The organism is Klebsiella sp. K-3, assembly GCF_051207495.1.
GTDB lineage: Bacteria > Pseudomonadota > Gammaproteobacteria > Enterobacterales > Enterobacteriaceae > Klebsiella > Klebsiella aerogenes.
Map to the genome: position 1 here is coordinate 224,912 of NZ_JBPNXF010000008.1, position 56,163 is coordinate 281,074.

Consider the following 56,163-nt stretch of genomic DNA (forward strand, 5'->3'; position numbering starts at 1 on the left):
CGACGCCAACGCCGCGCAGCGATGTCGGATAGCTTAACGAGGCGAAGGTCATAGTGTGTGCGCCGGGGCCAAACCCCTGGCCGAAAAGGAACAGCGCCAGCATCGCCACGGCGGCGACGCCTTCTCCTGCGCCATCAGGGCGACCAATCAGCGCCAGGCCGAGCAGCGCCGTTAGCTGGCAGCCATAACCCGCCAGCGACATCCGCCAGGCGCCGAAGCGCGGTACCAGGCGTACCGCCAGCATCCCTCCTACGAAAGCGAACAGCAAATTCAGCGTCAGCGAAATCAAAATCGTCGTCAACATTGACTGCACGAAGAAGCTGGAGATGATTACCGGCAGACCGAACGCGACGGCGTTATAGGCAAACGAGGAAACCACCGACAGCAGGGTAGAAAGCGTGGTGCGGCGCAGGTAGACGCCGCGGAACAGGCGCAGATAGTTACTCCATTGGGCGCTACGAACTTTGGGCGCCGGTTTTTCCAGCGCGTCCTGGGCAACGTGTGCATTGATGTTGTACGCCTGGCGTAAAATAGACGCAGCTTCACGCAGGTTGCCCTGGTTGGCGGCCCACACCGGCGATTCGCTCATGTAGCGGCTACGGATAGCGATAATCACCAGCGCCGGGATGGCGCCAAAACCAAGAATAATCCGCCATAGCCAGTCGCTATGGCTTTCCGGCAAGACGGCATAGAAAAAGAGTACCAGCAGATATGAAATGCTGATTGCCGCGTACCATGTGGGGCACCACATCGCCACGCTGGCCGCCTTGTTGCCGGGGCCTTTGAGCCTCGCGAATTCGCTGAGAAACGCCATCGCCACCGGCAGGTCTATCCCGACGCCGAGGCCCATCACGAAGCGCGCGCCGGTAAGGACGTATTCATTCGGCGCCAGCGCGCAGGCGATTGCCGCTACCACGAAGAACAGCATATCCGCCATAAACACGCGATAGCGGCCAATTTTGTCCGTCAAGTAACCGCCGAGCAGCGCGCCAACGATAGCGCCGAAGGTGATGGCTGAGGCGACCATCCCGGTACCGGCAGGCGTCAGGTTGAATTCCCGGGTAATATCTTTCAGGCCGAAGGCCAGCGAGCCAAGATCGTAGGCATCAAGGAAAATACCGCCGAGGGCGATTCCCATGACGATACGCGCGTTATTGCGCCCGCTGCTGCCTTCATTGATGAGGCGCGAGACGTCCGCCGCGCTGCCGATCCATTTTACTTCCCCGCCGGGCGACGCAGAGGTTGCCGCGGGCGTCGCGTTAATTACATCAGTCATGGTGTTGTGCTTTTTTCTCTTATAAAGATCTTCAGAGTAAACAGCGACGCGGGGACGAAAAAATCACTTTTGGTTATAACTCATAACTAAGTCATTGTAGTGAAAGGATTATCTTTGGTTTTCTCTTTTGCCGCTATGATTGGCTAAAAAAGTGGGAAATAGAATGCGTTTGTGGGGGCAAAGAAGCCCGGCACAGGCGGCCGGGCGTGGAGATTATTTCTGCTCTGGCGTTTTTTTCTTCTTCTTAAAGCGTGACCAGATTTTCGTTTCCTGACGGCGCCACAGGCGCTGGATGTTGTCGTGATGGCGTAGCAGGATCAGGCAGGAGAGCATCGAGACCGGAAAGGTGTACTGCGGCTTGAACCACCAGACGTAGAAAGGGGCGACCAGCGCGCTGACGATAGCGCCCAGCGAGGAATACCCGCTGAGCAGAATAGTCAGCAGCCAAGTGCCAGCCATCACGCCGGTGAGATCCCAGCCGATGGGCGCGATAGCGCCAAATGCGGTTGCCACCCCTTTGCCGCCGCGGAAATTAAAGAACACCGGCCAGATATGGCCGACGCAGGCGGCGATCGCCACCAGCCCGAGCCAGAATGGCGTCAAGCCGAGCGCCCAGGCGCCCCAAACCGGCAGCATCCCTTTCAGGACATCAAAAATTAATACCGTTACGGCTGCTCCCTTGCCGCCAATTCGGAGTACGTTCGTCGCCCCAGGGTTGCCGGAACCGCTATCGCGAGGGTCGGGCAAACCAGCAAGACGGCATACCAGAATGGCGCTGGAAATTGAGCCGCAGAGGTAGGCGAGGATAACTAGTCCAGGCGCGATTGCACTCATCAGCTGTTCCATTTTGAAAATGTCGTTAGAACCCCACCCATTTTCGTGTTAACAGTTTGTTGGCTTTCTTTGCGCGATAGGTTACATAGTGATGCTGCTATGTTCCCGAAATCTTGCCGCGTCGCCGCTGTCAGGACACGTGAATTCTTTAGGGGATGTCTTTGCATCTGTGGATAATACGCATAATTCGCCGGAAGTGGTATCCGGTTTAGCCAAAAAGCAGGCAGGTCGTGATGGATATTGTATTTATAGAGCAACTTTCGGTAATCACCACTATCGGTGTTTACGACTGGGAACAGACCATCGAACAGAAGTTAGTGTTCGATATCGAAATGGCGTGGGATAACCGCAAAGCGGCCGCCAGCGACGATGTTAGCGATTGCCTGAGCTATGCTGATATCAGCGAGTTGGTTATCAACCACGTCGAGGGCGGGCGTTTTGCGCTGGTCGAGCGGGTGGCGGAAGAGATAGCCGATCTCCTGCTGCAAAAATTTAATTCTCCGTGGGTGCGGATTAAAGTCAGCAAGCCTGGCGCGGTGGCTCGTGCGGCCAACGTTGGCGTAATCATTGAACGTGGCAGTAATCTGAAACAAAACGTTTCTCGTCATAATGTTTAAACAAATTTGTTTTATACCGGTCTTAGTGCCTGGATTTTAATTTTACTTTTTCTTTTAAGGGTTTATTGAATGGGCGATTTACACTCGCTGCTGATAGCGGCAATTTTGGGTGTGGTTGAAGGGTTGACGGAGTTTTTACCGGTTTCCAGTACGGGACATATGATTATTGTTGGTCATCTCCTTGGCTTTGAAGGGGATACCGCCAATACTTTTGAAGTCGTAATTCAATTAGGATCTATTCTCGCGGTCGTCGTGGTGTTCTGGCGTCGACTGTTTGGCCTGATCGGCATTCATTTTGGCCGCCCGCCGGTGCATGAAGGCGAAGGCAGCGGGCGTCTGTCGTTGATTCATATCCTGTTAGGCATGATCCCGGCGGTGGTGCTGGGGCTGGTGTTCCATGACCTGATTAAATCGCTGTTTAACCCGGTTAACGTCATGTACGCGCTGATTGTCGGCGGCTTCCTGCTGATCGCGGCGGAACTGTTCAAACCGAAACAACCGCGCGCGGTGGGGATTGACGATATGACCTATCGTCAGGCGTTCGCCATCGGCTGCTTCCAGTGTCTGGCGCTGTGGCCTGGCTTCTCTCGCTCCGGGGCGACCATTTCCGGCGGTATGCTGATGGGCGTTAGCCGCTATGCGGCATCGGAGTTCTCTTTCCTACTGGCGGTGCCGATGATGATGGGCGCCACCGTGCTGGACGTCTACAAGAGCATCGGCTTCCTTAACGCCGGGGATATTCCGATGTTCGCCGTCGGTTTTATCATGGCGTTCATCGTGGCGCTGATCGCCATTAAAACCTTCCTGCAGCTGATTAAACGTATTTCGTTTATCCCGTTTGCAATCTATCGCTTTATCGTCGCGGCAGCCGTCTACGTGGTCTTCTTCTAAGGCCCTGGCCCTCAGCCTTGCGGCTGGGGGCAACGTTGTTCTTTCCACTGCCCCACGGCCGCAATTCTGCGCCGCGTCAGCTCTTCGCGAATCTCCGGTCCTTTGAAACCTTCCGCTACGACTTCTTTAGTGGAGACCGACTGCGCCACTTCCCAGGCTTCAAGCAGCAGGCGCCCCTGCGGATAATCACAGGACTCAAAACCGGTACGCCCGCGCACGTCGGCCTCGCTGGTGAGGGCGATTTGCTGTACACGCTGCGGCTTGCGCCAGGCATCGATGCTATCAAACAGCTTCACGATGGTTTTTGGCTGCAGAATCGGCAGGGTGTGGATCAGATCGTGGAATTCGGCGACCAATCTGGCCAGATCGCGGATATCGTTTGGCACCCGCAGGCGCTGGCAAATCTGTTCCACCAGCTTTACCCCCGCCGGGCCGTGGCCGTGGTGGCGCGGCCAGAACTCTTTGGGCGTTAAACCTTTACCAAGATCGTGGCACAGGGTGGCGAAACGGACGTCGATGGCCGGCGATAGCATCGCCGCCATGGTGAGCGTCATCAGGGTGTGTACGCCGGTATCGATTTCCGGATGCCATTTGGCCGGCGCGGGGACACCGTACAGGGCGTCGATTTCCGGGAACAGAACCTTCAGCGCGTGGCAGTCGCGCAGGGTCTGGAAAAAGACCTGCGGGTTACGCGTGCTAAGCGCGTTCTCCGTCTCTTTCCATACCCGCTCCGCGGTTAAATGCGCCAGTTCGCCGGCGTCCGCCATCGCGCGCATCAGCGCCATGGTTTCATCGGCAATGCGAAAACCGAGGTGGGCATAGCGTGCGGCAAAACGCGCGACGCGCAGTACGCGTAGCGGATCTTCGCTAAAGGCCGGCGAGACGTGGCGCAGCAGGCGCTGGCGTAAATCGGCCTGGCCGCCATAGGGATCGTAAATCTGACCGTCAGTGTCCTGAGCCAGCGCGTTAATGGTGAGATCGCGGCGCAGTAGATCTTGCTCAAGGGTGACGTCAGCGGCGGCATAACAGGTGAAACCGGTATAGCCGGAACCGGATTTACGTTCGGTACGCGCGAGGGCGTACTCTTCACGGCTTTGCGGGTGAAGAAACACGGGAAAATCGCGGCCTACCTGCTGGTAGCCCGCGTCGAGCAACTGCTGGGGCGTGGCGCCAACCACCACCCAGTCTCTGTCTTTGACCGGTAGTCCTAATAACGCATCTCGTACCGCACCACCGACCAAATAAATCTTCACGCCTGTTTCTCCCGCATCGACTTTTCGCAAGATGATACGTAAGTCTGGCAGAGAAGACGAATTAGTTCATCCACCGGTCTTTACGCTTGCGGCTTGGTACCAGATGCGGCAGCACCAGGCCAAGGATCAGACCGACGCCAAGCACGCCGCCGCCGTACATAAACCACTGCATGATAATGGTGCGCTGTTTATCATCAAGCTGCAGATTCGCCGCGTTCACCTTCTTCTGAGCGACAACCAGCTCGTTTTTCAGCTTTTGGTTCTCTTCTTTCAGAGCGTTGATCGCGCCATCGCTACCGGCGACTTTTTTCTGCATGTCGGCGGTACGCTGGTTCCAGGTGGCGTCAATATTGTTCAGCTTGTCGGTCAGCGTTTTGACCTGATTTTCCAGATCCGGCACGCGAATGCGCAGGCTGGGCTCGTTGCTCAGCTCTTTCAGCGGGATCCAGGCGGTACGGCCGTTGCTGTCGCGTACCTGCGCGTAATTCGTGCTGTCATTGGTTTGCAGAACGTCGACGGCTTCGCCGGCGTTAATGGTGCCGACCAGACGATAGTTATCGCCAGGACCGCTGCGAACCCAGGTGTTCAGCTCATCGGAAACGTAGCGCTTTTCTTCTGCGTGAACCGCCGTAGCGGCGCTAAGCGCTAGCAATGTAAAGGTAATAAGGCGTAATTTTGGCATCAGGTCATCGTTTGGTCATAAAAAGTTGAACGATAGTAGTGGCATCGCCAGAGCGACGCAAAGTTTTCCGCCACAATCGGAATCATCCAAATGCAGCTGGCAAATGCGCATTGCATGGCGATTCGCCGCAAAATACTATTTACTGACAAAAAATATCGTCATTAGTTCGCCGCATTTTCCCGGCGACGCTTATCAGGTGGAAGAATTCAGCCATGGCTCAAGAAATCGAACTGAAGTTTATCGTTGCCCACGACGGCGTTGAGGCGCTGCGCCAGCATCTCAATACGCTGGACGCGAAGCACACACCGGCAGGTCAACTGCTGAATATTTACTACGAAACCGCCGATAACTGGCTGCGTCGTCACGACATGGGCTTGCGGATCCGCGGCGATCGGGAGCGCTATGAAATGACGCTGAAAATTGCCGGTCGGGTGGTGGGCGGTTTGCATCAGCGTCCGGAATACAATATTCCGCTGGAAAAAGCTGAGCTGGCGCTGGATAAGCTGCCGGCTGAAGTCTGGCCGCAGGGGCAATTGCCGGCAGAACTGGCGCAAAATGTGCAGCCGCTGTTTAGCACTGATTTCCTCCGTGAAAAATGGGTGGTGAAAGAGGGCGATAGCCAGATTGAGATAGCTCTTGACCTTGGCGACGTCAAAGCTGGTGAGCATCAGGAAGCCATTTGCGAACTGGAGCTTGAGCTGTTGAGCGGCGATACCGCCGACATTCTGGCGCTGGCGCGACGTTTACTGGCAACCGGCGTATTGCGCCAGGGCAGCCTGAGTAAAGCGGCGCGTGGCTATCAGCTGGCGCAGGGCAACGAAGCGCGCCCGGTTAAACCGTTAACGGTAGTAGGCGTGGCGGCCAAAGCCAGCGTCGAGCAGGGGCTGGAAGCGGCGCTGGAAAGCGCGCTGGCGCACTGGCTCTATCATGATGAAGTCTGGAACCGGGGCAACGCGGCCGCTAAACGTGAAATCCAGCGGGCGATGGCTCGCGTACGCCATGCGCTGGTGCTGTTTGGCGGCATTGTGCCGCGAAAAGCCACCGTACAGTTGCGTGAATCGCTCACTGAGGCCGAAGCGGCGCTGGACGGAGCGGAGAAAGCCGAAGCGGCGTTGTTCAACCGCGCCACGGTTGGCGCCAAACTGCTGCTGACCGAATGGCTGGTTACCCGCGGTTGGCGTTCGTTCCTCAACGAAGCGGGGCAAAAGAAAATCGCCGGTTCGTTCAAACGCTTTGCCGATATTCAGCTGTCGCGAGCCGCGGCGGATCTGAAAAGTAACTTCCAGCAGACGCAGGACGACTATAGCGATCGGCTCACGCGTCTGGTGCGCGAGATCGACAGTATTCAATTGCTTTCCAGCGCCTATGCCGAGGTCGCCGAGGCCTGGCTGGAAAACTGGCAAGAGGTGCGCCGCGCTATCGAGAACAATGACCGCAGCGTCATCGAATATTTCCGTCGTCAGGCGCTGGCCGCGGAACCATTCTGGCTGCATAGTGGAAAACGATAATTTCAGGCCAGGGAGACCCCTATAATGGCGCTTTCTTCGCAGTTACAGCAGCACTGGCAGACGGTTGTAAACCGGCTTCCGGCAGATTTTCCCCTGCAAACGTTAAGTTCGCAGGCGCAGTCGGTGATGACGTTCAGCGAGTTTGTTGAACAGAGTCTGGTCGCTCAGCCGCAGTGGCTGGCTGAACTGGAAAGCGCGCCGCCGCAGGCCGACGAATGGCGCCATTACGGCGACTGGCTGGCGGAACAGCTACAAAACGTGACTGACGAGGCCGCGCTGATGCGCGAGCTACGCCAGTTCCGCCGCCGGATAATGGTGCGTATCGCCTGGGCGCAGGCGCTGCTGCTGGTGAGCGAAGAGAGCAGTTTGCAGCAGCTCAGCGCCCTGGCGGAGACCTTAATCGTCGCCGCCCGCGACTGGCTGTACGCCGCCTGCTGCCGGGAGTGGGGGACGCCGTGCAATGCGCAGGGCGAAGCGCAGCCGCTAATGATCCTGGGCATGGGGAAATTGGGCGGCGGCGAGCTTAACTTCTCTTCCGATATTGACCTGATTTTTGCCTGGCCGGAACACGGCGCCACCCAGGGCGGACGCCGCGAGCTGGATAACGGCCAGTTCTTTACCCGTCTGGGCCAGCGATTAATCAAAGTACTCGATCAGCCGACGCAGGATGGTTTCGTCTACCGCGTGGATATGCGTCTGCGACCATTTGGCGACAGCGGCCCGCTGGTGTTGAGCTTTGCGGCGCTGGAGGATTATTACCAGGAGCAGGGGCGCGACTGGGAGCGTTACGCGATGGTAAAGGCGCGGATCATGGGCGATAACGACGGCGAGTACGCCAACGAACTGCGCGCCATGCTGCGTCCGTTCGTCTTCCGCCGCTACATCGATTTTAGCGTTATTCAGTCACTGCGTAATATGAAGGGGATGATTGCCCGTGAAGTGCGCCGCCGCGGCCTGACAGACAACATCAAGCTTGGCGCGGGCGGCATCCGCGAAATTGAATTTATCGTTCAGGTTTTCCAGCTGATCCGCGGCGGTCGCGAACCGGCCTTGCAGCAGCGCGCGCTGTTGCCGACGCTGGCGGCGATTGACGAGCTGCATTTGTTGCCGGAAGGCGATGCCGCCCAGCTGCGCGAAGCCTACCTGTTCCTGCGCCGTCTCGAAAACCTGCTGCAGAGCATTAACGACGAGCAAACCCAAACCCTGCCGCAGGATGAGCTTAACCGCGCGCGTCTGGCGTGGGGGATGCGCGTCGCCGACTGGCAGACGCTCAGCGCACAGCTTGAAGAGCAGATGCGCCGCGTGCGTCGCGTCTTTAACGAGCTTATCGGCGACGACGAGGCGCAATCGCCGGATGAACAACTGGAAGAGTACTGGCGCGAACTGTGGCAGGACGCGCTGGAAGAAGACGACACTACGCCGGCGCTGGCGCACCTTGACGACAACGATCGGCGCAGCGTGCTGGCGCTGATCGCCGATTTTCGCAAAGAGCTCGACCGGCGCACCATCGGCCCGCGCGGGCGGCAGGTACTCGACCAACTGATGCCGCATCTGCTCAGCGAGGTCTGCTCGCGGGCGGATGCGCCGCTGCCGCTGGCGCGGATCACCCCGCTGCTGACCGGTATCGTCACCCGTACCACCTATCTGGAGCTGCTCAGCGAATTCCCCGGCGCGCTAAAACACCTGATTAGCCTGTGCGCCGCTTCGCCGATGGTCGCCAGCCAGCTGGCGCGCCACCCGCTGCTGCTGGACGAACTGCTGGATCCGAACACGCTTTATCAACCGACGGCGACCGATGCGTACCGCGACGAGCTGCGCCAGTATTTGCTGCGCGTGCCGGAAGAAGACGAAGAACAGCAGCTGGAAGCGCTGCGTCAGTTTAAACAGGCGCAATTGCTGCACATCGCCGCCGCCGATATTGCCGGCACGCTACCGGTGATGAAAGTGAGCGATCACTTAACCTGGCTTGCCGAGGCGATGATCGATGCGGTAGTTCAGCAGGCGTGGCTACAGATGGTCGCCCGCTACGGCCAGCCGACCCATCTGCGCAACCGTCAGGGACGCGGTTTTGCGGTAGTAGGTTACGGTAAACTCGGCGGTTGGGAGCTAGGTTATAGTTCCGACCTCGACCTGGTCTTCCTCCACGACTGTCCGATGGAGGTGATGACCGACGGCGAGCGAGAAATCGATGGCCGCCAGTTCTATCTGCGCCTTGCCCAGCGGATCATGCATCTTTTCAGCACCCGCACCTCGTCGGGCATCCTGTATGAAGTGGACGCTCGCTTACGTCCATCCGGCGCGGCGGGCATGCTGGTGACTACCGCCGACGCCTTCGCCGATTATCAGCGCAATGAAGCCTGGACCTGGGAACATCAGGCGCTGGTTCGCGCCCGGGTGGTGTATGGCGACCCGGCGCTGCAGGCGCGCTTCGATGCGATCCGCCGCGATATCCTGACCACTCCGCGTGAAGGCGCGGCGCTGCAAACCGAAGTACGTGAGATGCGGGAAAAGATGCGCGCCCATCTCGGCAATAAGCAGCGCGATCGCTTTGATATCAAAGCCGATGCCGGCGGGATCACCGATATTGAATTTATCACCCAGTACCTGGTGCTGCGCTACGCGCATGAAAAGCCGAAGCTGACGCGCTGGTCCGATAATGTGCGTATTCTGGAACTGCTGGCGCAGAACGACATCATGGATGAGGAAGAAGCGCGAGCGCTTACCCATGCCTACACCACGCTACGCGATGCGTTGCACCATCTGGCGCTGCAGGAGCAGCCGGGCCACGTTGCGCCGGATGCCTTTGACGGTGAACGCCAGCAGGTGAGCGCCAGCTGGCAGAAGTGGTTGATGGCTTAATTAACAAATCGGGTGTGCTATTATCGCGCGCAAAGTTTGCATCTCGCAGGAGAGAGTAATGAAAGTAACGCTGCCAGAGTTTGAACGTGCAGGAGTGTTGGTGGTAGGCGATGTGATGCTGGACCGCTACTGGTATGGCCCTACCAGCCGTATTTCCCCGGAAGCCCCGGTGCCGGTGGTGAAGGTGGAAAATATCGAAGAACGCCCTGGCGGCGCGGCTAACGTGGCGATGAACATTGCTTCGCTCGGCGCGACTTCTCGTCTGGTCGGCCTGACCGGTATCGACGATGCCGCACGCGCGCTTAGCAAAGCGCTGGCTGACGTAAAAGTGAAGTGTGATTTCGTTTCGGTACCGACGCATCCGACCATCACCAAACTGCGCGTGCTGTCGCGCAACCAGCAGCTGATCCGCCTCGATTTTGAAGAGGGCTTCTCCGGGGTCGATCCACAGCCGATGCATGAACGTATTCAGCAGGCGCTGGGTTCAATCGGCGCGCTGGTGCTGTCAGACTACGCGAAAGGCGCGCTGGCCAGCGTGCAGACCATGATTAAGCTGGCGCGTGATGCTGGCGTTCCGGTGCTGATTGATCCGAAAGGCACTGAATTTGAACGCTACCGCGGGGCGACGCTGCTGACGCCGAACCTGTCTGAATTCGAAGCGGTCGCCGGAAAGTGTAAGGATGAAGCAGAAATCGTCGAACGCGGGATGAAAATCATCGCCGACTTCGAGCTTTCCGCACTGCTGGTAACGCGCTCCGAGCAGGGTATGACGCTGCTGCAGCCGGGTCGTCCGCCGCTGCATATGCCGACCCAGGCGCAGGAAGTGTATGACGTCACCGGCGCAGGCGACACGGTTATCGGCGTGCTGGCGGCGACGCTGGCGGCGGGCAACACGCTGGAAGAGGCCTGCTATTTCGCTAACGCCGCGGCCGGTGTGGTGGTTGGCAAGCTGGGGACTTCCACCGTTTCGCCAATCGAGCTGGAAAACGCGGTGCGCGGGCGTGCCGATACCGGGTTTGGCGTGATGAGCGAAGAAGAGCTGAAACAGGCGGTTGCCGCGGCGCGTAAGCGTGGCGAAAAAGTGGTGATGACCAACGGCGTCTTTGACATTCTGCACGCGGGCCACGTCTCGTATCTGGCCAATGCGCGCAAGCTGGGCGATCGACTGATCGTCGCCGTCAACAGCGATGCCTCAACCAAACGTCTGAAAGGCGAAACCCGCCCGGTTAACCCGCTGGAACAGCGGATGATCGTGCTGGGAGCGCTGGAAGCTGTCGACTGGGTGGTGTCATTTGAAGAAGATACTCCGCAGCGGCTGATTGCCGGGATCCTGCCGGATCTGCTGGTGAAAGGCGGCGATTACAAGCCGGAGCAAATTGCCGGCAGCGAAGAGGTATGGGCCAACGGCGGCGAAGTGCTGGTGCTCAACTTTGAAGATGGCTGCTCGACAACCAATATTATCAAGAAGATTCAGAAAGATAGCGACAAGTAATCAATACGCTTTACCGCTCTGAACGGAGCGGTCTACAACGGCCTGCGGGGATACCTTCGCGGGCCGTTTTTATTTAATCATGCGGAAAATGATTTAGCGCAATAAATAACCCGGTTAAGCGCATTTTTCGTACAAAGTGCGTTAAGGTAAGCGTAAATACTGAAGTGAGTAAAAGGCATATGACCAATCAGAACGCCAACGGCTGAAGGAGTATGCGGATGAACCATAACGATATGTATTCTATGAAGAACTTCGATTTTCTGGCACGTAGTTTCGCCAGGATGCACGCACAGGGCCACTCGGTTGATCTTCAGGCTATTGTCGGCAATATGGATGAGGAACATCGTGAATGGTTTTGCCAGCGCTATGAGCTTTATTGTCGCCAGGTGAATAGCACGGCCGAGCTAGAGCACTAAGCCAAATGAAAACGGGCCATCAGGCCCGTCAGACTGCTGACAAAGAAGGAAAAAACGTGGTTTTTCCTTCTTTGTGGTTATCAGCCGAAAATCAATAAATTGATTTTCCATGTTTTTCATCTGCTGCAATCTGTAACTGCAAAGGTTGCATGAGATTTGTCATCAATCTCAAACGGGCCATCAGGTCCGTTTTTTATTGCTGTTCTTCGCTCTTCGGGGCAGCTGAGCGGCTTTCCAGATCGCTAATGCGCTGCTCAAGTAAAGCCAGCTTTTCGCGGGTGCGCAGCAGAACCTGTGTTTGCACATCGAACTCTTCGCGGCTGACCAAATCCAGGCGAGTTAACTGCGATTGCAGTACCTGGCGGATTTTCTTTTCTACGTCATCTCCAAGATCGCGAAGGCCTTTCGGCATCGATTCATGGACCTGACGGGCGATTTGTTCAATTTTTTTCGGGTCAATCATGGCGGATTCCTGCGCTGGTCTAGTTAGCGTTCATTGTAGTGCGAACGGGAGCGCCTATAAACCACAAATGTCAGATGTATAGTGAGTAGCCATTGATGAAGATAGTTAATGGCGTTATAGTTATCTCGCTTATTCTCAGGGCGGGGCGAAATTCCCCACCGGCGGTAAATCAACCTATGCGTTGAAAGCCCGCGAGCGCTTCCTGTGAAAACGGGAAGGTCAGCAGATCCGGTGTAATTCCGGGGCCGACGGTTAAAGTCCGGATGGGAGAGAGTAACGGCTCAGTCGGATTACGATCCGCTTGCGTTGACTTTTGCCGCTAAACCGGCACTCCTAAGACTGCCCTGATTCTGGTAACCATAATTTTAATGAGGTTTTTTTTACCATGAATCAGACGCTCCTTTCTTCTTTTGGTACCGCTTTTGAACGTGTGGAACACGCTTTAGACGCACTGCGCGAAGGCCGCGGTGTGATGGTGCTTGATGATGAAGACCGTGAAAACGAAGGCGATATGATCTTCGCCGCCGAAACCATGACCGTTGAGCAAATGGCGCTGACCATTCGTCACGGCAGCGGCATTGTCTGCCTGTGCCTGACCGAAGACCGCCGCAAACAGCTTGACCTGCCGATGATGGTGGAGAACAACACCAGCGCCTACGGCACCGGCTTTACCGTGACTATCGAAGCGGCAGAAGGCGTAACCACCGGCGTATCCGCCGCTGACCGCATCACGACCGTGCGCGCCGCCATTGCCGATGGCGCGAAACCTTCCGATCTCAACCGTCCGGGCCACGTCTTCCCGCTGCGTGCGCAGCCAGGCGGCGTAATGACCCGCGGCGGCCACACTGAAGCGACCATCGACCTGGTGACCCTTGCGGGCTTTAAACCGGCAGGCGTTCTCTGTGAACTGACTAACGACGATGGCACCATGGCGCGCGCGCCGGAGTGCATCAAGTTCGCTCAGCAGCACAACATGGCCGTGGTCACCATTGAAGACCTGGTGGCTTACCGCCGCGAGCACGATCGCAAAGCCAGCTAAGTTGCCGCTGCTTTGATGACAAGCCCACTTTACGGTGGGCTTTGTTGTTTCTGGGGCGAGCTAATATGCTTCCTCTGCGGGTAAATGGGAGAGATTTTTCACCTTCAAATTTTCTGATGATGATCATCACGCTTATCTGAGTTTATCTGCGGCTAAAAGCGCGTAATGTGAAGGAATCAAATACTCCCTACTGAAGGATACCATCATGTCCCGTACCCGTATGCCAGCGTTGTTTTTAGGCCATGGTAGCCCGATGAACGTGCTGGAAGATAATATTTATACCCGCGCCTGGCGTCATCTCGGCGAAACGCTGCCGCGTCCAAAGGCTATCGTGGTTATCTCCGCGCACTGGTTTACCCGCGGGACGGGCGTGACGGCGATGGAAGCGCCGAAAACCATTCATGATTTTGGCGGTTTCCCGCAGGCCTTATACGATACGCATTACCCTGCGCCGGGATCGCCGGAGCTGGCGCAGCATCTGGTTGATCTGCTGGCGCCGGTACCCGTTGCCCTCGATAAAGAGGCGTGGGGTTTTGACCACGGTTCGTGGGGCGTGCTGATCAAAATGTACCCTGATGCCGATATTCCCATGGTTCAGTTAAGTATCGATAGCACCAAGCCCGCGGCGTGGCATCTGGAGATGGGGCGTAAGCTGGCGTCGCTGCGTGATGAAGGCATTATGCTGGTGGCGAGCGGCAACGTGGTACATAACCTGCGCACCGCACGCTGGCATGGCGAAAGTACGCCGTATCCGTGGGCCGAGTCGTTTAACGACTATGTGAAAGCGAATTTAACCTGGAAAGGGCCGGTCGACGCGCATCCGCTGGTGAACTATTTAAGCCACGAAGGCGGATCGCTCTCTAACCCAACGGCTGAGCACTTCCTGCCGCTGCTCTATATTCTGGGGTCGTGGGATGGCGAAGAGCCGATAACGATCCCGGTCGAAGGGATGGAGATGGGGTCGCTAAGTATGCTGTCGGTGGTGGTGGGCGCCGCGTAACGGCAGCTATCGCACATGAAAAAACCCCGGCCACTCAGGTTGCCGGGGTTTGCCGTTATTCGACGAAAATGTGCGGATAGAAACGCGAAAGATCCTGGGTGATCAGCGCCCGATCTTCACGAATGCCGATCCCGGCAGGCTGGTCGTTAATAAGCCAGCTGCCAATCAGCGTATAGCTATCGCCAAATTTCGGCAGCGGATAAAACTCCTGCACGATAGTGCCTTCTTCCCCGTATGGGCCTTCCACCGCTTCCACCATTTTGCCATTTTCAACGATCGACACGTTAGCGCCTTCGCGGGAGAAAATCGGCTTAATGACGTACTTCTCAAGCTGCGGATGGTTATCTTCGCTGAAGTAAGCCGCCAACAGGTTAGGGTGGTTGGGGAACATTTCCCACAGCATCGGCAGCAGCGCTTTATTGGAGATAATGCTCTTCCACGCTGGCTCCAGCCAGCGTACGCCGGCGTCTTCCAGCTTGGTGGAGAACATCTCGCGCAGCATAAATTCCCACGGATAAAGCTTGAACAGATTGCCGATGACCTGATCCTGCAAATCGGTAAACTGGCCTTTCTCGCCAAGACCGATATCTTCGATATACAAGAACTCGGTGGCGACGCCCGCTTCTGCCGCGCAGTCCTGCAGATACTGCACGGTGCCGCGGTCTTCAACGGTATCGCGGCAGCAGGCCATATGCAGCAGCTGGAAGCCAAACTGTTCACGCAGCTCGCCGAAGCGTTCAATCAGTTTTTCCTGCAGGCTGTTGAACTGATCGCTGTCGGCAGGCAGATTACCGGCGTTAAGCTGATCTTCCAGCCAGATCCATTGAAAGAACGCTGCTTCATATAGCGAGGTTGGCGTATCCGCGTTGTTCTCCAGCAGCTTCGGCTCGCCCACGCCATCCCAGGCCAGATCCAGACGCGAGTACAGCGACGGCTGGTTGGTTTTCCACGACTGACGCACAAAGCCCCAGGTGTGTTTAGGGATGCGGAATTTGGTCATCAGCTCGTCGCTGGCGATCACTTTCTCAACGACCTGTAGACACATTTGATGCAGCTCGGCGGTGACCGCTTCGAGCTTTTCAACCTGCGCCAGCGTCAGCTTGTAGTAGGCCTCTTCGCTCCAGTACGGCTCGCCGTACATGGTGTGAAAATTGAAGCCATACTCGGTCGCTTTCTCGCGCCAGTCCGGGCGCTCGGTAATGCTGATTCTTTCCATGCCGCTTAACCGCCCATCGAGCGTGAAGAGGAGCTGGAGCCCGCGGCACTACGCTGCATCGTCGATTGCTTAGCAACGGATTCGCCAAAACCGCCGCGGGTGACGGTCGTCGTGGTGGCCGGCTTCGGCGCCATCGCGGTTTTCGGCACGTTCATGGTACGACCCGGTTGCGCCGCGCCGTAACTCTTACCGCTGGCATCGGTGTACTGGCCGTAGGCCGGGCTGGCCGGGTTTTTCGAACTAAACAGCGGCTGCTGCGCGGCCATGCCACCGCCCATCAGGCGGCCCATCATGTAACCGGCCATCAGCGGCATCCAGAAGCTGCCGCTGCTTTGCGCCTGCGCCTGGTTTTCCGGGGCGACGCCCGCCTGAGCCGGCGCCTGCTGGCATTGGCCTTCGCCGAACTCGGCGACACAGTCTTCACGGCTGGCGTATTTCGGCGCGGTGCGCGCGGCTTCTTTCACCGCGTTATTGTAGGCGGTGGTGCACTCTGCGGCTTTGCTTGGGTTAGCCGCGGAGCAGTCATCGGCGTTCTGATACAGAGAAACCGTCTCGTCAGTTTTTTCGCAACCGGCGAGCATAAAGACGGCGGTGACGGCAAGGGCGACCGGCGTCAGGTGGCGAGCGCTCCAGCTTTTGCGGAACGACGCATGATTAATATTTTTTGTCCGTTTCATATTTGTCTTCCAGGACCCAGTGGTAGTGCGTTTGTCAACGCTCAGGATAGAGTATGAGTGGTGGAAAATGAAGCGAAAGAGGGGAAAAGCGGGGGTCTTTACGTTGTCTTACGTTTTACGCCCCGCCTGAGCCGAAGGCCAGACGAGGCGTAATCACGTTCAACGATTAGTGACTAAACGGATTGGAACCGCTGGTCTTCGTCGTACGGGCGGCAGCCGGCTGTGCGGAGGCGGTGTTCGCATAACCGTCAGCAGCGGCGTCCTGCTGCGGGTTTTCCGGCGCGACGCTGTCCGGTGAAGTCGGAATCGCTTTACCCAGCGTGTTGTTCAGCGCAATCAGATCCTGTTCGTTCAGCGTACCAAGAGCAGACTTAATGTTCAGCTCGTTGATCAGGTAGTTATAACGGGCGTTGGAGAGCTGCTGCTTGGCGTTGTACAGCGTGGTGGTCGCATCCAACACGTCAACGATGGTACGCGTACCCACCGAATAACCCGCTTCCATCGCATCCAGGGAGCTCTGCGCAGAGACCACCGCCTGTTTGTAGGCATTGATGCTGCTGATGGAGGCATTCACGTTGTTAAACGACGAACGCACGGTCTGCACCACGCTGCGGTGCGCGCTTTCCAGCTGCTCGCTGGCGCCGACAAAGTTGTATTGCGCCTGTTTCACCTGTGAGTTAACCATCCCGCCCTGATACAGCGGCAGGGTGAAGTTCAGGCCGACTGTGTTTTGCCCGATATCAGCGTCCGGGGAGATGTTTTTGGAACCGCTGTAACGGTTATTAGAGACACTGGTGGAAGCGTTCAAATCAAGAGTAGGTAAATGACCATCCTGCGCCTGGCGAATCTGCTCACGCGCCAAATCCTGATTCAGACGCGCCTGCAGCAGCGACAGGTTGCGGTTTTCCGCTTCCTTCAGCAGCGCGTTCACCGCCTGCGGTTTATTGGTTTTGAAGCCGTTAACGTTCAGCGACGCCAGCTCCGGATAGTAGTTGCCGGTGACCTGACGCAGCTCTTCAACGGCGTTGTCGAGGTCGTTACGCGCGGTGACTTCATTTGCCAGCACGGCGTCGTATTGCGAGCGGGCGTTCTGCACGTCGGTGATGGCAACCAGGCCCACGTTAAAGCGCTGGGTGGTTTGATCCAACTGGCGGTAGATGGCCTGTTTCTGGGCTTCGGTATAGGAGAGCGTATCGATAGCGGCCAGAACTTTAAAGTAAGCCGTCGCGGTATTTAGAATCAGCGTTTGCTGGTCAGTCTGATAGGTGACATCCTGAATGCCCGCCGTTTTTTCCTGCAGGGTCAGCGCGCGCCATTTCGACATATCGAACAGGGTTTGCGTTAACTGCAGTGAACCGCTGGTGACGTTGGAGTTCCGGTCTTTGTAATCACGGAACCCGCTGGTATAGGTATAATCCGCGCCCAGACCGAGTTGCGGCAGTAATGGGCTTCGCGCTTCGTTGATTTTTTCGAATGCAGCATCGCGATCGGCTGCCGATTTACGCAGATCAGGGTTGCTAATACGCGCCTGCTGATAAACCTGCAACAGGTTCTCTGCCTGGCTCATGGCGCTGAAGCCAGTCAGGCCCAGGCCGATAAGGATGGGAAAAAGTTTCTTCATTTGCATTCCTTGTTGTGAAGCATTTAGCGCTACTCAAATTCTAAAAATAATCGCTGATTGTATCGACTCTGTCGCCGTAAAAAGTTGGCGTTACGTGCCATAGGGCGGTAATTTGCACCAATCTAACATACGGGCTGTAAAACGGTAGCCAAACGGCCTATAAATCCCTACTTTCGGATGAGCAGGACACAGACAATGAGCAAACCCAATCAGCAGGGAATTACCTTCTCTAAAAACGATGTAGAAATTATTGCACGCGAAACGCTTTATCGCGGTTTTTTTTCGCTCGATTTGTATCGTTTTCGCCATCGCCTGTTTAACGGCGGGATGAGCGGCGAGGTTACCCGCGAAATTTTTGAGCGCGGGCACGCCGCGGTCTTGCTACCCTTTGACCCGGTACGTGATGAAGTTGTGCTGGTCGAGCAGATCCGCATTGCCGCCTATGATACCAGCGAGAGCCCGTGGCTGCTGGAAATGGTCGCCGGGATGATAGAAGAAGGCGAAACGGTAGAGGATGTCGCCCGCCGCGAAGCGCTGGAAGAGGCCGGGCTTGAAGTTGGGCGTACCAAACCAATATTAAGCTATCTGGCAAGCCCTGGCGGCACCAGCGAACGGTTATCGATCCTGGTGGGCGAAGTTGATGCATCGACGGCAAAAGGCATTCACGGCCTGGCCGAAGAAAACGAGGATATTCGGGTGCATGTGGTGAGCCGGGAACAGGCTTACCAGTGGGTAGAAGAGGGGAAAATCGACAACGCAGCTTCTGTCATCGCCCTGCAATGGCTGCAGCTGCATTATCATAGCTTACGAAACGAGTGGAAATAATATGAAGCGTTATACACCTGACTTCCCGGAAATGATGCGCCTGTGCGAAACCAATTTCGCCCAGCTGCGCCGCCTGTTGCCTCGCACTGAGGCGGTTGGCGATATGGCGAACTATCAGGTGGGTGCGGCGCAATACCGATTAACGGTGGTCGAATCGACCCGCTACACTACATTAGTGACAATAGAACAGACTATGCCTGCGGTGAGCTACTGGAGCCTGCCGTCAATGACGGTGCGCCTGTATCACGACGCCATGGTGGCTGAAGTGTGTTCAAGTCAGCAGATTTTTCGCTTCAAAGCGAGATATGATTATCCTAATAAAAAGTTGCATCAACGCGACGAAAAGCATCAAATTAATCAGTTTCTGGCCGACTGGCTGCGTTACTGTTTAGCACATGGAGCGATGGCGATTCCGGTTTGTTAGCGTCGTGAAACCTAAGGACACCATTTGGAAAGCCTGTTAAACCTACCTCTGGCTGGTGAGGCCAGAGTCAGGATATTACAAATTACTGATACTCACCTGTTTGCTGAAAAACATGAAACGCTGTTGGGTATCAATACCTGGGAAAGTTATCAGGCTGTATTGGATGCGATACATGCCTCACAGCGTGAATGCGACCTGATTGTAGCAACAGGCGATCTGGCGCAAGACCACTCTGCCGCGGCCTATCAGCATTTCGCTGAAGGCATCGCGAGCTTTGCCGCACCCTGCGTCTGGCTGCCGGGAAACCATGATTTCCAACCGGCGATGTACAGCACGCTGCACGATGCCGGCATCTCCCCCGCAAAACGCGTCCTGTTGGGCGACCATTGGCAAATCCTGCTGCTGGACAGCCAGGTCTTTGGCGTGCCTCACGGCGAGCTGAGCGATTTCCAACTGGAGTGGCTTGAGCATCAATTGAATGCGGAACCTGAGCGCTACACGCTGCTGTTACTGCATCATCATCCGCTGCCGGCGGGCTGTAGCTGGCTCGATCAGCATAGCCTGCGCAACGCCGGCGCGTTAGATCACATCCTGAGCAACTATCCGCGGGTTAAGCACCTGCTGTGTGGCCATATTCACCAGGAGCTGGATCTCGACTGGAACGGGCGGCGGATGATGGCGACGCCATCGACCTGCGTACAGTTTAAGCCGCACTGCGCTAATTTCACCCTCGATACCGTCTCTCCTGGCTGGCGCTGGCTTGAGCTGCATCCCGATGGCGCGTTGACGACTGAAGTCTGTCGTCTCAGCGGCGCCGAGTTTCACCCGGATATCGCTTCAGAAGGATACTGATGTCTACTCTTCTTTATCTGCACGGATTTAACAGCTCGCCGCGCTCGGCAAAAGCGACGGCGCTGAAAACGTGGCTGACGCAGCACCACCCGGAAATTAACATGGTGGTGCCGGAACTGCCTGCTTTCCCGGCGCAGGCGGCAGAGATGCTGGAAGCTATCGTGCTGGAGCACGGCGGCGAGCCGTTAGGCGTGGTGGGGTCGTCATTGGGCGGCTACTACGCTACCTGGCTGTCGCAATGTTTTATGCTGCCGGCGGTGGTGATTAACCCGGCGGTGCGGCCATTTGAACTGCTGAACAATTTTCTTGGCCCCAATGAGAATCCGTACACCGGGCAGCAATATGTGCTAGAGTCTCGCCATATTTACGATCTTAAAGTCATGCATATCGACCCGCTGGAAGCGCCTGACCTTATCTGGTTATTGCAGCAAACGGGCGATGAAGTGCTTGATTACCGCCAGGCTGTTGACTACTTCGCCTCCTGCCGTCAAACGGTCGAGGAGGGCGGTAATCACGCATTTGTTGGCTTTGAAGATCATTTCACCCAGATTATCGATTTTCTGGGCCTGCGCTAAGCGGTTCAGAACGACCTACGAATACACACCATGACGCAATCTTCATATAACGCTGATGCCATTGAGGTACTCACCGGGCTTGAGCCGGTTCGCCGCCGCCCGGGAATGTACACCGACACAACCCGTCCTAACCATCTTGGTCAGGAAGTTATTGATAACAGTGTGGATGAAGCACTGGCTGGTCACGCCAAACGCGTGGAGGTCATCCTTCATGCCGATCAATCGTTGGAAGTTATCGACGATGGGCGCGGGATGCCGGTTGATATCCACCCGGAAGAAGGGGTTCCGGCGGTTGAGCTGATCCTTTGTCGGCTGCACGCGGGCGGGAAGTTTTCCAACAAGAACTACCAGTTCTCCGGTGGCCTGCATGGGGTGGGGATTTCTGTCGTCAACGCCTTGTCTAAACGCGTGGAAGTCAACGTGCGCCGCGATGGCCAGGTCTACAGCATCGCCTTTGAGAACGGGGAAAAAGTTGAAGACCTGCGCGTCACCGGCACCTGCGGTAAACGCAACACCGGGACCAGCGTCCATTTCTGGCCAGATGAAAGCTTCTTCGATAGCCCGCGTTTCTCCGTCTCGCGGCTAACTCACCTGTTAAAAGCGAAAGCGGTGCTGTGCCCGGGCGTGGAAATTGTTTTCCGCGACCAGGTGAACAACAGCGAACAGCGCTGGTGCTATGCGGACGGCCTTAATGATTATCTGTGCGAGGCGGTCAATGGCCTGCCGCTGCTGCCGGAAAAACCGTTTGTCGGTAACTTCTCCGGCGAAACGGAAGCGGTGGATTGGGCGCTGCTGTGGCTGCCGGAAGGCGGCGAACTGCTGACTGAAAGCTACGTAAACCTGATCCCGACCATGCAGGGCGGTACGCACGTTAACGGTCTGCGTCAGGGGTTGCTCGACGCGATGCGCGAGTTTTGCGAATACCGCAATATTCTGCCGCGCGGCGTGAAGCTGTCGGCGGAAGATATCTGGGATCGCTGCGCGTACGTACTGTCGGTGAAAATGCAGGATCCGCAGTTCGCCGGGCAGACTAAAGAACGTCTGTCGTCGCGTCAGTGCGCGGCATTCGTCTCCGGGGTGGTTAAAGACGCCTTCAGCCTGTGGCTGAATCAGAACGTACAGGCTGCGGAGCTGCTGGCGGAAATGGCCATTTCCAGCGCCCAGCGTCGCCTGCGCGCCGCCAAGAAAGTGGTGCGTAAAAAGCTCACCAGCGGCCCGGCGCTGCCGGGTAAGCTGGCGGACTGCACCGCGCAGGACCTGAACCGCACCGAACTGTTCCTTGTCGAAGGGGATTCTGCGGGCGGTTCGGCGAAACAGGCGCGCGACCGTGAATATCAGGCGATCATGCCGCTGAAAGGCAAGATCCTGAATACCTGGGAAGTCTCTTCCGATGAAGTGCTCGCTTCGCAAGAGGTGCACGATATTTCGGTGGCGATTGGTATCGACCCGGATAGCGATGATTTAAGCCAGCTGCGTTACGGTAAAATCTGTATTCTCGCCGATGCCGACTCGGATGGTCTGCACATCGCGACCCTGCTGTGCGCGCTGTTCGTGAAGCATTTCCGTACTCTGGTGAAAGAGGGTCACGTGTACGTCGCGCTGCCGCCGTTGTATCGTATCGACCTGGGTAAAGAGGTTTACTACGCGCTGACGGAAGAAGAAAAAGCCGGCGTGCTGGAGCAGTTGAAGCGTAAGAAGGGTAAGCCGAACGTACAGCGCTTTAAAGGGCTGGGCGAGATGAACCCGATGCAGCTACGTGAAACCACGCTCGACCCGAACACCCGCCGCCTGGTGCAGCTCATCATCACCGATGAAGACGAGCAGCAAACGACCGCGGTGATGGATATGCTGTTGGCCAAGAAGCGTTCTGAAGACCGTCGCAACTGGCTGCAGGAAAAAGGCGATATGGCGGATCTCGAAGCCTAAGCCGACGTCAGCCGCCAGATGCGAAAAAGGGAGCCTGAGGCTCCCTTTTTTACTTCTGCCGGGCTTATACGCCAGCCTGCAGAATGCGGATGCTGGTTTCCAGCACGTCGCCTTTGACCGCTTCAGCGTAAGCCTTCATGTGCGGCGTTTGCAGATGCGCTTCAAGATGCGCGACGCTTTCCCACTGCTCGACCATGACGATCGAATCCGGGGCGGAAGTCTGGAAACTCACGCCAGCGGCGTGGTCAACCAGCGGCGTGTAGCCGTGGCAGCCTTCTTCCTGCAGTACCACTGGGACAATTTTAGCGAACTGATCCAGTACCGCCTGACGGTGGTGTTGGCCCGGACGAGTACGAATTTCGGCAATCACTGTTAACATGGTTAACTCAACTCCTTCTGTGTGTAAACTCGCCATACTTCAAGGTTAGTGACTTGAATAACAGCGAGTGTAGACATCTAGTTAACCAAAAATCTCGGCCAGATGCTTGCGATATTCTGCGATGACGTGGGGAACGTCAGGCATTTTAATCACGTCGTTGGCGATAAAGGTCGGCATCGCGCTCATGCCAAGGAACTGATTGGCTTTGTGGAACGGCAGGTAAACGCCATCAACGCCGACGCCGTGGAAGAATTGATCTTTATCGGTGAAGGCTTCCATCGGCGCATTCCAGGTCAGCGACAGCATGTACTGTTTGCCTTGAATCAATCCGCCGGAGCCATATTTTTTGCTGTCATCGGAGCGGGTACGGCCATCGCTGGCGTACAGAGAACCATGGCCTTCGGTGAAGACGTCATCCATGTACTTTTTCACGGTCCACGGCGCGCCCATCCACCAGCCCGGCATCTGCCAGATAACCACATCGGCCCACAGGAAATTCTGCACTTCTTCTTTTACATCGTACTCGCTTTCCGCGCGGACGATTTTAACATCATGCCCGACGTCGCGCAGATAACCATCCGCGACCTCGGTCAGGGTGTCGTTTAATTGGCCATTAGAGTGAGCGAATTTTTTCGCCCCGTTGATAATCAGGATATTGCTCATTTTTTGCCCTCAATCTATTAAATTTGTCGGCAATTTTACCCCGCGAAGCGGGGCAGTAAAATGAGCAAAATGTGCAAAGTCTTTTGCATTTTTGGCAATAATGCGGCTACCAGTAAACGCGCGCCTCGAAGCCGCCGCCGCGCGCGTTAGCAAAATCAACCCGCATACCGTGCAGCGAGGCGATGCGGCGAACGATCGATAAGCCTAATCCGCTGCCGGGGGCGTCCTGGCCCGGCGGACGATAAAAACGCTCGCCAATGCGCGCCAGGGCTTGCGGACTAATGCCTGGACCATTGTCGCGAACCCGGAACTCGCGGGCGGAAAGCGTAATATCCACCCGGCTACCGCGCGGGCTATAGCGCACGGCATTATCCAGCAGATTGCGTACCAGCAGGCTGAGCAGCAGCGGCTGGCCGGTACGGACGATATTGCTGGCATTCAGATGCAGGCGTAGCTCAATGGCGGACTGCTGCGCGTGGTGATACATCTCCATCACCGCCGACTGCAGCAGGTCGTCGATGGCGACCGGCTGCACGTCATCCAGTTGCGCCAGGGAATCCAACCGCGACAGCGTAAGTAATTGATCGACCAGTCGGGTAGCGCGGTCGATGCCCTGATGTAATTGCGCCAACGCTTTATCCCGACCTTCAGGATCGTCCATTGAAAGCTGGGCAACTTCGGTTTGCACTTTCAGCGCCGCCAGCGGGCTGCGCAACTCGTGGGCGGCATCAGAGGTAAAGCGGCGCTCGCGCAGCATGGTTTCGTGGGTACGGCTGAACAGTTGGTTCAGGGCATCGACCAGCGGGCGAACTTCTGAAGGGATTTTGTCGTCCGACAGACGTTCCGCCGAGTCCGGCGCGCGCTGGTGCAGGGTGCGAGCCAGTTTCTTCAACGGCGCCAGCTCGCGGCTTAATAGTACGATGAGCAACACGAACATCAGCGGTAGCGCGACCAGCCACGGCGTGAGCTGCGAGGTCACGATATCCATCGCCATTTCCCGGCGATAATCCCACTCCTGACCGACGGCGATACGATGGCGGCCGTCAGCGGTGGTCAGCCACAAGAAGCGCCATTGGTCGTCATCGCCGCGCAGGTAGCCATCGCTGAAGCCTTCGCGCTGCGAGCCCCATTGAATGTCTTCGCCGTTTTCACCATCGTTAAGCACCATTTTCCCGTCGCGGGTGAAGATAGCGAAGGCCAGCGCGTCATCATCAAGATGGCCGTGTTTAACTTTTTTCTTTTCGCGGATCTGCTCCGGTCGCGTCTGCAGCTCATCGACATTCATCGCGCTCAGGCGGCGGGCGAAGAGCAGTTGTTGGGTATCAAACAGCTTATCCAGCTTTTCACTGGTCTGCTGCCAGGCGATAACGCTGGCGATCCCCCAGGCGGCGCTGGTTAGCAGGACAAACAGCAGCGTCAGGCGCAGGCGCAGGCTTAAACGGGCGAGTCGCTTCATGCGTCACCCAAGGTATAGCCGATGCCGTGCACGGTACGGATAAAACCGCTGCCGAGTTTGCGCCGCAGATGGTGGACGTGAACTTCCACGGCGTTACTGGAGACCTCGTCGTCCCAGTTATAAAGCTTTTCCTCGATAAGCTTACGCGGCAACACGCGCCCGGCGTTGCGCATAAGCAATTCCAGCAGAGCGAACTCCTTCGGCTTTAGCGCCAGGCTTTCGCCGTCGAGGCTGGCGGTTAAGCGGTTCGGGTCGAGGGTCACCTTACCGTGGCGTAGCTCGCTGCTGCTCTGGCCGTGAGCGCGGCGGATCAGCGCCTCGAGACGCGCCGCTACCTCAATCAGGGCGAAGGGTTTACACAGATAGTCATCGGCGCCAAGCTGTAGCCCTTCGACCCGCTGGCTCAGCGCGTCGCGGGCGGTGAGGATCAGCACGGGTTCATTACGACCTTTATCGCGCCATTCGCGCAGAATATCGAGGCCGTCAATGCCGGGGAGAGTCAGGTCAAGTATCGCGGCGTCGTAAGGGGCGCTATACAGGGCGTTTTTGCCCTCCTGGCCTGCGGTGAACCAGTCGATGCTGAAGCCCATTTTGCTCAGCCCGGCTTTGATACCGTCACCGATCAGTTTGTCATCTTCCACCAATAATATGCGCATGTTTCCCTCCGCCGATCCCGTTTCTTTGCGCAGTAAACCGCGTTGAAGCAGGGGATGTACAGCATTAAAATTTCTTTTTTCCGCTTAAGAAGTCGTTAAGTTTTGTCAGGCGTAATAGGAGCCATACCAACACATAAGGGAGAATATAAGATGAAAAAAATTGCTGCGATGACCGCGATTATTGCTTTGGTTTCCATGCCGGTACTGGCCGCCGGGCAGGGTGGATTCACCGGACCGTCTACTACCGCTACTACGCAGGCCGGCGGCTTCACCGGGCCGAGCGGCGCGGTGACCACCGTGGCGAACGCCAAGTCGCTGCGTGATGACACCTGGGTGACCCTGCGCGGTAAAATCGTCGAGCGCATCTCTGATGATCTGTATAAATTCCAGGATGCCTCCGGCGTGGTGAACGTCGATATCGACCATAAGCGCTGGAACGGCGTGACCGTCGGCCCACAGGATACGGTAGAAATTCAGGGTGAAGTCGATAAAGACTGGAACTCGGTAGAGATCGACGTGAAGCAGATCCGTAAAATCACGCCATAAGGTACGTGCCGGATAGTGCGCAAGATTGGTCAGGAATCGCTATCCTCGCTCTGGCAGAGTATGTCGCGTGGAGGAGACGATGAACGATATTAAGGCCAGCCCGGCGTACGTCGGGCGTTTTCAGCGAGTCTGTTTGTACATTGAGAATCATCTTGATGAGCCGCTAACGCTGGAGGCGCTGAGCGCGATTGCGTATAGCTCGCCTTACCATTTTCACCGGCAATTTAGCGCGTATACCGGCGTTCCGCTGTACCGGTATATTCAGTGGTTACGCTTGCGGCGCGCCTGTTGGCGCCTGGCCTTCAACCCGCACGATAAAATCATCGATATTGCCCTTGATGCCGGATTTCAAAATTCGGAGTCGTTCAGTCGCGCCTTCCGTACCGCGTTTGATCAAAGCCCGACTCAGTTCCGTCAGCGACCGGATTGGGCCGAGTGGCATCGACGCGTACCGAAACATACGCTACAGGAGCAAACTTCGATGGACGTAAACATCATTCAATTTCCAGCTACAAAGGTTGCTATACTACAACATCGCGGGAGCCCGGACCTGGTCAACGCCACCGCCGCGCGTTTTATCGCATGGCGTAAAACGAGCGGGCTGTCGCCAGTCGCCACCAGCGAAACCTGGGGCATTGCCTGGGACGATCCGCAAACAACGCCAGGCGACGCGTTTCGTTTTGATATCTGCGGTACCGTCGATCGGCCGATTAGCGAAAACGCGTTTGGCGTGATTAACGGCGAGATCCCGGCAGGCCGTTGCGCCGTGGCTCGCCACCACGGTTCGCTGGACACGCTGGCGCAAAGCGTCTGGTTCCTCTATCGCGACTGGCTACCCGCCGCCGGGGAGACGCTAAGGGATTTTCCGGTGTACTTCCGCTACCTCAATTTTGTGCATGAAGTTGGCGAGCATGAACTCCGCACCGATATTTATTTGCCGCTAGCCTGATTGATATCCTCATCCTCTTTAACCGATCTCACTTCCTGTGACTCAGGGCGTGAGATCGGGTATTATCGCGGGTAGTTTTGCCGCCGCAATGGCCGCGTCCCAGATTGAGGATCCACGATTAATGAGCGATATGGCAGAGCGCCTCGCGCTACATGAATTCACGGAAAATGCCTACCTGAACTACTCCATGTACGTCATCATGGACAGGGCATTGCCGTTTATTGGCGATGGCTTAAAGCCGGTTCAGCGCCGCATTGTCTATGCAATGTCCGAGCTGGGCCTGAACGCCAGCGCCAAGTTCAAAAAATCCGCCCGCACCGTCGGCGACGTGCTGGGTAAATATCACCCGCACGGCGACAGCGCTTGCTATGAAGCGATGGTGCTGATGGCGCAACCGTTCTCTTACCGCTATCCGCTGGTAGACGGCCAGGGGAACTGGGGGGCGCCGGACGATCCGAAATCCTTCGCGGCGATGCGTTACACCGAATCCCGCCTGTCAAAATACGCCGAATTGCTGCTCAGCGAACTGGGTCAGGGCACCGTCGATTGGGTACCGAACTTTGACGGTACGCTGCAGGAGCCGAAAATGCTGCCGGCGCGTCTGCCGAACATCCTGCTGAACGGCACCACCGGCATCGCCGTTGGTATGGCGACCGATATTCCGCCGCACAACCTGCGTGAAGTGGCGCAGGCGGCGATTACGCTGCTGGAAAAACCGAAAACCACCCTCGATGAGCTGCTGGATATCGTGCAGGGGCCGGACTACCCGACCGAAGCGGAAATCATTACCCCGCGTGCGGAAATTCGCAAAATCTACCAGAACGGCCGCGGTTCGGTACGGATGCGCGCCGTGTGGGCGAAAGAAGACGGCGCGGTGGTGATTAGCGCGCTGCCGCATCAGGTGTCCGGCGCGCGCGTGCTGGAGCAGATCGCCGCGCAGATGCGTAACAAAAAGCTGCCGATGGTTGATGATCTGCGTGATGAATCGGATCATGAAAACCCGACCCGTCTGGTGATCGTGCCGCGTTCCAACCGCGTAGATATGGAGCAGGTGATGAACCACCTGTTCGCCACCACCGATCTGGAAAAGAGCTACCGCATCAACCTCAACATGATCGGCCTGGACAACCGTCCGGCGGTGAAGAATCTGCTCGAAATCCTGACGGAGTGGTTGACCTTCCGTCGTGATACCGTGCGTAACCGCCTGAACTATCGGCTGGAAAAAGTCCTCAAGCGCCTGCACATCCTCGAAGGTTTGCTGGTCGCGTTCCTCAACATTGATGAAGTGATTGAGATAATCCGCCACGAAGATGAACCAAAGCCGGCGCTGATTGCCCGCTTCGGCATCAGCGAAACCCAGGCGGAAGCGATTCTGGAATTAAAACTGCGCCATCTCGCCAAACTGGAAGAGATGAAGATCCGCGGCGAGCAGAGCGAGCTGGAAAAAGAGCGCGATCAGCTGCAGGCGATTCTGGCCTCCGAGCGCAAGATGAATAACCTGCTGAAGAAAGAGCTGCAGGCCGATGCCGATACCTTCGGCGACGACCGCCGTTCGCCGCTGCGCGAACGCGAAGAAGCGAAGGCGATGAGCGAGCACGATATGCTGCCGTCCGAGCCGGTCACTATCGTTCTGTCGCAGATGGGCTGGGTGCGTAGCGCCAAAGGTCACGATATCGATGCGCAGGGGCTGAGCTACAAAGCCGGCGATAGCTGGAAAGCGTCGGTGAAAGGCAAGAGCAACCAGCCGGTGGTATTCATTGATACCACCGGGCGCAGCTACGCCATCGACCCGATTACGCTGCCTTCCGCCCGCGGCCAGGGCGAACCGGTCACCGGTAAAGTGACGTTGCCGCCGGGCGCCAGCGTAGAACATATGCTGATGGAGGCAGACGATCAGAAGCTGCTGATGGCTTCCGATGCCGGCTACGGTTTCGTCTGTACCTTCAACGACCTGGTGGCGCGCAACCGCGCCGGTAAGGCGCTGATTACGCTGCCGGAGAACGCGCATGTCATGCCGCCGCTGGTCATTGAAGACGATGCCGATATGCTGTTGGCGATCACCAACGCCGGGCGCATGCTGATGTTCCCGGTGAGCGATCTGCCGCAGCTGTCGAAAGGCAAAGGCAACAAGATTATCAACATTCCGTCGGCGGAAGCCGCCTCCGGCCAGGATGGGCTGGCGCATCTGTTTGTCCTGCCGCCGCAGAGCACGCTGACCATTCATGTCGGCAAGCGTAAGATCAAACTGCGGCCGGAAGAGCTGCAAAAAGTCACCGGCGAGCGCGGCCGTCGCGGTTCGCTGATGCGCGGCCTGCAGAAAATCGACCGCGTGGAGATCGACTCCCCGCGCCGCGCCTCGGCTGGCGACAGCGAAGAGTAAGACCCGCATCCTTCACCCGGCTGGAGGATGCGAAAATTTGCCGCAAAATCGTTGTTTATTCAGGCATTGCGATTAACATGTCCTCCAGGGGCGGAAATTTTCCGCCCCGCGTTGAGAGGGCAGCGGTGTCCTGAACCTGTGATTCAACGGGTATAACGCTAAGCGGTTTGGGTTTCAGAGGAAGCTATGTTATTTATTTTTCGACTAATTTTTGTTGTCATTTATTGCATCGTGGTGTGCATATTTGGCAGTCTTTACTGCTTGTTCAGCCCGCGCAACCCTAAGCACGTCGCGACGTTTGGTCATCTGTTTGGCCGTCTGTCCCCGGTATTCGGCCTGAAAGTCGAACTGCGTAAGCCCGCGGATGCGGAAAGCTACGGCAATGCGATCTACATCGCTAATCACCAGAACAACTATGATATGGTGACAGCGTCAAATATCGTGCAGCCGCCGACGGTTACCGTAGGGAAAAAAAGCCTGCTGTGGATCCCGTTCTTTGGCCAGCTTTACTGGCTGACGGGCAACCTGCTGATTGACCGTAATAACCGAACCAAAGCGCACGGCACTATCGCCGAAGTAGTGAATGCGTTTAAAAAGCGTAAAATTTCGTTCTGGATGTTCCCGGAAGGGACCCGCAGCCGCGGCCGCGGTCTGCTGCCCTTTAAAACCGGCGCGTTCCACGCGGCCATCGCCGCTGGCGTACCGATTATTCCAGTATGCGTGTCGAATACATCGAACAAAATTAAACTCAATCGCTGGAACAACGGTCTGGTGATTGTCGAGATGCTGCCGCCGGTCGATACCAGCCAGTACGGTAAAGATAATGTGCGCGCGCTGGCGACACACTGCCGCGAGCTGATGTCCGCAAAAATCGCCGAGCTGGATAAAGAAGTGGCCGAGCGCGAAGCGGCTGGAAAGAAATAATACAGGAAACGCCGCGAACGCGAGCGTATTGCTGGCGGGAAACGAATTCCCTTTTTGCATTGTCAGTATTTCATGGAGTTAATATGTCACTCAGTCGGCGTCAGTTTATTAAGGCTTCAGGTGTAGCGCTGTGCGCAGGCGCCGCGCCGCTGAAGGCTCATGCCGCCGGCCAGCAGCCGGCGCTCCCCATTCCGCCTCTGCTGGAATCCCGTCGCGGTCAGCCGCTGTTTCTGACCCTGCAACGTTCTCATTGGTCATTTACCCAGGGCACGCGCGCGCCGGTATGGGGCATCAATGGCCGCTACCTGGGGCCGACCATTCGCGTCTGGAATGGCGATGACGTCAAACTTATCTACAGTAACCGCCTGACCGAAAATGTCGCCATGACGATTCGCGGCCTGCAGGTGCCGGGCCCGCTGATTGGCGGCGCGGCGCGCATGATGTCGCCGAATGCGGATTGGGCGCCGGTATTGCCGATTCGCCAGAGTGCGGCCACTTTGTGGTATCAGGCGAATACCCCGAACCGGATGGCGAAACAGGTTTACAACGGCCTGGCGGGAATGTGGCTGGTGGAAGATGAAGTCAGCAAGAATCTGCCAATTCCTAATCATTATGGCGTTGATGACTTCCCGGTGATTATTCAGGATAAGCGGCTGGATAACTTCGGTACTCCGGAATATAGCGAACCGGGCAGCGGTGGTTTCGTGGGCGATACCCTGTTGGTCAACGGCGCGCAGGGGCCCTATGTCGAAGTCTCACGCGGCTGGGTACGACTGCGTCTGCTGAACGCTTCTAACTCGCGCCGCTATCAGTTGCAGATGAGCGATGGTCGTCTGCTGCACGTTATCTCAGGCGATCAGGGCTTTCTGCCGGCGCCGGTCTCACTTAAGCAATTGTCGCTGGCCCCCGGCGAGCGGCGAGAAATTCTGGTGGATATGACCAACGGCGATGAAGTGTCGATTACCTGCGGCGAAGCGGCGAGCATCGTCGACCGTATCCGCGGTTTCTTCGAGCCGTCGAGCATTTTGATCTCCACGCTGGTGTTGACGCTGCGTCCGACCGGGCTGCTGCCGCTGGTTACCGATAGCCTGCCGGTGCGGCTGCTGCCGACCGAGCTGCTCTCCGGCACGCCGCTGCGCAGCCGCGATATTACGCTCGGCGACGACCCCGGCATCAACGGCCAACTGTGGGATCCGCAGCGTATTGATATCACCGCCCAGCAGGGAACGTGGGAGCGCTGGACCGTGCGCGCCGACCGCCCGCAGTCGTTCCATATTGAAGGCGTGATGTTCCAGATCCGTAACGTTAATGGAACGATGCCGTTCCCGGAAGACCGGGGCTGGAAAGATACCGTATGGATCGACGGGCAGGTAGAACTGCTGGTGTATTATAACCAGCCTTCCTGGCCGCACTTCCCGTTCCAGTACCTGAGCCAGACGCTGGAGCTCGCCGACCGCGGCTCGATTGGCCAGATTCTGGTGAATCCGGCGCCGTAATATCCGTAACCCTGGCCGCAACACGGTCAGGGTTTGAGAAAATCCTCCTTCATTTCCACTATCATTCCGGCTTATAATCCACGCCCTTTTGGTTATTTTTTTATCATTTTCCCCGGAAGCAATATGAGCGCAATATCCCTGATCCAGCCGGATCGTGACCTATTTTCCTGGCCGCAATACTGGGCTGCCTGTTTTGGCCCTGCGCCATTTTTACCGATGTCGCGTGAAGAGATGGATCAACTTGGCTGGGATAGCTGCGACATTATTCTGGTGACCGGCGACGCCTACGTCGACCATCCAAGCTTCGGTATGGCCATCTGCGGCCGTATGCTGGAAGCGCAGGGATTCCGCGTAGGGATCATCTCCCAGCCGGACTGGAACAGCAAAGAAGACTTCATGCGCCTGGGTAAGCCGAATCTGTTCTTCGGCGTGACCGCGGGCAATATGGACTCAATGATCAACCGCTATACCGCCGACCGTAAGCTGCGCCATGACGACGCTTATACCGCCGGCAACGTCGCGGGTAAGCGCCCGGACCGCGCGACGCTGGTTTATACCCAGCGCTGTAAAGAAGCATGGAAAGACGTGCCGGTGATCCTCGGCGGTATCGAGGCCAGCCTGCGCCGTACCGCGCACTACGATTATTGGTCCGATACCGTGCGCCGCTCGGTGCTGGTGGATTCTAAAGCCGATATGCTGATGTTCGGCAACGGCGAGCGCCCGCTGGTAGAAGTGGCGCATCGTCTGGCGATGGGCGAGGCCATCGGCGATATTCGCGATGTGCGTAATACCGCGATCATGGTAAAGGAAGCACTGCCGGGCTGGAGCGGCGTTGACTCCACGCGTCTGGATACGCCGGGCAAAATCGACCCGATTCCGCATCCGTACGGTGAAGACCTGTCGTGCGCAGACAACAAACCGGTTGCGCCGAAAAAAGCTGAGGCCAAAACCGTTGTCGTGCAGCCGCCGCGGCCAAAACCGTGGGAAAAAACCTACGTATTGCTGCCTTCCTTTGAGAAGGTTAAAGGCGACAAAGTGCTGTACGCTCACGCGTCGCGCATTCTGCACCATGAAACCAACCCAGGCTGCGCCCGCGCGCTGATGCAAAAGCACGGCGAGCGTTATATCTGGGTTAACCCGCCGGCGATCCCGCTGTCGACTGAAGAGATGGACAGCGTCTTTGCGCTGCCGTACAAGCGTGTGCCGCATCCTTCTTATGGCGATGCGCGTATCCCGGCCTACGAGATGATTCGCTTCTCCATTAACATCATGCGCGGTTGCTTCGGCGGCTGTTCTTTCTGCTCGATCACCGAGCACGAAGGGCGCATCATCCAGAGTCGCTCCGAAGATTCGATAATCAATGAAATCGAAGCGATTCGCGACACGGTCCCCGGCTTTACCGGCATTATTTCCGATCTTGGCGGCCCAACCGCCAATATGTATATGCTGCGCTGTAAATCGCCGCGCGCTGAGCAGACCTGCCGCCGTCTCTCCTGCGTCTACCCGGATATCTGCCCGCACATGGATACCAACCATGAGCCGACGATTAATCTGTACCGTCGCGCCCGCGACCTGAAAGGCATCAAGAAAATCCTTATCGCATCGGGTGTGCGTTACGACATCGCCGTAGAGGATCCGCGCTATATCAAAGAGCTGGCGACCCACCACGTCGGTGGCTATCTGAAGATCGCTCCGGAGCATACCGAAGAGGGGCCGCTGTCGAAGATGATGAAGCCGGGCATGGGCAGCTATGACCGCTTTAAAGAATTGTTTGATACCTATTCGAAGCAGGCGGGTAAAGAACAGTACCTGATCCCGTACTTTATTTCCGCCCACCCAGGGACGCGCGATGAAGATATGGTGAACCTGGCGCTGTGGCTGAAACGTCATCGCTTCCGTCTCGACCAGGTACAGAACTTCTATCCGTCGCCGCTGGCGAACTCAACCACCATGTATTACACCGGCAAGAACCCGCTGGGTAAAATCGGCTATAAGAGCGAAGACGTGGTGGTGCCGAAGGGCGACAAACAGCGCCGTCTGCATAAAGCGCTGCTGCGCTATCACGATCCGGCAAACTGGCCGCTGATCCGTCAGGCGCTGGAAGCGATGGGTAAAAAGCATCTGATTGGTTCACGCCGTGACTGCCTGGTACCGGCGCCGACCCTTGACGAGATGCGTGAAGCGCGTCGCCAGAACCGCCATACCCGTCCGGCGCTGACGAAGCATACGCCGGTTGCGCATCAGCGCCAGACGCCGGCCGCGCCGGGCGCGAAAAAGCGTATTAAGCCGAAGACGGCGTCCCGCTAAGCCGCTTCCCCGGCGGGTTCGCTCGCCGGGGGAAAGCCTGTCATATAAGGAGAGAGAACGATAATGACGCCGGTAATCCTGTCACGACAGCAGCTGGAAATGTTGTGGGAGATAGATCGCAGTGAAATTATCGACACCCTTTATAAGCTCGATAATGGCCGGCTTCAGGCGTACTCGCAATATTATGATGTGCGAGGTTGGGATCCTCACGATCGCCAGGTTTATACGCCTATTCACGAGGCCTGCTACGATCGCGGCGGTATTTTTTTCGCCTTTTTCGAACAGGATAAAATCATTGCCGCGGCGGCGATGGATACCTTGCCTAGGGGGGAAAAGGGCGATCTACGCCAGCTGCTATTCTTTTATGTGGGCGCGGCGCAGCGTGGCCAGGGATGGGGGCGACGTCTGTTTGACTATGCGCTGCAGCAGCTTCCTGCTCTGGGCGCATCCGGCCTGTATATTTCGTCCATCCCCAACAAAAGCACCGTTGATTTTTATCTCTCACAGGGCTGTCGTTTAATTGATGAGCCCGACCCGGAGCTGTTTGCTCTGGAGCCTGAGGATATACATTTAATTTGCGAAAGCCTTTAGCGCCGTGCGGCGCTAAAGGCAAAAGTGAAGGGGATTAACCGCCGAACTGATCCGGGTCGGGGCCGAGACGTTTGCCCTGGTCCAGCTTAGCGATTTCACTGAGTTCGTCTTTGTCGAGACGGAAGTCCCAGACGTCAAAGTTTTCCGCGATACGCGATGGCGTGACGGATTTCGGGATTACCACCAGTCCGCTGTCGAGATGCCAGCGAATGACGATTTGCGCCGGCGTTTTGCCGTATTTATCCGCCAGATGGTGGATAATTTTCTGATCGAAGACCCCTTTGCCGCCCTGCGCTAATGGGCTCCAGGATTCGGTCTGGATTTTGTGCGTGGCGTTCCATGCATGTAGCTGACGCTGCTGCATTAACGGGTGCAGCTCAATCTGGTTGATCACCGGGGCGACGCCGGTTTCATCGATCAGCTTTTGCAGATGCGGCACCTGGAAATTACACACCCCGATGCTTTTTGCCAGCCCTTGCTGCTGTAGTTCGATCAGCGCCTGCCAGGCTTCGACGTAATGGCCTATCGCTGGCACCGGCCAGTGGATTAAATAGAGATCCACATAGTCCAATTTCAGCTTGCTGAGGCTCTCTTTTAGCGCTTCATGCGGCCGTTTTTGATCGTCATTCCACAGTTTGGTGGTGATGAAGAGCTCATCGCGATTGACGCCCGCGCTGCTTAACGCGTTGCCGACGCCAGCCTCATTTTGGTACGCGGCGGCGGTGTCAAAAGAACGATAACCGACTTCCAGCGCCTTATGAATGGCGGAGACGACTTCCTCGTTGCCTGCTTTCCACACGCCGAGACCCAGCTGCGGCATCAGGTTGCCGTCGTGTAGTTTAATAACGGTTGGATGTGTCATGCCTTCCTCCTGTTAATGAACTCAGCGTCAAAAATCCGCCGAGGGGTAGCATTAAGTCTGGACGAAATAGCTAAAAACGGTAGTAAAAACACCTCTCCTTGACGTTTGTTTAACGTAAGGAGAGGTGAATCAGGCGGGAATAACTTAGCGGGCAGCCTCATAGATACGGCGGCTGACGTCCAGAGTGATATCCTGATTTTCGCCAAGCTTAGTCATGCCGTGCTCTTCCAGCTTCGCCAGCAGCGCCGGGATGGAGCTACCGTCGAGACCGTAATCGGAAAGGCGAGTCGGCACGCCCATTTGCTCGAAGAAACGACGGGTTGCGGCGATAGCGGCATCGATACGCTGTTCTTCGGAACCTTCGGTGATATTCCACACGCGCTCGGCGTACTGCAGCAGCTTAGCGCGCTTGGTATCGCGTTTCTCATTCCACAGCGCCGGCAGCACGATAGCCAGCGTCTGAGCGTGATCCAGGCCGTGCATCGCCGTCAGTTCGTGGCCGAGCATATGCGTCGCCCAGTCCTGAGGCACGCCTGCGCCAATGAGGCCGTTCAATGCCTGCGTCGCCGCCCACATAATGTTGGCGCGCACGTTGTAATTCTCCGGCTCCTGGAGCGCTTTCGGGCCATCTTCCACCAGCGTTAGCAGAATGCCCTCGGCGAAACGGTCCTGAATTTTGCCGTCAACCGGGTAGGTCACGTACTGCTCAACGGTATGGACGAAAGCGTCAACGACACCGTTAGCGACCTGGCGCGGCGGCAGGGTGTAGGTGTAAACCGGATCGAGGATCGCGAAGACCGGCTGAACGTGTTCGGACATAAACGCGCGTTTATCACCGGTGGTTTTACGCGAGATAACCGCGCCTTTGTTTGATTCGGAACCGGTCGCCGGCAGGGTCAATACCGAGCCCATCGGAATGGCGCTGGCAATCTTGTTGCCGTAGGTTTCCAGAATTTCCCACGGATCGATATTCGCGTCATAGTGCGCGGCCGCGGCGATAAACTTGGTGCCATCAAGCACCGAACCGCCGCCAACCGCCAGCAGGAAGGTCACTTTCTCTTCGCGAGCGATTTTCACCGCGTTCATCAGCGTTTCGTAAGACGGGTTTGGCTCAATCCCGCCGAACTCCAGCACGTCAAAGCCAGCCAGCGCGCTCAGTACCTGATCCAGTACGCCGGTTTTCTTCACGCTACCGCCGCCGTAAGTCACCAGCACGCGAGCGCCGGCTGGGATTTGTTCGCGCAGATCGGCGATGGCGCCTTTGCCGAACAGAATGCGGGTTGGGGTATGTAAATTGAAGTTATTCATGGCTGGTGCCCTCATAAAGATGAAACTCCCGGCAGAAAAGACGACTCTCTGCCCGATGGCGGCTATTGTGTTCCTGCGACCGTTTCCTCTCAATGCACATTCCTGCCATTGTCTTGCCCATTTCTCCATTGGGCTGGAGAAAAAGAAGGAAACTACGCACAATAAGCTTGTAGAAAAGTCGTCGGAGAAGCAGCGAAAATGAACCGTGCCGAGATATGCCAGCTATTAACAGATAAAGTTAACAAGCTGAAAGATAAGCAAGAAATGCTAAGTGAACTGCTGCCGGATATCCGTCTGCTGTACGGGACGCAGCCGGGCACCCGTACGCCGGTGATGTACCAGCCGGGGATCGTTTTTCTCTTTTCCGGCCATAAAATTGGCTATATCAATGAACGAACCTTCCGTTATGACACCAACGAATACTTACTGTTAACCGTCCCGCTACCGTTCGAATGCGAAACCTTCGCGACCCCGGAAGTGCCGCTGGCTGGAATGCGGTTGAATGTCGATATTTTGCAGTTGCAGGAGCTGCTGATGGATATCGGCGAAGATGAGCTTTTTCAGCCGTCGGTCGCCTCCAGCGGGATCAACTCGGCGGTGTTATCGGAAGAGATCCTCTGCGCGGCGGAACGCCTGTTAGACGTGATGGAGCGGCCGCTGGACGCGCGCATTCTCGGTAAACAGATTATTCGCGAGATCCTTTATCATGTCCTGATTGGCCCCTGCGGCGGCGCGCTGCTGGCGCTGGTCAGCCGACAGACGCACTTTAGTCTGATTAGCCGCGTTTTGAAGCGTATTGAAAGCCAGTACACCGAAAACCTCAGCGTCGACCAGCTGGCGGCGGAAGCGAATATGAGCGTTTCGGCGTTTCACCATAACTTTAAATCGGTTACCAGCACCTCGCCGCTGCAGTATTTGAAGACCTATCGCCTGCATAAGGCCAGAATGCTGATGATCCATGACGGTATGAAAGCCAGCGCGGCGGCAATGCGCGTCGGCTATGAAAGCGCCTCGCAGTTTAGCCGTGAGTTTAAACGCTATTTTGGTATTACGCCGGGTGAAGATGCTGCGCGTATTCGCACAATGCAGGGGATTTGATAAGGATGCGGCGCCTGTAGCCCCGGTAGGCGTTAGCGCTACCGGGGACTTTGAGACCATCCGGGACGAGTGAATCAGGCGCTGCAGTATTTCTTCTTGATAACGACGATAACCGTACCAACGAGGCCGGTCACCAGCAGGGCGATCGGTAAAATCATCAGGCAGGTCATGACTTGGTCTTCGTGGTTTTTCACGAACGGGATCATGCTCAGCGCATAGCCGAGACCGGTGACGACGCCAACCCACAGCAGGCCGCTGAGCCAGTTAAAGAACTGGAAACGACGATTCGGTAGGCCGGAAATACCCGCCATGGTTGGCAGCAGGGTGCGGACAAACGCCAGAAAACGCCCGGCCAGCAGCGCCAGCAGGCCGTGTTTATCAAACATGTTGGTGGCGCGCTGATGATATTTGTGCGGCAGATGCGACAGCCAGCCTTTCACCATCGTGGTATTACCCAGCCAACGCCCCTGTAAATAGCTCAGCCAGCAGCCAAGGCTGGCGGCGGCGGTCAGTATGGCGAGAGTGGGGATAAAATCCATGACGCCTTTAGCGATTAACGCACCGGCGAGCAGCAACAGGCTATCGCCCGGTAAAAACGAAGCAGGCAGCAGCCCGTTTTCCAGAAACAGGGTCGCGAACATGACCAGATATACAAAACCCACAACGTGAGGGTTTGCCAATGCGGCAAAATCATGTTGCCACAGCGCGGCGACAATCTCTTGAATGACAACCATGGACTTTCCTAAGTGGTACCGTTTTTCGACTAGTGTACTCCTGAAGCGGCCCGAGCACCTTGATCCCGGGCGCAACAAAAGCGGCCGCTTTTCTGAAAGCGTCCGCTTTTGTTGCCACTTCCTGTCACTTTACACGATACGCGCGAAACCTGCCGCTAAATCCGCCAGCAGATCGTCAACATTTTCTAAACCTATGTGCAGTCGAATAAGAGTGCCGCTGAAATCCACTTCCGCCCCGGGGCGGATGGCCGCGATATGTTCCGGCTGATTGGCGAGAATCAGCGATTCGAACCCGCCCCACGAGTAGGCCATGCTGAACAGGCTGAAGTTGTCCAGATAGGCTGCCAGCTCGGCGTCGGTCAGACGTTTATTAAGGACGAAAGAGAACAGCCCGCTGCTGCCGCTGAAGTCGCGCTTCCAGAACTCGTGGCCCTTGCTGCCCGGTAGCGCCGGATGATTGACTCGCGCCACCTGCGGGTGCTGCGCCAGCCATTCGGCGACGCGCAGGCTGCTTTCATGATGCTGACGCAGGCGGACGCCAAGCGTGCGCAAGCCGCGGCTGGTCATGTAGGCGGTATCGGCATCGACCATCTGGCCCATCAGATAGGCGTTTTCACACAATTGCTCCCAGCAGCGGGCGTTGGCCACCGCGGTGCCGATCATCCCGTCGGAGTGACCAATTAAATATTTCGTTGCCGCCTGAATAGAGATATCGATACCAAAATCGAGCGCTTTAAACAGTACCCCTGCCGCCCAGGTGTTATCGATCATGATAATGGCTTCCGGCGCGACGCGGCGCACGGCGGCGACGATGGCCGGCACATCATGCACTTCCATGGTGATCGAGCCGGGGGATTCCAGAAACACGACTTTAGTATTGGGTTGAATCAGGTTGGCGATATCCGCGCCGATGAGCGGATCGAACCAGCCGGTCGTCACCCCGAGCTTCGCGAGGATCTTAGTGCAGAAGTCCTGGCTGGGCTCATAGGCGGTGTTGGTCATTAACACGTGGTCGCCCTGTTCGACGAAGGCCAGAATCGTGTTGGCGACCGCGGCCGCGCCGCAGGGGAAGAGGGCGCAGCCGGCGCCGCCTTCCAGTTCACACATGGCTTCCTGCAGCGAAAAGTGGGTCAGCGTGCCGCGGCGGCCATAAAACAGCTCGCCTTTGGCGCGATTACGGGTGGCGTGTTTTTTAGCCTCAACGGTATCGAACACCAGCGATGAGGCGCGTTGGATAACGCTATTCACCGAACCCTGAGTATATTTTTTGCGGCGCCCGGCGTTGACCAGCGCGGTATCAAGATGTTTATCAGCCATGTTATAGAAACCTGTTTTTATACGTCTGGACGTCTAAACTACCATGAATACCGGTTTGTGTACCGGGCCGCAAACGATACAGGCAAAAATTTTCCCGAAACCGGCGTCAGCCGCTTTTTTACTGCGTAAGCGCAAAGAAAATAAACGTGATTTGCTGCACAGTGTAAATACTAATGAGAACCACTATCAATTCGATGTCGTTTTGATATTATTATGCTCAGTTTTTGTGATTGACGTCCTGGAGAAACAGTGTGGGTAATAATTTGATGCAGGCGGATCTCTCCGTTTGGGGTATGTATCATCACGCCGATATTGTCGTTAAGGTTGTGATGATTGGCTTGATTCTGGCTTCAGTAGTCACCTGGGCTATCTTCTTCGGCAAGGGTGCCGAAATGTTGTCCAGCAAGCGTCGCCTCAAGCGTGAGCAGCAGCAGCTCAGCGAAGCGCGTTCTCTCGATCAGGCTAACACTATCGCGAATGGATTCCATGCTAAAAGCCTGACCACTCAGCTGATTAACGAAGCCAATAATGAGCTGGAACTGTCGGCAGGCGTGGATGACAACGAAGGCATTAAAGAACGTACCGGTTTCCGCCTTGAGCGTCGCGTGGCGCAGGTTGGCCGCTACATGGGCCGCGGAAATGGTTATCTGGCAACCATCGGCGCTATTTCCCCGTTCGTCGGTCTGTTTGGTACCGTCTGGGGCATCATGAACAGCTTTATCGGTATCGCGCAAACGCAGACGACTAACCTGGCGGTTGTCGCGCCGGGTATCGCGGAAGCGCTGCTGGCAACGGCCATTGGTCTGTTTGCCGCGATTCCGGCGGTGGTTATCTACAACGTTTTCGCCCGCATGATTGCCAGCTACAAAGCGTCTCTCGGCGATGTGGCCGCGCAGATTATGCTGCTGCAAAGCCGTGACCTTGACCTGAACGCCAGTGGTTCTCAGCCGCTGCGTCCGGCGCAGAAATTACGGGTAGGTTGATCCGCTATGGCGATGCATTTTAACGAAAACCTCGATGACAACGGCGAAATGCACGATATTAACGTCACGCCGTTTATCGACGTCATGTTGGTGCTGTTGATTATCTTCATGGTGGCGGCGCCGCTGGCCACCGTGGACGTCAAAGTCAACCTGCCAGCCTCATCCAGCCAGCCGCAGCCGCGTCCGGAAAAACCGATTTACCTGTCGGTGAAGGCGGACAAATCGATGTTTCTCGGCAACGATCCGGTGACCGAAGAGAGCGTGATTGCCTCGCTGGACGCGCTGACTCAGGGTAAGAAAGACACCACCGTGTTCTTCCGCGCCGACAAAACCGTCGACTACGAGACGATGATGAAAGTGATGGATACGCTGCATCAGGCCGGTTACCTGAAAATTGGTCTGGTGGGCGAAGAGACCGTCAAAGCGAAGTAATTTCCCCCAGGATTTCTCCCGAAAGGCCAACATAGTGTTGGCCTTTTTTATTTCCCCACCGACTGCGTATCGTTTTGATATGGGCCAGCTGCGATATAATGGCGGCCATTTTTACAAACTGACAGGACCTTATGGAACGCTTTCTGGAAAACGCTATTTATGCTTCGCGCTGGCTGCTGGCGCCGGTTTATTTCGGCCTCTCGCTGGGGCTTATCGCGCTATCGATAAAATTTTTTCAGGAGATATTCCACATCCTGCCGCATATCTTCAGCGTCAGCGAGTCGGATCTGATTCTGACGCTGCTTTCGCTGGTCGATATGACGCTGGTGGGCGGGCTGCTGGTGATGGTGATGTTTTCAGGTTATGAGAACTTCGTCTCGACGCTGGATATTAACGAAGGCAAAGAGAAGCTCAACTGGCTTGGCAAAATGGATGCGACATCGCTGAAAAACAAGGTGGCGGCGTCGATTGTGGCTATCTCTTCCATTCACCTGCTGCGGGTGTTTATGGATGCGAAGAACGTGCCGGATAACAAGCTGATGTGGTACGTCATTATCCATCTCACCTTTGTGCTGTCAGCCTTTGTGATGGGCTATCTCGATCGCCTGACCAAGGTAAAGCACTGATGTGACAACTTACCCGGCAGCCTCGCGCCGCCGGGTAGGGGCATTACGCCTGGCGTTTGTCTTCGGTCTGCGTGTCGAAATCGCGGGCATCATGGCGCTCGTGCAACTGTTCGTCGAGCGGGCCATTAGTGCGGTTAACCATCCGTCCGCGCTTCACCGCCGGGCGATTGCCCACGTCCTGCGCCCAGCGCAGCACGTTAACGTAACTGCCGGCATCGAGGAATTCCGCGGCGTTATAGACGTTGCCCAGCACCACGTTGCCGTACCACGGCCAGATAGCCATATCGGCAATGGTGTACTCTTCTCCGGCCACAAAGCGGCCGCGCGCCAGCTGCTTATCCAGCACGTCGAGCTGACGTTTCGCTTCCATGGTAAAGCGGTCGATCGCGTACTCGATTTTCACCGGCGCATAGTTATAAAAGTGGCCGAAGCCGCCGCCGAGGAACGGCGCTGCGCCCTGTAGCCAGAACAACCAGTTCAGCGTTTCGGTGCGCCCGGCCGGGTCTTTCGGCAGGAAGAAACCAAATTTTTCCGCCAGATATAACAGGATGCTACCGGATTCAAATACCCGGGTCGGCGGAGTGGTGGAGTGGTCGCTCAGCGCCGGGATCTTCGAGTTTGGGTTCACTTCGACAAAGCCGCTGGAAAACTGATCGCCTTCGCCGATACGAATCAGCCAGGCATCATACTCAGCGCCAGCCACGCCCAGCGCCAGCAGCTCTTCCAGCATGATAGTCACTTTCTGCCCGTTCGGCGTGCCCAGCGAATAGAGCTGCAGCGGGTGATTGCCAACGGGCAGCACTTTTTCATGCGTCGCGCCGGAAACCGGACGGTTGATATTGGCGAACGCGCCGCCGTTATTCTGTTTCCATTCCCATACTTTCGGTGGTTGGTAGTGATTGTCGGACATACTGACCTGCCTCTTTAGTAAGGTGTACAAAAATAGTGAGGTGTACAAAAAAGTCTAGCAGCTAATCTCAGGCCATAATCCGTGCGGCCCACACGCTGACGTCATCGCCGCTGCCGAGGTCAGGCTGCACCAGACCGTTGACCATAAACGTCGGCGATACATGGATGCCATTCTGGCGGGCGTATTTACTGTGCCATTTGATTTCGTTTTGCAGCTCAGGGCGGGCAAATGCCGCCGCCAGCGACACGTGACTGTAGCGTTCAAGGCGCTCGATAATTTGCTGCGGAGTGGTATTCATATTCGGCCCGCTGCAGTGGTCGGTGAATTCAAACTCTTCACGATGATCGGCAACCGCCTGCAGGACTTTGTGCGCCTGCTCTCTGCCGTGCGGCAGGGTGGAGGCGGCCAGCACGCAGCGCACTATTACCCCGGAAAACAGATGCCATGGTTGGGACTGCAGGCGAATCTTAATCGTGACGTTTTCGGCGCCGACTTCATCCAGCAATTCATCAAGCTTGTTGAAGGCGCGAACGGAAAACGGACAGGTTGGTTCGAGGAATACTTCAAAAGTCCGCGGGCCGTGTCCCCAGACCAGCGGCTGGGCATTGAGATGCGAAGGTGCGCTCATTGTCGACTCCTGATGTAGTGATGTTTTTTTGTTATGTGTTGGCTAACAATATCACTTTTGCCAATGGACGCCGGGTTATTTTCTATAAGGGCACGTTTAGCGAATCGAATGAGTGGTATCATCTTTTCACCTCTGTCTGGTAAGTGCCTGCGGCAGGATAAGAAGAGGGAGTTTTGTTCCGCCAACTGCCCGGGCTGCATTAATTTGAGGTCAGGCTAAATGAGTAAAGGATCGACCAGTATTGACGCCCCTTTCGGCACGCTTTTAGGCTACGCGCCGGGCGGCGTGGCAATTTATTCTTCGAATTACAGTAGCTTAAATCCACAAGATTATCCGGATGACGCCGCTTTCCGCAGCTATATCGGCAATGAGTATATGGGGCATAAATGGCAGTGCGTAGAGTTCGCGCGGCGCTTTTTATTCCTCACCTACGGCTTTGTCTTTACCGATGTCGGTATGGCTTATGAAATCTTCTCGCTGCGCTTTCTGCGCGAAGTGGTGAATGACAACATTCTTCCCCTGCAGGCCTTCGCCAACGGTTCGCGTCGTCCGCCGATCGCCGGCTCGCTGCTAATCTGGCAGAAAGGCGGCGAGTTTAAACATACCGGCCACGTGGCGGTGATTACGCAACTGGTGGGGAATAAGGTCCGTATCGCCGAGCAGAACGTCATCCACGCGCCGCTGCCGCAGGGCCAGCAGTGGACCCGCGAGCTGACGCTGGAAGTGAAAGAGGGCGTCTACACCATCAAAGATACCTTTGCCGATACCGAAATTTTAGGCTGGATGATCCAGACCGCCGATACCGAGCACAGCCTGCCGCAGCCGGTGCTGCCCGGCGAGGAGATGAAAATCAGCGGCGCGCGGCTGCCGAATAAGGGCCAGTTCCGTGGTAACTGGCTCAATGAGAAAGACGCGCTGCAAAAAGCCTATGTTGAAGCCAACGGTCATTTCATCAATCAGGATCCTTACCAGTACTTCACCATCAGCGAGAGCGCCGAACAGGAGCTGATTAAAGCGACCAACGAACTGCACCTGATGTATCTGCACGCCACTGATAAGGTGATGAAGGATGACAATCTGCTGGCGCTGTTCGATATTCCGAAAATTCTCTGGCCTCGTCTGCGCCTCTCGTGGCAACGCCGCCGTCATCATATGATTACCGGGCGCATGGATTTCTGCATGGATGAGCGCGGGCTGAAGGTGTACGAATACAACGCCGACTCTGCCTCTTGCCATACGGAAGGCGGATTGATCCTCGAACAGTGGCTGAAACAGGGCTATCGCGGTACCGGCCATAATCCGGCGGAAAATCTGCTTGAGGAGCTGGCGGGGGCGTGGAAGCACAGCCGCGCGCGGCCGTTCGTGCACATCATGCAGGATAAGGATCTTGAAGAGAACTACCATGCCCAGTTTATTCAGCGTTCGCTAACCGAGGCGGGCTTTGAGAGCAAAATTCTCTTTGGCCTTGATGAGCTGCGCTGGGATGCCGCCGGACAGCTTATCGACGGCGATGGCCGCCTGGTTAACTGCGTGTGGAAGACCTGGGCGTGGGAAACCGCCATCGAGCAGGTGCGGGAAGTCAGCGCCGATGAGTATGCGGCGGTGCCGATTCGTACCGGTCATCCGCAAAATGAGGTGCGCCTGATTGACGTCCTGCTGCGCCCTGAAGTATTGGTATTCGAACCGCTGTGGACGGTTATCCCCGGCAACAAGGCGATTCTGCCGGTGCTGTGGTCGCTGTTCCCGCATCATCGCTATCTGCTGGATACCGATTTTGTGGTCAATGACGAGCTGGTGAAAACCGGTTATGCAGTCAAACCGATCTCCGGGCGCTGCGGTAATAACATCGATCTGATAAGCCCGCACGATGAGGTATTGGATCAGACCAGCGGGCAATTTGTCGATCGCAAAAATATTTACCAGCAGCTGTGGTGTCTGCCGAAGGTTGACGGCAAGTACATCCAGGTGTGCACTTTCACGGTGGGCGGTAACTATGGCGGAACCTGCCTGCGCGGCGATGATTCGCTGGTGGTGAAGAAAGAGAGCGATATTGAGCCGTTAGTCGTGCTAAAAGACGACGAGTAGCGGCCGCAACCGGGCAGCGGCTAGCATCGCAGCCCGGCACCTGCAAAGCTTCAACGTACAACTAACACAACAACAAGACAGAAAAGGAAAAGCATATGCACGATCGGCGCCTCGCCGCCCGCGCGGGTGAACTTAAGCCCTCCGCCGTCCGCGAACTTCTCAAACACAGTAAACTGCCCGGCGTTATTTCGCTTGGCGGTGGTATTCCGGCTCCGGAACTGTTTGATACCGAAGGTCTCAACCTCGCGGTGCAAAAGGTGATGAGTGAACGTTTTAATGATGCGTTCCAGTACGGCCTTACCGAAGGATATCCGCCGCTGCGCCAGGCGGTGAGCGAAATCTGCCAGTCGCGCGGCGTGGCCTGCTCGGCAAGCCAGGTGTATATCACCTCCGGTTCGCAGCAATCGCTGGATATCGTTGCCCGCACGCTGCTCGATCCGGGCGATGCGGTCGTCGTTGAACGTCCGACCTACCTTGCCGCGCTGCAGGTATTCCAGCTGGCGCAGGCGAATATCCTGAGCGTCGATACCGACGATAACGGCATGCTGGTTGAACAACTGGCCGATCTGCTGGAGACCACTAAGGTTAAAGCGGTCTATCTGGTGCCGACGTTTGGCAACCCTGGCGGTAAAACCCTCAGCGACGATCGTCGCCAGCGGCTGGTGGCGTTAGCGAAGCAACATGATTTTGTGATCATCGAAGACGATCCCTACGGCGAAATCAGCTTCACCGATAAAGTGCGGCGTCCGCTGTATCAACATGCGATCGAACAAGGCTGTGAAGATCGGGTGGTGTACACCTCCACGTTCTCCAAGATCCTCGCGCCGGGAATGCGTATTGGCTGGATCGTGATGCCGGAATGGCTGGCGCACCAGGCGGTGATCGTGAAGCAGGCGGCGGATCTGCATACCAATATGCTCTCTCAGGTTATCACCGCTGAGTATCTGGGAATGAATCGCCTGAACAATCAGATCGCCCTGATCCGCGAAGACTACCGCAAGAAGTGCGTGGCGCTGGCCGAGGCACTTGAAAGCCGTCTTGGCGAGCATCTTGAGTTTAGCCGCCCGGAAGGGGGAATGTTCCTGTGGGCCCGCTTCCGCTATCCGTTCGATACCATGGCGTGGTTGAATAAGACGCTGGAAAACGGCGTGGTTTACGTACCTGGTGAAGCGTTCTACAACGATAATCCGGATACCCGCACCCTGCGTCTTTCCTATTCGACGGTTTCTGAATCCGGTCTGCTGACCGCCGTCGAACGTCTGGCGAAATCGCTGTAATCTTTTGTCTCCGCACCGATGACCGGTGCGGAGAGCTTTAAATCGGGGGAGGGATTACTCCTGCTCGGCGATGCGATCGTCAAGCCAGATAAGCATCAGAGAAGAGAGAAAAGCGACAGCAATAGTGCCAATAAACAACAACATAAAAATTTCCTCAGGGGTTTTATTATTTTTCTAATGTAACCGGTGAGTGGCTATTTTTGTTTGCAATGGTGATTTTTGTGTCATGCTGCGCTGTTGCAAGGGTGAAAAAATCATCAGCGTCAACATCGAAGTTCAGTACTATTTCCCGGTACTTTCTGGCATTAACAAGTTCTTTAGCTTCTTTCATACTACTGGCGATAATAGTAGGCATCAGTTTCATCTCAGTTTGAAAACTAGCAGCAAAATAAAAGCTTGTTCGTATCAGATCAACATTTTTTTGCTACTTTACACATCACCAGAAAGCCTGTCTTTGCGCAATCGTAACCAGAGTGGGAGCGTATGCAGAAGCGGAGGCCAGATGCCCCCGCTCACCGTCTTAAAGCTGATACTGCCAGGAGAACAGGAAGCGCTTTTCGGCTTCATTGAGATAGGTGTTGTTATCCTGCACGTAGGTCATAAATTTCACCGAGTTGTGCTCGGTCAGGTTATATCCCACGCCGACCCCGGCGAAATAACCTTTATAGTTATCGCCATCGTCGTTTTTCGAGCCATACGCTCCCCCGGCGAAACCTAACAGGCGCAGATCGGCGCTCAGTGGTTTCAGGACAAATGCGCCGAGATAGCCGCTGCTGCCGGAGATATTCGTCGATTCAAAACCGTTCTCCGGCGACGGCATGCCGTTAAAACCCGGCTGCGAACAGGCGCTATGTTGATCCTTATTACAGGCCATGTGGTCGCCGGTATTATAGGTATAACCGGCCATCGGGAATATTTGAAAGCCTGCTGGTTCAAAGCCAAAATAACTGAGCGGCAGGAACGTGCCGATAGAATAGTTGGTTTGTGAGGAGTCATCGGGATAAACATTTTTCCCAAAGTTAAAGTTAAAAATACCAATGGGAAATAGCCATGAACCGCCGACGCGCCATTCCGTGGCGTCGCTATTAATACGCACATTGAGTTTCCGCGCTTCGTCGAAGGCCAGCGAGCCGGAAAATGCGAGATTGCTGTCGTTCAGATCGTAGTTATCTGACCACGTCACGCCGAATTTGGTGGTCACTTTAGTCGGGTCATCCGCCGATTTCTCGGCGTTGGCTTTAACTTCCCCCGTCTTGGCAAAGAGCGCGCCTGGCAGCAGACCGATACACAGTGCGCATACCGGGAGATATTTAATAAGCATAAAAATTCACAATTAAAAAAATCAAATACAACCAACTACTGTACACGACGATATTCATCGCTAATATCGCCGATATATTTAATTTTGCATTTGCCTGTAAGGCGTTTTAATTATTTACGCTATACCCGTCATACTTCAAGTTGCATGTGCGTTGGCAATAACTCGGCCCATCCTTGGGCCTCGCCCTTACGGGCGCTGTAAACAGCGTTCAAATTCGTTCCTGACGAATTTGTCCTCGCTCACCCCAGTCACTTACTGGAGTAAGCTCCTGGGGATTCCCTGCGTCGCCGCCTTCCTGCAACTCGAATTATTTAGGGTATATAAAAAATTAACCCGCGCGCGGCGGGTTAATAATGTAAACGATATTAAATAGTATTTATAGCAGGCCAATCTCTTTCGCGGTGCGGTCCACGGCGCGTTTGGTTTTTTCAACCAGTTCATCGAGTTCGCTATGTCCGGCAATCAGCGCCGGCGCCATGATCATGCGTCCCAGCGTCGAGCGAATAATCACCCCTTCTTCAAAGCCGATGGTGCGACAGCGCCAGGCCAGTTCGTTCTCGTTGGCAAAGCGTTTGCGAGTGGCTTTATCTTCAGCAAACTGCAGGGCAGCCACCAGCCCGGCTCCCTGCACCTCGCCAATGAGCGGATGATTTTCAAACACTTCGCGCAGCGTTTTTTGCAGATAGGGGCCGCTATCGGTACGAACTCGGGTAACGTGGTTTTCATCGCGTAAGGCTTTCAGGTTGGCAATCGCCACCGCGGCCGCCACCGGGTGGCCGGAATAGGTCAGGCCGTGTGGGAAAACGCCGCCTTTTTCCACCAGCACTTCCGCCATGCGTTTGCTCAGTACCAGCCCGCCCATTGGTACGTAACCGGAGGTTAGCCCCTTGGCAATCGACAGCGTATCCGGTTCAAAACCAAAGTACTGATGCGCAAACCACTCGCCGGTACGGCCAAAGCCGCCAATCACCTCATCGGCGCACAGCAGCACGTCATATTGCCGGCAGATACGTTGGATCTCCGGCCAGTAGCTTTCCGGCGGGAAGATCATCCCACCCGCGCCCTGGAACGGCTCGGCGATAAAACCGGCGACGTTTTCCGCGCCCAGCTCAAGGATCTTCTCTTCCAGCTGGCGGGCGCAGCGCAGGCCGAACTCCTGTGGGGTCAGGTTGCCGCCGTGCATAAACCAGTAGGGTTCGTCGATGTGGGCAACGTCCGGGATCACGCCGCCCATTTCATGCATGAACTTCATGCCGCCGAGCCCGCTTGCCGCCAGCGTGGAGCCGTGATAGCCGTTCCAGCGGCCAATCATCACCTTTTTCTCCGGCTTACCGAGGATCTGCCAGTAGCGACGAACGGTGCGAATCAGCACTTCATTCGATTCCGAGCCGGAGTTGGTGTAGATAGCGTGGCTGTAGTGTGGCGGCAGCAGGCTGAACAGCAGCTCGGAAAGCTCAATCACCGCCGGGTGGGTCGTGTGGAAGAACATATTGTAATAGGGCAGTTTGGCAAACTGCGCCGCGGCGGCGTCCGCCAGATCCTGGCGGCTGTAGCCCAGCTGGGTACACCACAGGCCGGACATTCCATCGAGGTATTTATTCCCGTCGTTGTCCCACAGGTAAAGTCCTTCGCCGCGTACCATGACGCGCGCCCCTTCGGCGTTCAGCGCTTTTTGATCCAGGAAGGCGTGAATATGGTGAGCCGCATCTGAATGTTGGTAATCGGACGTCGAACGGTTCTGATTGCTTGGATTAGTCATTTCGTCTCTCCTGTCTGCTGAAACTGAAACCAGGTGGTTTTGAGGCTGGTGAATTTATCAAAGGCATGTAGAGACAGATCGCGGCCAAAGCCCGACTGCTTGTTGCCGCCAAAGGGAACGGTGACGTCCAGCGCATCGACGGTATTTACCGAGATTGTTCCGGCGGTCAGCTGCGCGGCGACGCGATGGGCGCGGTGCAGATTGTCGGTCCATAGCGAGGCGGCCAGCGCATAGATATGGTTATTCGCCAGATGAACCGCCTCCTGCTCGCTATCGAAGGCGCAAACCGCCAGCACCGGGCCGAAGATCTCCTCTTTCCACAGCGCCATCTCTTCGTTCACGTTAGTCAGCAGCGTTGGCTGAACGTAGTTGGCGACGCCGTCTATTTCCACCGTACGACCGCCGGTAAGCAGCGTTGCGCCCTCGTCTTGCGCGCGGCGGATAGCCGCCATCACTTTTTCGGCATGCGCGGCGCTGACCATCGCTCCCATGCGGGTTTGCGGCTCGAGCGGATGCGCCGGAGCCCAGGCCTGCATTCTTTCCTGTAGTTTGGCAATGAAGGCCGCGTAAATCGGGCGCTCAACCAGCAGGCGAGAGTTGGCAGAGCAGACTTCGCCCTGATTAAAACAAATACCGAAAGCTGCTTTTTCAGCGGCCAGGTCGAGATCCTGGCAGTCGGCGAAGATGATATTGGCGCTCTTGCCGCCGCACTCCAGCCATACTTGTTTCAGATTGGACTGGGCCGAATAGGCCATAAAGGCTTTGCCGACGGCGGTTGAGCCGGTGAAGGCGATGACATCGATATCGTGATGCAGTCCCAGCGCGCTCCCGGTTTCGGTTCCCAGCCCGGTCACCACGTTAAGCACGCCTGGCGGAATACCGGCCTCCAGCGCCAGTTCGCCCAGACGCAGGGCGCTAAACGGCGAGTTTTCCGAGGGCTTGAGGATTACGCTATTGCCGGCGGCCAGCGCCGGACCCAACTTCCAGGAGGCGAGGTCGAGCGGGAAATTCCACGGCACGATGGCAGCAACCACGCCGATGGGCTGGCGGGTAATGGTCGCCAGCGCACCGGGCCTGGCGGGAGCCACCTCATCGTAGAGTTTATCTACGCTTTCTGCATACCAACTGAGGATGTGCGCGGCGCCGGGTACATCAATGTTCAGCGCATCGTTGACCGGTTTCCCCATGCTGACGCTCTCCAGCAGCGCCAGCTCTTCGCGATGTTGAAGGATCAGCGCCGAGAGGCGCAGCAGCGCGCGTTTACGCTCCTGCGGCGCCAGCCCCGACCAGACGCCGGAAGTAAACGCGCGGCGCGCGGAGGCGACGGCAATATCGATATCTTCCGCCTGCAGCGAGGTGACTTCCGCCAGCAGCGTATTGCTGGCTGGATTAATGGCGGGGCAGACTTTACGGCTTTTCGCGACGTACGGTTGACCATCGATAATGGCGTGGCTGATAAAGCGCTGCTCCTGCAGCCTGCGCTGCCAAAAGTTTCTATCAGACATGAACCTTCTCCTTCGCATGTTGCGTAATTGTTATTTATTTGTTTCTTTGAGTTCATGATGCAGGAGGCCAATGCGGCGAGAAAGGACTAAAAATTGAGGCTACCTCTATAAAAATCGTTGTTAGTCAGGATTGGCGATTTTCTGTGATCGAGGACGGGAGGTCGTGCGTTGTGATGGCGTTCAAAAATCGGGGAGGTGCAATTTTTCAATAAGCTGTAATGCAAAGAGTTTTTATTTGCGGTCCGTTTTCTATAACGAAGGGGCCCGGTGGATTTTGACAATATTAAATATTCTCAAATAAAAATATTGAGAACATAAATACTAATTAAGGCAAAATGAATAACGATGAAACGTTCGACCTCACCAGCGCGTTTTAGTGAGCGTAAGCATAATTAATACGTTGTAATATAAGGTAGTTATATGCCTTGTTTTTTCTCATCCTGCTTATACTGGCCGAAGTATTATCCTCCGGCGCTCGCAGTTTTCTCGCCAGGCGTCTGTTAATTTTCTGTAAAAATCTGATCGCTGTCGGATTGTTGATCTTTTTCACGACAGAGGGTTGCAGGCCAGGGTGTTCATCGTTTAAAGCTAACCAGCCTGCCTCCTTGATGATAAAAAATAAGGTATCACATGCCCCATTTCACCCTGAAACAGCTCAAATACTTTGTTGCCGTCGTCGAGGCGGAAAGTATTGCTGAAGCCTCACGCCAGCTGCATATCGCGCAGCCGTCGATTTCCATCGCCGTGAAGACGCTGGAAGATATGTTTGAACAGCAGTTTTTTATTCGCCACCACGCCCAGGGGGTGTCAATGACCCCGAGCGGACAGCGTTTTTATGAAAAAGCCAAAGAACTGCTGCGGCTCTCTTATCAATTTGAACAAAACTCGAAGGCCGATAATGAGCTGGTCTCCGGGATTATTTCCATCGGCTGTTTCGAGACCGCCGCGCCGCTGTATATGCCGTCGTTGATGGCCGGGTTTAAGAAAATTTATCCGGAAATCACCATTAAAATTTACGACGGCGAGCAGCACGAGATTGCTCACGGTCTGCACCGCGGGCGTTTTGACCTGGCTTTTCTCTACGACCTCGAACTGGATACCTCGATTTATACCGAGAGCCTCAACGCGCCGCAGAAGCCCTATGCGTTGTTACCGGCAGACCATCCGCTGGCCCAGCGGCACGCCGTGCGGCTGTCGGAGCTGAGCAATCTGCCAATGATCCTGTTGGATGTGGTGCCGAGCAAAAACTACTTCATCAGCATTTTCAAAGATAAGGGCTACAACCCGCAGGTGGCCTACAGTTCGCCGTCGATTGAGATGGTGCGCTGCATGGTCGGCCAAGGGCTGGGCTTCTCGGTGCTGGTAACGCGTCCGGTGAATGACATGACCTATGACGGCCAGCAGGTTCGCTGTGTGGAAATTCAGGATGAGATGGCGAATTCGGCGCTGGTAATGGCGCACCTGCGCAGTAGTGAACCGACTAAACCCACCAAACTGTTTATGGAATATTGCCGCAATGCGGTGTTGAGCCCGCCGCAGCAAGAAGTGAAAGTCGCCTGAATGAGCAAATTTACCCGCGATTAGCGCGGGTAAATATATTCATGCGGTATTTTCTACGTTTTATTGCTTATAAAAAAACGAGGCTCTGACGATATTTTCATGAGCCTCGAAAGCCATTGTTATTTTTCCTTTCAAAATCCCGTTCCTGAAAAATAAATACTGCGTATTCGCGTGGCGGAAATGGCCTGAAGGCAGGGGGAGACCGCTGCATCATTATTTTATTCTCAGGTACTAAATTTATAATAATTTACCTGTGTATAACGGTTTATTAACCTCGGTCATGAGCAGAACATCATCCGAAGGACACATATATGACCGTAGAAAAAATACAAATCGAGACGCTGGTTGTTGGCGGGGGGCAGGCCGGGATCGCTATGAGCGAGCACCTGAGCAAACAGGGTATTTCGCATCTGGTCGTGGAAAAGAATCGCATTGCCGAAGCATGGCGTACCGGCCGCTGGGATTCGCTGGTGGCGAACGGCCCGGCGTGGCATGACCGTTTTCCGGGCATGGAGTTTAAAGGCGGCGACCCCGATGCCTTTATTGCCAAGGATGATGTTGCGCAATACTTTGTCGATTATGTGCGCGAGTTTAATCTTCCGGTCCGTACCGGCGTGGAAGTCAAAAGTGCGGTGCGTAACCACGGTCGTCCGGGGTTTACCATTGAAACCACCGACGGCGTGATTGAAGCGCTGAATATTGTCGCGGCGACCGGGCCGTTCCAGAAGCCGGTTATTCCGCCGATCGCCCCGCGCGACAGCGCCATCCATCAAATTCATTCGGCGAAATATTACAACCCGCAGCAACTGCCGGAAGGTGCGGTGCTGGTGGTGGGTGCAGGCTCGTCCGGCGTGCAAATCGCCGATGAACTGCAGCGCGCGGGCCGCAAGGTTTATCTGTCGGTCGGCGCCCATGACCGCCCGCCGCGCGCCTATCGTAACCGGGACTTCTGCTGGTGGCTGGGGGTATTAGGCCTATGGGATGCGCCGGCCAGCGAACCCGGTAAAGAGCACGTTACCATCGCGGTTAGCGGCGCACACGGCGGCCACACGGTTGATTTCCGCGAGCTGGCGCATCGCGGTATCACGTTGGTTGGTCTCACCGAATCCTTCGCTGGGGGCACCGTCTCCTTTAAAAATAATCTCGTCGAAAATATTCGTCTCGGCGATGAAAACTACCTGGCGCTGCTGGATGCCGCCGATGCTTACATCGCCGCCAATGGCCTGGATTTACCGGAAGAGCCCGCCGCACGGCAATTCTTAGCGGACCCGGACTGCATGACGTCGCCGATCCTGTCGCTCGATCTGGCGCAGGCGGGGATTAACACCATTATCTGGGCCACCGGCTATGCGGTGGACTACAGTTGGCTCAACGTCAACGCTTTCAACGAACAGGGCCGTCCTCAGCATCAGCGCGGCGTCTCCAGCGAACCGGGAGTCTACTTCCTCGGCCTGCCGTGGTTATCGCGCCGGGGATCAACCTTTATCTGGGGCGTCTGGCACGACGCGAAGCATATCGCCGACCATATCGCTACCCGCCGTAAATATAGCCAGTACAAAGACGCCAGCCAGCGTTAATCATGACTTACTGAACAGGATAACCATTATGCCGACCCATACTCGTATTCGGATGTTCAATACCAAAGAGACTTACCCTAATCAGACGCTGGACAATGATTTATGTCAGGCGGTGCGCGCCGGTAATACCGTCTACGTTCGCGGCCAGGTAGGGACGGATTTTGCCGGCAATCTGGTGGGCCTTGGCGACCCTAGAGCGCAGGCGGAACAGGCGATGAAAAACGTCAAACAGCTACTGGAAGAGGCGGGTAGCGATCTGTCGCATATCGTCAAAACCACCACCTATATTATCGATCCGCGCTATCGCGAACCGGTCTATCAGGAGGTAGGAAAATGGCTAAAAGGCGTGTTCCCGATCTCCACCGGGCTGGTGATTTCCGCGCTGGCGCAGCCGCAGTGGCTAATGGAAATCGATGTTATCGCCGTCATCCCTGATGACGCGGCGAAATAAGGAGGCAGAATGACATTTTCGATTGCCGCACGCTGCCCGGAAAGCGGGCAGTTTGGTATCGCGATCAGCTCTTCAAGCATTGCCGTCGGCGCCCGCTGCCCGTGGCTGCAGGCGGGGGTAGGGGCGGTATCGAGCCAGAACATTACCTTACCGGCGCTGGGGCAACTCACTCTGGCGCAGATGGAGCAGGGGCTGACGGCGGAGAAAGCGATGCGCCGGGCGCTGGCGGAAGATGATTTTAGCCGCTATCGGCAGATTATCGCCATCGACGCCAGCGGCCAGACCGCGTGGTTCAGCGGCGATAAAACGCTGGGGACCTGGCATGTTGTGCAGGGCGATAACTGTATCGCCGGCGGTAATATGCTGGCATCTGAAGCGGTGATTGCCGCGATGGCGGCAACGTTTTCGCAAACCGAAGGCGAGCTGGCGACGCGACTGGTTGCCGCGCTGCAGGCCGGTGTAGCAGAGGGCGGCGAGGCCGGGCCGGTCCATTCGGCGGCGGTGAAAGTGGTAGATGATTACTCCTGGCCGCTGGTGGATCTGCGCGTTGACTGGAGTGAAACGGACCCGATTGGCGAGCTGGCGGCGTTGTGGCAGGCCTATGAACCGCAAATGCAGGCTTACGTGACGCGCGCTCTCGATCCGCGGGAGGCTCCCAGTTACGGAGTACCCGGCGATGAATAGTCGATTACAGGATATTCTGGCGCGGCTGCTGGCGTTTGACACCACCAGCCGCGAATCGAACCTGGCGATGATCGACGATATTGCCGATTATCTCCACGGCTTCGCAATCGAAATGCAGCGCTTTTATGATGCGGAAGGGAGAAAAGCTAATCTCTATGCACGACTGGGCCCTGCGGGGCCCGGCGGCGTTATGCTGTCCGGCCACACCGACGTGGTGCCGGTTGACGGCCAGCCATGGACGGTTCCCCCTTTT

At 56.2% G+C, this 56,163-nt stretch carries 54 protein-coding genes, 1 pseudogene and 1 riboswitch (2 of these 56 only partly in view); of the genes and pseudogenes, 32 read left to right on the forward strand and 23 right to left on the reverse strand.

Features of this window, described 5'->3' with window-relative positions:
- Positions 1 to 1,276, reverse strand: the 5' portion of a protein-coding gene (locus ACSEMK_RS15160; RefSeq protein ID WP_430915072.1) for an MFS transporter. 194 nt of this gene lie to the left of the window's left edge; the window shows 1,276 of its 1,470 coding nt (coding positions 1-1,276); the start codon lies at positions 1,274 to 1,276; the stop codon falls past the left edge of the window.
- Between the two features lie 213 nt (positions 1,277 to 1,489).
- Entirely contained in the window at positions 1,490 to 2,110 is a 621-nt protein-coding gene (gene plsY, locus ACSEMK_RS15165) for a glycerol-3-phosphate 1-O-acyltransferase PlsY (protein ID WP_015703522.1), read from the reverse strand.
- 233 nt (positions 2,111 to 2,343) lie between these two features.
- Between plsY and folB the strand changes: the two genes are divergently transcribed.
- Positions 2,344 to 2,727, forward strand: a complete 384-nt coding sequence (folB, locus tag ACSEMK_RS15170; RefSeq protein ID WP_020077905.1) for a bifunctional dihydroneopterin aldolase/7,8-dihydroneopterin epimerase — start codon at positions 2,344 to 2,346, stop codon at positions 2,725 to 2,727.
- 69 nt (positions 2,728 to 2,796) lie between these two features.
- On the forward strand, positions 2,797 to 3,618 hold the full coding sequence (gene bacA / locus ACSEMK_RS15175; protein WP_087859832.1) for an undecaprenyl-diphosphate phosphatase: 822 nt from the start codon (positions 2,797 to 2,799) through the stop codon (positions 3,616 to 3,618).
- Positions 3,619 to 3,629: 11 nt separating this feature from the next.
- Here the strand turns inward: bacA and ACSEMK_RS15180 are convergent, their stop codons facing one another.
- Together ACSEMK_RS15180 and ACSEMK_RS15185 are read right to left on the reverse strand one after the other, a co-directional pair.
- Positions 3,630 to 4,871, reverse strand: a complete 1,242-nt coding sequence (locus ACSEMK_RS15180; RefSeq protein ID WP_213316623.1) for a multifunctional CCA addition/repair protein — start codon at positions 4,869 to 4,871, stop codon at positions 3,630 to 3,632.
- Positions 4,872 to 4,932: 61 nt separating this feature from the next.
- A complete protein-coding gene (locus ACSEMK_RS15185; RefSeq protein WP_087859830.1) occupies positions 4,933 to 5,553 on the reverse strand; it encodes a TIGR04211 family SH3 domain-containing protein in 621 nt (206 codons plus the stop codon).
- A 212-nt stretch (positions 5,554 to 5,765) separates the two neighbouring features.
- On the opposite strand from ACSEMK_RS15185, the gene ACSEMK_RS15190 reads away from it, so the two are divergent.
- Genes ACSEMK_RS15190 through hldE form a run of 3 tightly spaced genes read left to right on the forward strand, consistent with a single transcriptional unit; the run spans position 5,766 to position 11,412 of the window.
- A complete protein-coding gene (locus ACSEMK_RS15190) occupies positions 5,766 to 7,061 on the forward strand; it encodes an inorganic triphosphatase (protein ID WP_087859829.1) in 1,296 nt (431 codons plus the stop codon).
- A 21-nt stretch (positions 7,062 to 7,082) separates the two neighbouring features.
- Positions 7,083 to 9,920, forward strand: coding sequence for a bifunctional [glutamate--ammonia ligase]-adenylyl-L-tyrosine phosphorylase/[glutamate--ammonia-ligase] adenylyltransferase (gene glnE / locus ACSEMK_RS15195; RefSeq protein WP_430915093.1), 2,838 nt, complete (start codon positions 7,083 to 7,085; stop codon positions 9,918 to 9,920).
- 58 nt (positions 9,921 to 9,978) lie between these two features.
- Positions 9,979 to 11,412 (forward strand): bifunctional D-glycero-beta-D-manno-heptose-7-phosphate kinase/D-glycero-beta-D-manno-heptose 1-phosphate adenylyltransferase HldE, encoded by a 1,434-nt coding sequence (gene hldE / locus ACSEMK_RS15200; RefSeq protein WP_015369639.1) that lies wholly within the window; start codon positions 9,979 to 9,981, stop codon positions 11,410 to 11,412.
- Positions 11,413 to 11,489: 77 nt separating this feature from the next.
- Here hldE and ACSEMK_RS15205 read toward each other — a convergent pair whose 3' ends face one another.
- Positions 11,490 to 11,639, reverse strand: a complete 150-nt coding sequence (locus tag ACSEMK_RS15205) for a hypothetical protein (RefSeq protein WP_335207903.1) — start codon at positions 11,637 to 11,639, stop codon at positions 11,490 to 11,492.
- Between ACSEMK_RS15205 and glgS the strand changes: the two genes are divergently transcribed.
- A complete protein-coding gene (glgS, locus tag ACSEMK_RS15210; RefSeq protein ID WP_087859826.1) occupies positions 11,631 to 11,828 on the forward strand; it encodes a cell surface composition regulator GlgS in 198 nt (65 codons plus the stop codon). The genes ACSEMK_RS15205 and glgS overlap by 9 nt on opposite strands.
- A 193-nt stretch (positions 11,829 to 12,021) precedes the next feature.
- On the opposite strand, the gene ubiK is transcribed toward glgS, so the two are convergent.
- Complete coding sequence (ubiK, locus tag ACSEMK_RS15215) at positions 12,022 to 12,291, reverse strand: ubiquinone biosynthesis accessory factor UbiK (RefSeq protein ID WP_015369643.1); 270 nt, start codon at positions 12,289 to 12,291, stop codon at positions 12,022 to 12,024.
- A gap of 127 nt (positions 12,292 to 12,418) precedes the next feature.
- A riboswitch (FMN riboswitch) is annotated at positions 12,419 to 12,570 on the forward strand.
- A gap of 106 nt (positions 12,571 to 12,676) precedes the next feature.
- Between ubiK and ribB the strand changes: the two genes are divergently transcribed.
- Both ribB and ygiD read left to right on the forward strand, forming a co-directional pair.
- Positions 12,677 to 13,330 carry a 3,4-dihydroxy-2-butanone-4-phosphate synthase gene (gene ribB, locus ACSEMK_RS15220; RefSeq protein WP_015703517.1) on the forward strand — a complete coding sequence of 218 codons (654 nt, stop codon included), beginning with the start codon at positions 12,677 to 12,679 and terminating at the stop codon, positions 13,328 to 13,330.
- A gap of 205 nt (positions 13,331 to 13,535) precedes the next feature.
- A complete protein-coding gene (ygiD, locus tag ACSEMK_RS15225; RefSeq protein WP_411325536.1) occupies positions 13,536 to 14,330 on the forward strand; it encodes a 4,5-DOPA dioxygenase extradiol in 795 nt (264 codons plus the stop codon).
- A gap of 55 nt (positions 14,331 to 14,385) precedes the next feature.
- Here the strand turns inward: ygiD and ACSEMK_RS15230 are convergent, their stop codons facing one another.
- The 3 genes from ACSEMK_RS15230 to tolC form a co-directional block, all read right to left on the reverse strand.
- Positions 14,386 to 15,546, reverse strand: a complete 1,161-nt coding sequence (locus ACSEMK_RS15230; protein ID WP_430915073.1) for a glutathionylspermidine synthase family protein — start codon at positions 15,544 to 15,546, stop codon at positions 14,386 to 14,388.
- A gap of 5 nt (positions 15,547 to 15,551) precedes the next feature.
- The gene (locus ACSEMK_RS15235) at positions 15,552 to 16,223 is read right to left on the reverse strand and encodes a DUF1190 family protein (RefSeq protein ID WP_015369647.1); all 672 of its coding nucleotides are present in this window, start codon (positions 16,221 to 16,223) and stop codon (positions 15,552 to 15,554) included.
- Positions 16,224 to 16,389: 166 nt separating this feature from the next.
- Positions 16,390 to 17,844 (reverse strand): outer membrane channel protein TolC, encoded by a 1,455-nt coding sequence (gene tolC / locus ACSEMK_RS15240; RefSeq protein ID WP_087859823.1) that lies wholly within the window; start codon positions 17,842 to 17,844, stop codon positions 16,390 to 16,392.
- 195 nt (positions 17,845 to 18,039) lie between these two features.
- On the opposite strand from tolC, the gene nudF reads away from it, so the two are divergent.
- From nudF to parE, 5 genes are read left to right on the forward strand one after another with little or no spacing between them, the layout of a single operon-like run.
- Complete coding sequence (gene nudF, locus ACSEMK_RS15245; RefSeq protein ID WP_015369649.1) at positions 18,040 to 18,669, forward strand: ADP-ribose diphosphatase; 630 nt, start codon at positions 18,040 to 18,042, stop codon at positions 18,667 to 18,669.
- 1 nt (position 18,670) lies between these two features.
- Complete coding sequence (locus ACSEMK_RS15250; RefSeq protein WP_015703512.1) at positions 18,671 to 19,093, forward strand: DUF1249 family protein; 423 nt, start codon at positions 18,671 to 18,673, stop codon at positions 19,091 to 19,093.
- A gap of 24 nt (positions 19,094 to 19,117) precedes the next feature.
- A complete protein-coding gene (gene cpdA, locus ACSEMK_RS15255; protein WP_087859822.1) occupies positions 19,118 to 19,945 on the forward strand; it encodes a 3',5'-cyclic-AMP phosphodiesterase in 828 nt (275 codons plus the stop codon).
- Entirely contained in the window at positions 19,945 to 20,520 is a 576-nt protein-coding gene (gene yqiA, locus ACSEMK_RS15260; protein WP_213316621.1) for an esterase YqiA, read from the forward strand. Before cpdA ends, yqiA begins: the two co-directional genes overlap by 1 nt.
- A gap of 30 nt (positions 20,521 to 20,550) precedes the next feature.
- Positions 20,551 to 22,446, forward strand: coding sequence for a DNA topoisomerase IV subunit B (gene parE / locus ACSEMK_RS15265; RefSeq protein WP_015369653.1), 1,896 nt, complete (start codon positions 20,551 to 20,553; stop codon positions 22,444 to 22,446).
- A 64-nt stretch (positions 22,447 to 22,510) separates the two neighbouring features.
- Here the strand turns inward: parE and ACSEMK_RS15270 are convergent, their stop codons facing one another.
- The 4 genes from ACSEMK_RS15270 to qseB all read right to left on the reverse strand — a co-directional run bounded on the left by ACSEMK_RS15270 (position 22,511) and on the right by qseB (position 25,600).
- Complete coding sequence (locus ACSEMK_RS15270; RefSeq protein ID WP_213316620.1) at positions 22,511 to 22,825, reverse strand: putative quinol monooxygenase; 315 nt, start codon at positions 22,823 to 22,825, stop codon at positions 22,511 to 22,513.
- A gap of 81 nt (positions 22,826 to 22,906) precedes the next feature.
- A complete protein-coding gene (locus ACSEMK_RS15275) occupies positions 22,907 to 23,488 on the reverse strand; it encodes an NAD(P)H-dependent oxidoreductase (protein ID WP_020077910.1) in 582 nt (193 codons plus the stop codon).
- A 106-nt stretch (positions 23,489 to 23,594) separates the two neighbouring features.
- Positions 23,595 to 24,944, reverse strand: a complete 1,350-nt coding sequence (gene qseC, locus ACSEMK_RS15280; protein WP_430915074.1) for a quorum sensing histidine kinase QseC — start codon at positions 24,942 to 24,944, stop codon at positions 23,595 to 23,597.
- Positions 24,941 to 25,600 carry a quorum sensing response regulator transcription factor QseB gene (gene qseB, locus ACSEMK_RS15285; RefSeq protein WP_015369657.1) on the reverse strand — a complete coding sequence of 220 codons (660 nt, stop codon included), beginning with the start codon at positions 25,598 to 25,600 and terminating at the stop codon, positions 24,941 to 24,943. The genes qseC and qseB overlap by 4 nt, the downstream gene beginning before the upstream one ends.
- Before the next feature lie 150 nt (positions 25,601 to 25,750).
- Between qseB and ACSEMK_RS15290 the strand changes: the two genes are divergently transcribed.
- From ACSEMK_RS15290 to ACSEMK_RS15320, 7 genes and pseudogenes are all read left to right on the forward strand, one after another.
- Entirely contained in the window at positions 25,751 to 26,146 is a 396-nt protein-coding gene (locus tag ACSEMK_RS15290) for a YgiW/YdeI family stress tolerance OB fold protein (RefSeq protein ID WP_047065630.1), read from the forward strand.
- Positions 26,147 to 26,225: 79 nt separating this feature from the next.
- Complete coding sequence (locus tag ACSEMK_RS15295) at positions 26,226 to 27,095, forward strand: AraC family transcriptional regulator (protein WP_430915075.1); 870 nt, start codon at positions 26,226 to 26,228, stop codon at positions 27,093 to 27,095.
- 121 nt (positions 27,096 to 27,216) lie between these two features.
- Positions 27,217 to 29,475, forward strand: a complete 2,259-nt coding sequence (parC, locus tag ACSEMK_RS15300) for a DNA topoisomerase IV subunit A (protein WP_113373071.1) — start codon at positions 27,217 to 27,219, stop codon at positions 29,473 to 29,475.
- A gap of 186 nt (positions 29,476 to 29,661) precedes the next feature.
- Entirely contained in the window at positions 29,662 to 30,399 is a 738-nt protein-coding gene (plsC, locus tag ACSEMK_RS15305) for a 1-acylglycerol-3-phosphate O-acyltransferase (RefSeq protein WP_087859817.1), read from the forward strand.
- 83 nt (positions 30,400 to 30,482) lie between these two features.
- Positions 30,483 to 31,895: a cell division protein FtsP gene (gene ftsP / locus ACSEMK_RS15310; protein ID WP_087859816.1), complete on the forward strand. Its 1,413-nt coding sequence runs from the start codon at positions 30,483 to 30,485 to the stop codon at positions 31,893 to 31,895.
- A 33-nt stretch (positions 31,896 to 31,928) separates the two neighbouring features.
- Positions 31,929 to 34,266 (forward strand): annotated as a pseudogene (locus tag ACSEMK_RS15315) (YgiQ family radical SAM protein).
- Positions 34,266 to 34,793 (forward strand): GNAT family N-acetyltransferase, encoded by a 528-nt coding sequence (locus tag ACSEMK_RS15320; protein WP_430915076.1) that lies wholly within the window; start codon positions 34,266 to 34,268, stop codon positions 34,791 to 34,793. The pseudogene ACSEMK_RS15315 and the gene ACSEMK_RS15320 overlap by 1 nt, the downstream one beginning before the upstream one ends.
- A gap of 34 nt (positions 34,794 to 34,827) precedes the next feature.
- On the opposite strand, the gene dkgA is transcribed toward ACSEMK_RS15320, so the two are convergent.
- Together dkgA and yqhD are read right to left on the reverse strand one after the other, a co-directional pair.
- Positions 34,828 to 35,655: a 2,5-didehydrogluconate reductase DkgA gene (gene dkgA, locus ACSEMK_RS15325; RefSeq protein WP_015369664.1), complete on the reverse strand. Its 828-nt coding sequence runs from the start codon at positions 35,653 to 35,655 to the stop codon at positions 34,828 to 34,830.
- A 144-nt stretch (positions 35,656 to 35,799) separates the two neighbouring features.
- Positions 35,800 to 36,963, reverse strand: coding sequence for an alcohol dehydrogenase (gene yqhD, locus ACSEMK_RS15330; protein ID WP_430915077.1), 1,164 nt, complete (start codon positions 36,961 to 36,963; stop codon positions 35,800 to 35,802).
- A 198-nt stretch (positions 36,964 to 37,161) separates the two neighbouring features.
- Here yqhD and ACSEMK_RS15335 point away from each other — a divergent pair, with 198 nt between their 5' ends.
- A complete protein-coding gene (locus ACSEMK_RS15335) occupies positions 37,162 to 38,061 on the forward strand; it encodes an AraC family transcriptional regulator (RefSeq protein ID WP_015703501.1) in 900 nt (299 codons plus the stop codon).
- Between the two features lie 74 nt (positions 38,062 to 38,135).
- On the opposite strand, the gene yghB is transcribed toward ACSEMK_RS15335, so the two are convergent.
- Positions 38,136 to 38,795 carry a DedA family general envelope maintenance protein YghB gene (yghB, locus tag ACSEMK_RS15340; protein WP_087859811.1) on the reverse strand — a complete coding sequence of 220 codons (660 nt, stop codon included), beginning with the start codon at positions 38,793 to 38,795 and terminating at the stop codon, positions 38,136 to 38,138.
- Between the two features lie 129 nt (positions 38,796 to 38,924).
- Positions 38,925 to 40,112 (reverse strand): cystathionine beta-lyase, encoded by a 1,188-nt coding sequence (metC, locus tag ACSEMK_RS15345; RefSeq protein ID WP_087859810.1) that lies wholly within the window; start codon positions 40,110 to 40,112, stop codon positions 38,925 to 38,927.
- A 251-nt stretch (positions 40,113 to 40,363) separates the two neighbouring features.
- Here metC and exbB point away from each other — a divergent pair, with 251 nt between their 5' ends.
- The 3 genes from exbB (at position 40,364) to ACSEMK_RS15360 (ending at position 42,153) form a co-directional block, all read left to right on the forward strand.
- The gene (gene exbB, locus ACSEMK_RS15350) at positions 40,364 to 41,095 is read left to right on the forward strand and encodes a tol-pal system-associated acyl-CoA thioesterase (RefSeq protein WP_015369670.1); all 732 of its coding nucleotides are present in this window, start codon (positions 40,364 to 40,366) and stop codon (positions 41,093 to 41,095) included.
- A 6-nt stretch (positions 41,096 to 41,101) separates the two neighbouring features.
- Positions 41,102 to 41,527, forward strand: a complete 426-nt coding sequence (gene exbD / locus ACSEMK_RS15355; RefSeq protein WP_015369671.1) for a TonB system transport protein ExbD — start codon at positions 41,102 to 41,104, stop codon at positions 41,525 to 41,527.
- Positions 41,528 to 41,658: 131 nt separating this feature from the next.
- Positions 41,659 to 42,153, forward strand: coding sequence for a TIGR00645 family protein (locus ACSEMK_RS15360; protein WP_015369672.1), 495 nt, complete (start codon positions 41,659 to 41,661; stop codon positions 42,151 to 42,153).
- Between the two features lie 43 nt (positions 42,154 to 42,196).
- Here ACSEMK_RS15360 and yghU read toward each other — a convergent pair whose 3' ends face one another.
- Positions 42,197 to 43,063 (reverse strand): glutathione-dependent disulfide-bond oxidoreductase, encoded by an 867-nt coding sequence (gene yghU / locus ACSEMK_RS15365; protein WP_020077919.1) that lies wholly within the window; start codon positions 43,061 to 43,063, stop codon positions 42,197 to 42,199.
- Between the two features lie 67 nt (positions 43,064 to 43,130).
- Positions 43,131 to 43,691, reverse strand: a complete 561-nt coding sequence (locus tag ACSEMK_RS15370; RefSeq protein ID WP_015703498.1) for a DsbA family protein — start codon at positions 43,689 to 43,691, stop codon at positions 43,131 to 43,133.
- Positions 43,692 to 43,711: 20 nt separating this feature from the next.
- Here ACSEMK_RS15370 and ACSEMK_RS15375 point away from each other — a divergent pair, with 20 nt between their 5' ends.
- The 3 genes from ACSEMK_RS15375 to ACSEMK_RS15385 all read left to right on the forward strand — a co-directional run bounded on the left by ACSEMK_RS15375 (position 43,712) and on the right by ACSEMK_RS15385 (position 47,053).
- Entirely contained in the window at positions 43,712 to 43,834 is a 123-nt protein-coding gene (locus tag ACSEMK_RS15375) for a hypothetical protein (RefSeq protein WP_323129966.1), read from the forward strand.
- 76 nt (positions 43,835 to 43,910) lie between these two features.
- Positions 43,911 to 45,776, forward strand: coding sequence for a bifunctional glutathionylspermidine amidase/synthase (gene gss / locus ACSEMK_RS15380; protein ID WP_430915078.1), 1,866 nt, complete (start codon positions 43,911 to 43,913; stop codon positions 45,774 to 45,776).
- A gap of 95 nt (positions 45,777 to 45,871) precedes the next feature.
- The gene (locus ACSEMK_RS15385; RefSeq protein WP_087859808.1) at positions 45,872 to 47,053 is read left to right on the forward strand and encodes a PLP-dependent aminotransferase family protein; all 1,182 of its coding nucleotides are present in this window, start codon (positions 45,872 to 45,874) and stop codon (positions 47,051 to 47,053) included.
- 166 nt (positions 47,054 to 47,219) lie between these two features.
- Here the strand turns inward: ACSEMK_RS15385 and ACSEMK_RS15390 are convergent, their stop codons facing one another.
- From ACSEMK_RS15390 to ACSEMK_RS15405, 4 genes are all read right to left on the reverse strand, one after another.
- Positions 47,220 to 47,408 carry a hypothetical protein gene (locus ACSEMK_RS15390; RefSeq protein WP_047078357.1) on the reverse strand — a complete coding sequence of 63 codons (189 nt, stop codon included), beginning with the start codon at positions 47,406 to 47,408 and terminating at the stop codon, positions 47,220 to 47,222.
- A gap of 165 nt (positions 47,409 to 47,573) precedes the next feature.
- On the reverse strand, positions 47,574 to 48,374 hold the full coding sequence (locus ACSEMK_RS15395) for a hypothetical protein (protein WP_316424713.1): 801 nt from the start codon (positions 48,372 to 48,374) through the stop codon (positions 47,574 to 47,576).
- Positions 48,375 to 48,750: 376 nt separating this feature from the next.
- Positions 48,751 to 50,133, reverse strand: coding sequence for an aspartate aminotransferase family protein (locus ACSEMK_RS15400; RefSeq protein WP_108684040.1), 1,383 nt, complete (start codon positions 50,131 to 50,133; stop codon positions 48,751 to 48,753).
- Positions 50,130 to 51,638 (reverse strand): aldehyde dehydrogenase, encoded by a 1,509-nt coding sequence (locus tag ACSEMK_RS15405; RefSeq protein ID WP_316424714.1) that lies wholly within the window; start codon positions 51,636 to 51,638, stop codon positions 50,130 to 50,132. The genes ACSEMK_RS15400 and ACSEMK_RS15405 overlap by 4 nt, the downstream gene beginning before the upstream one ends.
- Before the next feature lie 630 nt (positions 51,639 to 52,268).
- Between ACSEMK_RS15405 and ACSEMK_RS15410 the strand changes: the two genes are divergently transcribed.
- The 5 genes from ACSEMK_RS15410 to argE form a co-directional block, all read left to right on the forward strand.
- Complete coding sequence (locus ACSEMK_RS15410) at positions 52,269 to 53,198, forward strand: LysR substrate-binding domain-containing protein (protein ID WP_015703484.1); 930 nt, start codon at positions 52,269 to 52,271, stop codon at positions 53,196 to 53,198.
- Between the two features lie 311 nt (positions 53,199 to 53,509).
- Positions 53,510 to 54,775, forward strand: coding sequence for a flavin-containing monooxygenase (locus ACSEMK_RS15415; RefSeq protein WP_015703482.1), 1,266 nt, complete (start codon positions 53,510 to 53,512; stop codon positions 54,773 to 54,775).
- Positions 54,776 to 54,803: 28 nt separating this feature from the next.
- Positions 54,804 to 55,226: a RidA family protein gene (locus tag ACSEMK_RS15420; protein ID WP_015369686.1), complete on the forward strand. Its 423-nt coding sequence runs from the start codon at positions 54,804 to 54,806 to the stop codon at positions 55,224 to 55,226.
- A 9-nt stretch (positions 55,227 to 55,235) separates the two neighbouring features.
- On the forward strand, positions 55,236 to 55,910 hold the full coding sequence (locus tag ACSEMK_RS15425; protein WP_015703481.1) for a DUF1028 domain-containing protein: 675 nt from the start codon (positions 55,236 to 55,238) through the stop codon (positions 55,908 to 55,910).
- Positions 55,903 to 56,163: the start of an acetylornithine deacetylase gene (gene argE / locus ACSEMK_RS15430; protein ID WP_430915079.1), read on the forward strand. Its footprint extends 888 nt past the window's final position; the window shows 261 of its 1,149 coding nt (coding positions 1-261); the start codon lies at positions 55,903 to 55,905; the stop codon falls past the right edge of the window. The genes ACSEMK_RS15425 and argE overlap by 8 nt, the downstream gene beginning before the upstream one ends.

Bases quoted from the DNA above. Each gene is read 5' to 3' on its own strand.
- plsY (WP_015703522.1), bottom strand. From the start codon at position 2,110: ATGAGTGCAATCGCGCCTGGACTAGTTATCCTCGCCTACCTCTGCGGC.
- folB (WP_020077905.1), top strand. From the start codon at position 2,344: ATGGATATTGTATTTATAGAGCAACTTTCGGTAATCACCACTATCGGT.
- bacA (WP_087859832.1), top strand. From the start codon at position 2,797: ATGGGCGATTTACACTCGCTGCTGATAGCGGCAATTTTGGGTGTGGTT.
- ACSEMK_RS15185 (WP_087859830.1), bottom strand. From the start codon at position 5,553: ATGCCAAAATTACGCCTTATTACCTTTACATTGCTAGCGCTTAGCGCC.
- ACSEMK_RS15190 (WP_087859829.1), top strand. From the start codon at position 5,766: ATGGCTCAAGAAATCGAACTGAAGTTTATCGTTGCCCACGACGGCGTT.
- hldE (WP_015369639.1), top strand. From the start codon at position 9,979: ATGAAAGTAACGCTGCCAGAGTTTGAACGTGCAGGAGTGTTGGTGGTA.
- glgS (WP_087859826.1), top strand. From the start codon at position 11,631: ATGAACCATAACGATATGTATTCTATGAAGAACTTCGATTTTCTGGCA.
- ACSEMK_RS15205 (WP_335207903.1), bottom strand. From the start codon at position 11,639: ATGGTTCATCCGCATACTCCTTCAGCCGTTGGCGTTCTGATTGGTCAT.
- ubiK (WP_015369643.1), bottom strand. From the start codon at position 12,291: ATGATTGACCCGAAAAAAATTGAACAAATCGCCCGTCAGGTCCATGAA.
- ribB (WP_015703517.1), top strand. From the start codon at position 12,677: ATGAATCAGACGCTCCTTTCTTCTTTTGGTACCGCTTTTGAACGTGTG.
- ygiD (WP_411325536.1), top strand. From the start codon at position 13,536: ATGTCCCGTACCCGTATGCCAGCGTTGTTTTTAGGCCATGGTAGCCCG.
- ACSEMK_RS15230 (WP_430915073.1), bottom strand. From the start codon at position 15,546: ATGGAAAGAATCAGCATTACCGAGCGCCCGGACTGGCGCGAGAAAGCG.
- ACSEMK_RS15235 (WP_015369647.1), bottom strand. From the start codon at position 16,223: ATGAAACGGACAAAAAATATTAATCATGCGTCGTTCCGCAAAAGCTGG.
- tolC (WP_087859823.1), bottom strand. From the start codon at position 17,844: ATGAAGAAACTTTTTCCCATCCTTATCGGCCTGGGCCTGACTGGCTTC.
- nudF (WP_015369649.1), top strand. From the start codon at position 18,040: ATGAGCAAACCCAATCAGCAGGGAATTACCTTCTCTAAAAACGATGTA.
- ACSEMK_RS15250 (WP_015703512.1), top strand. From the start codon at position 18,671: ATGAAGCGTTATACACCTGACTTCCCGGAAATGATGCGCCTGTGCGAA.
- yqiA (WP_213316621.1), top strand. From the start codon at position 19,945: ATGTCTACTCTTCTTTATCTGCACGGATTTAACAGCTCGCCGCGCTCG.
- parE (WP_015369653.1), top strand. From the start codon at position 20,551: ATGACGCAATCTTCATATAACGCTGATGCCATTGAGGTACTCACCGGG.
- ACSEMK_RS15270 (WP_213316620.1), bottom strand. From the start codon at position 22,825: ATGTTAACAGTGATTGCCGAAATTCGTACTCGTCCGGGCCAACACCAC.
- ACSEMK_RS15275 (WP_020077910.1), bottom strand. From the start codon at position 23,488: ATGAGCAATATCCTGATTATCAACGGGGCGAAAAAATTCGCTCACTCT.
- qseC (WP_430915074.1), bottom strand. From the start codon at position 24,944: ATGAAGCGACTCGCCCGTTTAAGCCTGCGCCTGCGCCTGACGCTGCTG.
- qseB (WP_015369657.1), bottom strand. From the start codon at position 25,600: ATGCGCATATTATTGGTGGAAGATGACAAACTGATCGGTGACGGTATC.
- ACSEMK_RS15290 (WP_047065630.1), top strand. From the start codon at position 25,751: ATGAAAAAAATTGCTGCGATGACCGCGATTATTGCTTTGGTTTCCATG.
- ACSEMK_RS15295 (WP_430915075.1), top strand. From the start codon at position 26,226: ATGAACGATATTAAGGCCAGCCCGGCGTACGTCGGGCGTTTTCAGCGA.
- parC (WP_113373071.1), top strand. From the start codon at position 27,217: ATGAGCGATATGGCAGAGCGCCTCGCGCTACATGAATTCACGGAAAAT.
- plsC (WP_087859817.1), top strand. From the start codon at position 29,662: ATGTTATTTATTTTTCGACTAATTTTTGTTGTCATTTATTGCATCGTG.
- ftsP (WP_087859816.1), top strand. From the start codon at position 30,483: ATGTCACTCAGTCGGCGTCAGTTTATTAAGGCTTCAGGTGTAGCGCTG.
- ACSEMK_RS15320 (WP_430915076.1), top strand. From the start codon at position 34,266: ATGACGCCGGTAATCCTGTCACGACAGCAGCTGGAAATGTTGTGGGAG.
- dkgA (WP_015369664.1), bottom strand. From the start codon at position 35,655: ATGACACATCCAACCGTTATTAAACTACACGACGGCAACCTGATGCCG.
- yqhD (WP_430915077.1), bottom strand. From the start codon at position 36,963: ATGAATAACTTCAATTTACATACCCCAACCCGCATTCTGTTCGGCAAA.
- ACSEMK_RS15335 (WP_015703501.1), top strand. From the start codon at position 37,162: ATGAACCGTGCCGAGATATGCCAGCTATTAACAGATAAAGTTAACAAG.
- yghB (WP_087859811.1), bottom strand. From the start codon at position 38,795: ATGGTTGTCATTCAAGAGATTGTCGCCGCGCTGTGGCAACATGATTTT.
- metC (WP_087859810.1), bottom strand. From the start codon at position 40,112: ATGGCTGATAAACATCTTGATACCGCGCTGGTCAACGCCGGGCGCCGC.
- exbD (WP_015369671.1), top strand. From the start codon at position 41,102: ATGGCGATGCATTTTAACGAAAACCTCGATGACAACGGCGAAATGCAC.
- ACSEMK_RS15360 (WP_015369672.1), top strand. From the start codon at position 41,659: ATGGAACGCTTTCTGGAAAACGCTATTTATGCTTCGCGCTGGCTGCTG.
- yghU (WP_020077919.1), bottom strand. From the start codon at position 43,063: ATGTCCGACAATCACTACCAACCACCGAAAGTATGGGAATGGAAACAG.
- ACSEMK_RS15370 (WP_015703498.1), bottom strand. From the start codon at position 43,691: ATGAGCGCACCTTCGCATCTCAATGCCCAGCCGCTGGTCTGGGGACAC.
- ACSEMK_RS15375 (WP_323129966.1), top strand. From the start codon at position 43,712: ATGTTTTTTTGTTATGTGTTGGCTAACAATATCACTTTTGCCAATGGA.
- gss (WP_430915078.1), top strand. From the start codon at position 43,911: ATGAGTAAAGGATCGACCAGTATTGACGCCCCTTTCGGCACGCTTTTA.
- ACSEMK_RS15385 (WP_087859808.1), top strand. From the start codon at position 45,872: ATGCACGATCGGCGCCTCGCCGCCCGCGCGGGTGAACTTAAGCCCTCC.
- ACSEMK_RS15390 (WP_047078357.1), bottom strand. From the start codon at position 47,408: ATGCCTACTATTATCGCCAGTAGTATGAAAGAAGCTAAAGAACTTGTT.
- ACSEMK_RS15395 (WP_316424713.1), bottom strand. From the start codon at position 48,374: ATGCTTATTAAATATCTCCCGGTATGCGCACTGTGTATCGGTCTGCTG.
- ACSEMK_RS15400 (WP_108684040.1), bottom strand. From the start codon at position 50,133: ATGACTAATCCAAGCAATCAGAACCGTTCGACGTCCGATTACCAACAT.
- ACSEMK_RS15405 (WP_316424714.1), bottom strand. From the start codon at position 51,638: ATGTCTGATAGAAACTTTTGGCAGCGCAGGCTGCAGGAGCAGCGCTTT.
- ACSEMK_RS15410 (WP_015703484.1), top strand. From the start codon at position 52,269: ATGCCCCATTTCACCCTGAAACAGCTCAAATACTTTGTTGCCGTCGTC.
- ACSEMK_RS15415 (WP_015703482.1), top strand. From the start codon at position 53,510: ATGACCGTAGAAAAAATACAAATCGAGACGCTGGTTGTTGGCGGGGGG.
- ACSEMK_RS15420 (WP_015369686.1), top strand. From the start codon at position 54,804: ATGCCGACCCATACTCGTATTCGGATGTTCAATACCAAAGAGACTTAC.
- ACSEMK_RS15425 (WP_015703481.1), top strand. From the start codon at position 55,236: ATGACATTTTCGATTGCCGCACGCTGCCCGGAAAGCGGGCAGTTTGGT.